Annotated in this window: 49 protein-coding genes and 6 pseudogenes (1 of these 55 only partly in view); 22 read left to right on the top strand and 33 right to left on the bottom strand. The window is 64.3% G+C overall.

The features are described from left to right. Positions 1–853: the 3' portion of an AMP-binding protein gene (locus ACW4E8_RS00275; protein WP_456802684.1), read on the top strand. Its footprint begins 710 nt before the window's first position; the window shows 853 of its 1,563 coding nt (coding positions 711–1,563); the start codon falls outside the window, past its left edge; the stop codon is at positions 851–853. Positions 854–909: 56 nt separating this feature from the next. Then, positions 910–1,185, top strand: coding sequence for a porin (locus ACW4E8_RS00270; protein ID WP_456802683.1), 276 nt, complete (start codon positions 910–912; stop codon positions 1,183–1,185). A gap of 101 nt (positions 1,186–1,286) precedes the next feature. On the opposite strand, the gene ACW4E8_RS00265 is transcribed toward ACW4E8_RS00270, so the two are convergent. Both ACW4E8_RS00265 and ACW4E8_RS00260 read right to left on the bottom strand, forming a co-directional pair. Continuing rightward, the gene (locus ACW4E8_RS00265) at positions 1,287–3,275 is read right to left on the bottom strand and encodes a thioredoxin domain-containing protein (RefSeq protein WP_456802682.1); all 1,989 of its coding nucleotides are present in this window, start codon (positions 3,273–3,275) and stop codon (positions 1,287–1,289) included. A gap of 224 nt (positions 3,276–3,499) precedes the next feature. Continuing rightward, the gene (locus ACW4E8_RS00260) at positions 3,500–4,267 is read right to left on the bottom strand and encodes a ParA family protein (protein WP_456803015.1); all 768 of its coding nucleotides are present in this window, start codon (positions 4,265–4,267) and stop codon (positions 3,500–3,502) included. A gap of 237 nt (positions 4,268–4,504) precedes the next feature. On the opposite strand from ACW4E8_RS00260, the gene ACW4E8_RS00255 reads away from it, so the two are divergent. The 3 genes and pseudogenes from ACW4E8_RS00255 to ACW4E8_RS00245 form a co-directional block, all read left to right on the top strand. Further along, a complete protein-coding gene (locus ACW4E8_RS00255; RefSeq protein WP_456802681.1) occupies positions 4,505–5,446 on the top strand; it encodes a pseudouridine-5'-phosphate glycosidase in 942 nt (313 codons plus the stop codon). 160 nt (positions 5,447–5,606) lie between these two features. After that, positions 5,607–5,945 carry a penicillin-binding protein gene (locus ACW4E8_RS00250; protein WP_456803014.1) on the top strand — a complete coding sequence of 113 codons (339 nt, stop codon included), beginning with the start codon at positions 5,607–5,609 and terminating at the stop codon, positions 5,943–5,945. Positions 5,946–5,983: 38 nt separating this feature from the next. Then, positions 5,984–6,140: pseudogene (locus ACW4E8_RS00245) on the top strand (IS6 family transposase); the annotation flags it as partial. A gap of 70 nt (positions 6,141–6,210) precedes the next feature. Here ACW4E8_RS00245 and ACW4E8_RS00240 read toward each other — a convergent pair. Further along, positions 6,211–7,119, bottom strand: coding sequence for a LysR family transcriptional regulator (locus ACW4E8_RS00240; RefSeq protein ID WP_456802680.1), 909 nt, complete (start codon positions 7,117–7,119; stop codon positions 6,211–6,213). Positions 7,120–7,271: 152 nt separating this feature from the next. On the opposite strand from ACW4E8_RS00240, the gene ACW4E8_RS00235 reads away from it, so the two are divergent. Further along, positions 7,272–7,649: a cupin domain-containing protein gene (locus ACW4E8_RS00235; RefSeq protein ID WP_456802679.1), complete on the top strand. Its 378-nt coding sequence runs from the start codon at positions 7,272–7,274 to the stop codon at positions 7,647–7,649. Between the two features lie 36 nt (positions 7,650–7,685). After that, positions 7,686–7,847 (top strand): annotated as a pseudogene (locus ACW4E8_RS00230) (penicillin-binding transpeptidase domain-containing protein); the annotation flags it as partial. A 136-nt stretch (positions 7,848–7,983) separates the two neighbouring features. On the opposite strand, the gene ACW4E8_RS00225 reads toward ACW4E8_RS00230, so the two are convergent. The 3 genes from ACW4E8_RS00225 to ACW4E8_RS00215 form a co-directional block, all read right to left on the bottom strand. Beyond that, a complete protein-coding gene (locus ACW4E8_RS00225) occupies positions 7,984–8,463 on the bottom strand; it encodes a hypothetical protein (RefSeq protein WP_456802678.1) in 480 nt (159 codons plus the stop codon). A 278-nt stretch (positions 8,464–8,741) separates the two neighbouring features. After that, positions 8,742–8,945: a cold-shock protein gene (locus tag ACW4E8_RS00220; RefSeq protein ID WP_013953610.1), complete on the bottom strand. Its 204-nt coding sequence runs from the start codon at positions 8,943–8,945 to the stop codon at positions 8,742–8,744. 249 nt (positions 8,946–9,194) lie between these two features. After that, a complete protein-coding gene (locus ACW4E8_RS00215; protein WP_316156699.1) occupies positions 9,195–9,569 on the bottom strand; it encodes a PHA-granule associated protein 4 in 375 nt (124 codons plus the stop codon). Positions 9,570–10,534: 965 nt separating this feature from the next. On the opposite strand from ACW4E8_RS00215, the gene ACW4E8_RS00210 reads away from it, so the two are divergent. Beyond that, positions 10,535–11,104 (top strand): phasin family protein, encoded by a 570-nt coding sequence (locus ACW4E8_RS00210; protein ID WP_456802677.1) that lies wholly within the window; start codon positions 10,535–10,537, stop codon positions 11,102–11,104. 75 nt (positions 11,105–11,179) lie between these two features. Here ACW4E8_RS00210 and ACW4E8_RS00205 read toward each other — a convergent pair whose 3' ends face one another. Continuing rightward, positions 11,180–11,488, bottom strand: a complete 309-nt coding sequence (locus ACW4E8_RS00205) for an EthD family reductase (RefSeq protein ID WP_456802676.1) — start codon at positions 11,486–11,488, stop codon at positions 11,180–11,182. A gap of 144 nt (positions 11,489–11,632) precedes the next feature. Between ACW4E8_RS00205 and ACW4E8_RS00200 the strand changes: the two genes are divergently transcribed. From ACW4E8_RS00200 to ACW4E8_RS00190, 3 genes are all read left to right on the top strand, one after another. Further along, entirely contained in the window at positions 11,633–11,836 is a 204-nt protein-coding gene (locus tag ACW4E8_RS00200) for a hypothetical protein (protein WP_078196455.1), read from the top strand. 647 nt (positions 11,837–12,483) lie between these two features. Beyond that, complete coding sequence (locus ACW4E8_RS00195) at positions 12,484–12,945, top strand: hypothetical protein (protein ID WP_456802675.1); 462 nt, start codon at positions 12,484–12,486, stop codon at positions 12,943–12,945. Positions 12,946–13,327: 382 nt separating this feature from the next. Next, positions 13,328–13,645 carry a hypothetical protein gene (locus ACW4E8_RS00190; protein ID WP_456802674.1) on the top strand — a complete coding sequence of 106 codons (318 nt, stop codon included), beginning with the start codon at positions 13,328–13,330 and terminating at the stop codon, positions 13,643–13,645. Positions 13,646–13,736: 91 nt separating this feature from the next. On the opposite strand, the gene ACW4E8_RS00185 is transcribed toward ACW4E8_RS00190, so the two are convergent. From ACW4E8_RS00185 to ACW4E8_RS00150, 8 genes are all read right to left on the bottom strand, one after another. Then, positions 13,737–14,327, bottom strand: coding sequence for a helix-turn-helix domain-containing protein (locus tag ACW4E8_RS00185; protein WP_456802673.1), 591 nt, complete (start codon positions 14,325–14,327; stop codon positions 13,737–13,739). Positions 14,328–14,384: 57 nt separating this feature from the next. Beyond that, positions 14,385–15,701 carry a M20 family metallo-hydrolase gene (locus tag ACW4E8_RS00180; protein ID WP_456802672.1) on the bottom strand — a complete coding sequence of 439 codons (1,317 nt, stop codon included), beginning with the start codon at positions 15,699–15,701 and terminating at the stop codon, positions 14,385–14,387. A 15-nt stretch (positions 15,702–15,716) separates the two neighbouring features. Further along, the gene (locus ACW4E8_RS00175) at positions 15,717–17,021 is read right to left on the bottom strand and encodes an amidase (protein WP_456802671.1); all 1,305 of its coding nucleotides are present in this window, start codon (positions 17,019–17,021) and stop codon (positions 15,717–15,719) included. Between the two features lie 15 nt (positions 17,022–17,036). Next, positions 17,037–17,750: an ABC transporter ATP-binding protein gene (locus ACW4E8_RS00170; RefSeq protein WP_456802670.1), complete on the bottom strand. Its 714-nt coding sequence runs from the start codon at positions 17,748–17,750 to the stop codon at positions 17,037–17,039. Further along, positions 17,747–18,529, bottom strand: a complete 783-nt coding sequence (locus tag ACW4E8_RS00165) for an ABC transporter ATP-binding protein (protein WP_456802669.1) — start codon at positions 18,527–18,529, stop codon at positions 17,747–17,749. Before ACW4E8_RS00165 ends, ACW4E8_RS00170 begins: the two co-directional genes overlap by 4 nt. Beyond that, the gene (locus ACW4E8_RS00160) at positions 18,526–19,737 is read right to left on the bottom strand and encodes a branched-chain amino acid ABC transporter permease (RefSeq protein ID WP_456802668.1); all 1,212 of its coding nucleotides are present in this window, start codon (positions 19,735–19,737) and stop codon (positions 18,526–18,528) included. The genes ACW4E8_RS00165 and ACW4E8_RS00160 overlap by 4 nt, the downstream gene beginning before the upstream one ends. Beyond that, a complete protein-coding gene (locus tag ACW4E8_RS00155) occupies positions 19,724–20,653 on the bottom strand; it encodes a branched-chain amino acid ABC transporter permease (protein ID WP_456802667.1) in 930 nt (309 codons plus the stop codon). Before ACW4E8_RS00155 ends, ACW4E8_RS00160 begins: the two co-directional genes overlap by 14 nt. Positions 20,654–20,734: 81 nt before the next feature. Beyond that, positions 20,735–21,910, bottom strand: a complete 1,176-nt coding sequence (locus ACW4E8_RS00150; protein ID WP_456802666.1) for a branched-chain amino acid ABC transporter substrate-binding protein — start codon at positions 21,908–21,910, stop codon at positions 20,735–20,737. A 640-nt stretch (positions 21,911–22,550) separates the two neighbouring features. Between ACW4E8_RS00150 and ACW4E8_RS00145 the strand changes: the two genes are divergently transcribed. Genes ACW4E8_RS00145 through ACW4E8_RS00135 form a run of 3 tightly spaced genes read left to right on the top strand, consistent with a single transcriptional unit; the run spans position 22,551 to position 25,219 of the window. Then, positions 22,551–23,204 (top strand): ArsR/SmtB family transcription factor, encoded by a 654-nt coding sequence (locus ACW4E8_RS00145; protein ID WP_456802665.1) that lies wholly within the window; start codon positions 22,551–22,553, stop codon positions 23,202–23,204. A gap of 20 nt (positions 23,205–23,224) precedes the next feature. Then, the gene (locus ACW4E8_RS00140) at positions 23,225–23,962 is read left to right on the top strand and encodes an MBL fold metallo-hydrolase (RefSeq protein ID WP_456802664.1); all 738 of its coding nucleotides are present in this window, start codon (positions 23,225–23,227) and stop codon (positions 23,960–23,962) included. A 3-nt stretch (positions 23,963–23,965) separates the two neighbouring features. Further along, positions 23,966–25,219 carry an MFS transporter gene (locus tag ACW4E8_RS00135; protein WP_456802663.1) on the top strand — a complete coding sequence of 418 codons (1,254 nt, stop codon included), beginning with the start codon at positions 23,966–23,968 and terminating at the stop codon, positions 25,217–25,219. Between the two features lie 305 nt (positions 25,220–25,524). Here the strand turns inward: ACW4E8_RS00135 and ACW4E8_RS00130 are convergent. Continuing rightward, positions 25,525–26,491, bottom strand: a pseudogene (locus tag ACW4E8_RS00130) (Bug family tripartite tricarboxylate transporter substrate binding protein). Positions 26,492–26,674: 183 nt separating this feature from the next. Between ACW4E8_RS00130 and ACW4E8_RS00125 the strand changes: the two are divergent. Then, a complete protein-coding gene (locus ACW4E8_RS00125; RefSeq protein WP_456802662.1) occupies positions 26,675–26,938 on the top strand; it encodes an alpha/beta fold hydrolase in 264 nt (87 codons plus the stop codon). 9 nt (positions 26,939–26,947) lie between these two features. After that, complete coding sequence (locus ACW4E8_RS00120; RefSeq protein WP_456802661.1) at positions 26,948–27,250, top strand: DUF1330 domain-containing protein; 303 nt, start codon at positions 26,948–26,950, stop codon at positions 27,248–27,250. Positions 27,251–27,382: 132 nt separating this feature from the next. On the opposite strand, the gene ACW4E8_RS00115 is transcribed toward ACW4E8_RS00120, so the two are convergent. Continuing rightward, positions 27,383–27,781: a polyhydroxyalkanoate granule-associated phasin gene (locus tag ACW4E8_RS00115; RefSeq protein ID WP_456802660.1), complete on the bottom strand. Its 399-nt coding sequence runs from the start codon at positions 27,779–27,781 to the stop codon at positions 27,383–27,385. Positions 27,782–28,244: 463 nt separating this feature from the next. Further along, positions 28,245–29,180: a LysR family transcriptional regulator gene (locus tag ACW4E8_RS00110; RefSeq protein ID WP_456802659.1), complete on the bottom strand. Its 936-nt coding sequence runs from the start codon at positions 29,178–29,180 to the stop codon at positions 28,245–28,247. A gap of 119 nt (positions 29,181–29,299) precedes the next feature. Here ACW4E8_RS00110 and ACW4E8_RS00105 point away from each other — a divergent pair, with 119 nt between their 5' ends. Beyond that, the gene (locus ACW4E8_RS00105; RefSeq protein ID WP_456802658.1) at positions 29,300–32,878 is read left to right on the top strand and encodes an indolepyruvate ferredoxin oxidoreductase family protein; all 3,579 of its coding nucleotides are present in this window, start codon (positions 29,300–29,302) and stop codon (positions 32,876–32,878) included. 162 nt (positions 32,879–33,040) lie between these two features. On the opposite strand, the gene ACW4E8_RS00100 is transcribed toward ACW4E8_RS00105, so the two are convergent. Next, positions 33,041–33,664 (bottom strand): FMN-binding negative transcriptional regulator, encoded by a 624-nt coding sequence (locus ACW4E8_RS00100; protein WP_456802657.1) that lies wholly within the window; start codon positions 33,662–33,664, stop codon positions 33,041–33,043. Between the two features lie 83 nt (positions 33,665–33,747). Between ACW4E8_RS00100 and pdxR the strand changes: the two genes are divergently transcribed. Continuing rightward, entirely contained in the window at positions 33,748–35,241 is a 1,494-nt protein-coding gene (gene pdxR / locus ACW4E8_RS00095) for a MocR-like pyridoxine biosynthesis transcription factor PdxR (protein ID WP_456802656.1), read from the top strand. Positions 35,242–35,423: 182 nt separating this feature from the next. Here the strand turns inward: pdxR and ACW4E8_RS00090 are convergent. Together ACW4E8_RS00090 and ACW4E8_RS00085 are read right to left on the bottom strand one after the other, a co-directional pair. Next, positions 35,424–35,600: pseudogene (locus tag ACW4E8_RS00090) on the bottom strand (thioredoxin reductase); the annotation flags it as partial. A 64-nt stretch (positions 35,601–35,664) separates the two neighbouring features. Continuing rightward, positions 35,665–36,045: an OsmC family protein gene (locus ACW4E8_RS00085; protein WP_456802655.1), complete on the bottom strand. Its 381-nt coding sequence runs from the start codon at positions 36,043–36,045 to the stop codon at positions 35,665–35,667. 432 nt (positions 36,046–36,477) lie between these two features. Between ACW4E8_RS00085 and ACW4E8_RS00080 the strand changes: the two genes are divergently transcribed. Together ACW4E8_RS00080 and ACW4E8_RS00075 are read left to right on the top strand one after the other, a co-directional pair. Further along, the gene (locus tag ACW4E8_RS00080) at positions 36,478–37,176 is read left to right on the top strand and encodes a hydrolase (protein ID WP_456802654.1); all 699 of its coding nucleotides are present in this window, start codon (positions 36,478–36,480) and stop codon (positions 37,174–37,176) included. A gap of 273 nt (positions 37,177–37,449) precedes the next feature. Beyond that, positions 37,450–38,076, top strand: a complete 627-nt coding sequence (locus tag ACW4E8_RS00075; protein ID WP_456802653.1) for a hydrolase — start codon at positions 37,450–37,452, stop codon at positions 38,074–38,076. 566 nt (positions 38,077–38,642) lie between these two features. Here ACW4E8_RS00075 and ACW4E8_RS00070 read toward each other — a convergent pair. The 6 genes and pseudogenes from ACW4E8_RS00070 to ACW4E8_RS00045 all read right to left on the bottom strand — a co-directional run. Beyond that, positions 38,643–38,843: pseudogene (locus ACW4E8_RS00070) on the bottom strand (hydrolase); the annotation flags it as partial. A gap of 94 nt (positions 38,844–38,937) precedes the next feature. Beyond that, a complete protein-coding gene (locus tag ACW4E8_RS00065) occupies positions 38,938–39,612 on the bottom strand; it encodes a TetR/AcrR family transcriptional regulator (protein WP_456802652.1) in 675 nt (224 codons plus the stop codon). 127 nt (positions 39,613–39,739) lie between these two features. Next, the gene (locus tag ACW4E8_RS00060; protein ID WP_456802651.1) at positions 39,740–41,377 is read right to left on the bottom strand and encodes a cation acetate symporter; all 1,638 of its coding nucleotides are present in this window, start codon (positions 41,375–41,377) and stop codon (positions 39,740–39,742) included. Then, complete coding sequence (locus ACW4E8_RS00055; RefSeq protein WP_456802650.1) at positions 41,374–41,733, bottom strand: DUF485 domain-containing protein; 360 nt, start codon at positions 41,731–41,733, stop codon at positions 41,374–41,376. The genes ACW4E8_RS00060 and ACW4E8_RS00055 overlap by 4 nt, the downstream gene beginning before the upstream one ends. A 36-nt stretch (positions 41,734–41,769) precedes the next feature. After that, positions 41,770–42,993: an FAD binding domain-containing protein gene (locus ACW4E8_RS00050; protein WP_456802649.1), complete on the bottom strand. Its 1,224-nt coding sequence runs from the start codon at positions 42,991–42,993 to the stop codon at positions 41,770–41,772. After that, positions 42,990–43,469 (bottom strand): VOC family protein, encoded by a 480-nt coding sequence (locus tag ACW4E8_RS00045; protein WP_456802648.1) that lies wholly within the window; start codon positions 43,467–43,469, stop codon positions 42,990–42,992. The genes ACW4E8_RS00050 and ACW4E8_RS00045 overlap by 4 nt, the downstream gene beginning before the upstream one ends. 237 nt (positions 43,470–43,706) lie before the next feature. Between ACW4E8_RS00045 and ACW4E8_RS00040 the strand changes: the two genes are divergently transcribed. Together ACW4E8_RS00040 and ACW4E8_RS00035 are read left to right on the top strand one after the other, a co-directional pair. Then, positions 43,707–44,678: a TIGR03571 family LLM class oxidoreductase gene (locus tag ACW4E8_RS00040; RefSeq protein WP_456802647.1), complete on the top strand. Its 972-nt coding sequence runs from the start codon at positions 43,707–43,709 to the stop codon at positions 44,676–44,678. Positions 44,679–44,849: 171 nt separating this feature from the next. Then, a complete protein-coding gene (locus ACW4E8_RS00035) occupies positions 44,850–45,764 on the top strand; it encodes a LysR family transcriptional regulator (RefSeq protein WP_456802646.1) in 915 nt (304 codons plus the stop codon). A 63-nt stretch (positions 45,765–45,827) separates the two neighbouring features. Here the strand turns inward: ACW4E8_RS00035 and ACW4E8_RS00030 are convergent, their stop codons facing one another. From ACW4E8_RS00030 to ACW4E8_RS00005, 6 genes and pseudogenes are all read right to left on the bottom strand, one after another. Next, positions 45,828–46,058: a hypothetical protein gene (locus ACW4E8_RS00030; protein WP_456802645.1), complete on the bottom strand. Its 231-nt coding sequence runs from the start codon at positions 46,056–46,058 to the stop codon at positions 45,828–45,830. A 72-nt stretch (positions 46,059–46,130) separates the two neighbouring features. Continuing rightward, on the bottom strand, positions 46,131–47,243 hold the full coding sequence (locus ACW4E8_RS00025) for an alkene reductase (protein WP_456802644.1): 1,113 nt from the start codon (positions 47,241–47,243) through the stop codon (positions 46,131–46,133). A gap of 42 nt (positions 47,244–47,285) precedes the next feature. Next, positions 47,286–48,488 (bottom strand): MFS transporter, encoded by a 1,203-nt coding sequence (locus ACW4E8_RS00020; RefSeq protein WP_202281585.1) that lies wholly within the window; start codon positions 48,486–48,488, stop codon positions 47,286–47,288. Between the two features lie 58 nt (positions 48,489–48,546). Then, on the bottom strand, positions 48,547–49,014 hold the full coding sequence (locus ACW4E8_RS00015) for an FAD-dependent monooxygenase (protein WP_456802643.1): 468 nt from the start codon (positions 49,012–49,014) through the stop codon (positions 48,547–48,549). Positions 49,015–49,114: 100 nt separating this feature from the next. After that, positions 49,115–49,303: pseudogene (locus ACW4E8_RS00010) on the bottom strand (hypothetical protein); the annotation flags it as partial. Positions 49,304–49,711: 408 nt separating this feature from the next. After that, positions 49,712–55,270: a trifunctional serine/threonine-protein kinase/ATP-binding protein/sensor histidine kinase gene (locus ACW4E8_RS00005; RefSeq protein WP_456802642.1), complete on the bottom strand. Its 5,559-nt coding sequence runs from the start codon at positions 55,268–55,270 to the stop codon at positions 49,712–49,714. Positions 55,271–55,605: the final 335 nt, after the last annotated feature.

Raw genomic sequence — 55,605 nt, 5'->3', positions numbered from 1 at the left:
CGGCTTCGCGCCAGATCGCGTGCTGGATGTCATCCGTCGTGAGCGCATCAACATGGCGCTGATGGTTCCTACCATGATCTACAGCCTGTTGGACAATCCCTCGCTCGACAAGGCGGATCTGTCATCGCTGGAACTGCTGCTCTATGGCGCGTCACCCATGTCTGCGGCTCGCCTGCATGAAGGTCTGGAGCGCATTGGCCCGGTCTTCGCCCAGCTGTATGGCCAGACAGAGGCTTACCCCCTGGCCTATCTTGGCCGGGCTGACCATGATCCCGCCAGCCCGGAGCGCTTTGCGTCCTGCGGCCGTCCGACGCTTGGCACCCTTCTGAAGGTGCTGGACGACCAGGATCAGGAAGTCCCCATGGGTGAAGCCGGGGAGATCTGCGTGCGAGGCATACACGTCATGCGCGAGTATCTCAACTTGCCCGAGTTGTCCGACAGTGCACTGAAGAATGGCTGGTTGCACACCGGCGACATCGGGCGATTCGATGATCGCGGCTATCTCTACATCGTTGACCGGAAGAAGGACATGGTCATATCAGGTGGATTCAATGTCTACCCGCGAGATGTCGAGGACATTATCAGCACTCACCCGGCGGTATCGATGGTGGCTGTCATTGGGGTTCCCGATCCGAAGTGGGGTGAGGCAGTTGCGGCCCTGGTGGTGCGCCGCCCTGGCGAGCAGGTCCAGGCGGAGGAGCTGGTGCAACTGGTGAAGTCGCGCAAGGGGGCCATCTATGCACCGAAGCAAATCGAATTTGTCGAGAAGCTCCCGCTTACCAGTGTCGGAAAGATAGATAAGAAAGCACTTCGAACGCGCTTCTGGGAAGGGCAAGGTCGCCAGGTATCGTGAGTCGCATCTTGGCCGCGCATGACTGGGATTGAAAGAAAACTATAGGGAGGAGACCTATGAAGGCAGCACCTGGAATGAGGCAGTACTGTTGTGCCGTTCTCGCAAGTGCGGCGGCGATTGCTGGCAGCCCTGCGAGGGCGCAGTCCACTGTTACCCTCTATGGCGTCGTGGATGCCAACATCGAGTATGTGAACCATTTCTCCAGTATCAGGCCATCTGCGGCCAACGGCTTTGCAACAGGGCCGAGCCAGAATCTGGTCCGCATGAATTCCGGCGGGCTTTCTGGTCCACGCTGGTCGGAGCGAAACCGTCTGCAAAGGCCGATGATGTGACTTGCATCGCTGGCTTGGCGCTGCGTAAGGGGGACGGGCTTCGATGTCCGCCCCATGGGCGGCGCGCTGCGGGCGACAAAGGTCGAGCAGCAACGCGACAGTTACGCCACGCAGCGCTCAAGGAGCGCCTGGCCGCTGGTTACCGGTGCAGCACAGGTGCGATGCCGGCACACGTAGGCCGCCGGCCGGCCGTTGACCGGGTGCCGCCCCTGGCCGACTGGAACGTCTTCGGCAAATGCGAGGACGCGTGCCGGGAGGTACGTGCGGTGAACGCTCTCGACAAGCGCGGCGGCAGCCGCCTTATCGCCGGCAAGAATGATCCCGAACGGTCCGCGCTGTGCGAAATCCCTGGCGGCCAGGAGGTGCACGAAGCCGGCCGGGGCCGCGGTGGCGGCAGCCCGGTATTGCTGGAATTCGTGCTCGGCAAGGTCGTGGTAGCGATCCTGGCCGGTGAGTTCATGCAAGCGCAAGAAGGCGAACACGCTGGCTGACATGCCGGACGGCCAGGCGCTGTCGTACGGCGCCCGGGGCCTGTGCACCAATGGCTCGCCATCGTGGGGCGTGAAATACAGCCCGTCTTCCCAGAACTTGTCGAGGATAAGCGCCGCGAGTTCGACTGCGCGATCGAGGTATCGCTTGTCGAAGCAGGATTCGTAGAGGTCAATCAGAGCGTTGGCCAGGAAGGCATAGTCTTCAAGGAACCCCGGCACCTTGGCTGTGCCGTCCTTCCAGGACCGGTACAAGCCGCCGTCCGGCATGGTGAGTCTGTCCTGGATAAAGTTGGCGGCACGCCTTGCGGCGGCGAGGTGTGCTCCGTTGCCTGTCGCCTGGTAAGCCGCGCAGAGTCCCTGGATCATGAGACCGTTCCAGCCGGTGAGGATGTTGTCGTCGCGGCTGGGGCGCACGCGTTGGGCACGTGCTGCAAATAGCCGCTCGCGCCAGCCTTCTAGCCGTGCCTCCTCCAGAGGAGTCAGCGTGACGGCCCGGTGGAGCACCGATCTGCCGGGTTCAAAGTTCCCGCCTTCGGTCACGCCATAGGCGCGACACGCCAGGGCGCCCTCGGATTCGCCCAGCACCGCCTTCACCTCGGCCGGTGTCCAGACATAAAAACGGCCTTCCTCGCCTTCGCTGTCGGCATCTTCGCCGGCATAGAAGCTGCCATCGGGGTGCGTCATGTCGCGCAGGATGTACGCGATGGTTCCTTCGAATACACGGCACCAGGCTTGCTTGCCGCTCAGCCGGTAGGCGTTGGCGTACAGCGCGACGAGCTGGCCGTTGTCGTAAAGCATCTTTTCGAAGTGGGGCACGGCCCAACGTTCGTCGACGCTGTAGCGGGAGAACCCACCGCCGAGCTGGTCATGGATGCCGCCGGCCGCCATGCCGTCGAGCGTGCGCTCCAGCGCTTCAAGCAAGGCGGGTTCACCGGTACGTTGATAGATGCGCAGCACGAGGTCGTAGGCGCTTGCGTTGGGAAACTTGGGCGCTCCGCCCAACCCGCCATGGGTCGGGTCCGTATTCCGTGCGAGGGCGCGGGCTGCCTGCGCGGGCAGGTCCTCGACCTCGGCGGCTGCACGGCCCAGGTCCGCTTCGTCCAGCTGCCGGAACCCCTGCTGAAACTGCTCGACGGTTTTGCTCAGCTCCTGGCGGCGATGCCTCCAGGCTTCGCTCAGGCTCAGCAGCACACGCTCGAACCCAGGGCGGCCGTAGCGATCATCCGGCGGAAAGTAGGTGCCACCGAAGAATGGTTCTCCTTGCGGCGTCAGGAACACCGTGAGCGGCCAGCCGCCGCCCTGTCCCATCATCTGGGGGACCTTCTGGTAAATGTCGTCGAGGTCGGGACGCTCCTGCCGATCGACCTTGATGCTGATGAAGCGCTCATTCATCAGGCCGGCGATCCGGGGATTCTCGAACGATTCGTGCGCCATGACATGGCACCAATGGCATGTGGCGTAGCCGACGGAAAGCAGAACCGGTTTGTCGTCGTCGCGCGCGCGGAGAAAGGCCTCTTCGCACCAGGGATACCAGTCGACTGGATTCTCTGCGTGTTGTCGGAGGTAAGGTGACGATTCTGAGGCGAGCCGGTTTCCCATCACAGTCTCCAGCCTGGTCCGGTAGGACAACTGTGCAACTGTGGCGCAGAACAAGGCCCCCTGCAAGCGAGTGATCAGCGTGGGCCCGCCACGTCGGCGCTCGGGGGTGCCGGATCAGGCATTCCGTCGTTCAATGTCCGCATAGCCTGGGCGAGCGTGTCGCTGGCTCACGCTGGCAGTGTCATTGCGTGGGGAAATCGATCTCAGCGCGCCTTGGCGATTCTTCAGCCAGCCAGCTCGCGGTGCAACGCCACGTATTCCTGCGCAAGCTTGTGGCGCGGATCCAGATGGATCATGGGAGTGGCATGCTGATGCGATTCGCGGATCTTCACCGATGCAGATAGCCGCGATTCAAGGACTGGCAGGCCCTCGCTTACCAGTTCTTCGACCAGTTTCTGCGGCAAGCTGGCTCGCGGCTGGAACTGGTTGATCACGATCCCCTCGACCTGCAGCCCGTCGTTGTGGTCCTGTTGGATTTCCTTCACGTTATCGAGCAGCGTGTAGAGGGCACGGCGCGAGAAGTCATCGCAATCGAACGGGATCAGGCAGCGCTCCACGGCGATCAGTGCGGAGCGGGTATAGAAATTCAGGGCCGGTGGCGTGTCGATGTAAATGGCGTCGTAGACTGCCTCCAGCTCGAGCAAGGCGTCGCGTAGCTTGTAGATTTTGTAGCGGGATTCGAGCTTGCCGTGGAGGGAATCCAGGTCAGGATGCGCCGGCATCACATCGAGGTTCTCGAACGGCGTCGGGTGGACAAAGGACGTAAATTCCACCGGCCTGAAGTTGTAGGTCAGGGACGTCTCGAAAAAGTTCGCCGCGGTCGGACTTGCCTCCGCGGCCTGCGCGCCAAGCAGGTACTGGGTGGAGTTACCTTGTGCATCCAGGTCAATGACCAGGGTGCGCAAGCCCTCGCTGGCGCTGATCGCCGCGAGATTGCATACAATGGTCGATTTTCCGACCCCACCCTTCTGATTGAACACGACGCGCCGCATATGCCCCTCTGGAGAGAATCGATCCGAAAGCGGCAGCATACCTTAGCGTGAGGTTCCCGGCAGCACCCCGCCCGGCTATGACAACGATATTCCAGGCCGCGATTCACCGGGTGCCAGAGTCAGCCGTCCGATTCCTGCTCGCTGTACCATTGGCGCCTTGAGGTGGTCCCGCGCTTGCACCTCATGGACCAGCCTTGTGCTGCACACTATGCGGCTCACGCCACCGAAAGCATCGACATGGTTGCCGACCTTGCCCGCTCCTGGTTGACCTTCAGCGCGCCTGTGGCCGCTGCACAGGCTGCCGGCCGCCCGCTCGTGGCGCTGGAATCGACCATCATCGCCCACGGCATGCCCTACCCGGAGAACGTTCGCACGGCGCGTGAAGTGGAGGCCTTGATCCGCGACCTGGGAGCCGAGCCTGCGACGATCGCGCTGATCGGTGGGCGAATCCGCATCGGGCTTTCGAACGACGAGCTGGAACTGCTTGGGCGCTCGGACCGGGTACACAAGGTGAGCCGCCGCGACCTGCCAGCCGTGCTGGCCGGCGGCGGGCTCGGCGCCACGACAGTGGCTGGCACGATGATATGTGCCGCGCTGGCGGGCATTGAGGTCTTCGTCACCGGCGGGATTGGCGGCGTGCACCGCGGTGCGCAGGAGACCTTTGACATCTCGGCCGACCTGCAGGAACTGGCCAAGACCTCGGTGGTGGTGGTCTGTGCCGGGGCGAAGTCCATCCTGGACATCGGACTCACGCTGGAATACCTGGAAACACATGGCGTGCCGGTGCTCAGTTGTGAGCAAGACAATGTTGCTGCGTTCTACACGCGCGACAGCGGCTTTCGTGCTGACTTCAGGCTGGACGACGCGGCGGAGCAGGCACGCTTCATCCGCACCAAGTGGGACTTGGGCCTGGCGGGCGGCGTGGTGTTGAGCACACCGGTGCCGCAAGCGGCAGCGATGACGTCCGGGGAGATCGACGCGCTGACTCAGCAGGCGCTCGCCGAGGCCAGGGCGCAGGGAATCACCGGCAAGGCCGTGACGCCTTTCCTGCTGGCTCGCATCAAGGCGCTGACGAGCGGACGCAGCCTGGCGACAAACATCGCGCTCGTTAAACACAACGCCGAGGTGGGGGCAAGGCTGGCGCTGGCATTGGCGGCCATCGGGCAGCCGATCAGGTGAGTAGGTCGGTATCCGCAGGGTGCGGGCGCGCACCTGGCAAGCTGTGTCTATTCGCCGACGTCGCCTAATCTTGTAATTTAGCGATCAGGGAGTGGAAAACCCGCCTAAAGTCGCAACGCGTACATTTTTCGATCCGGGGCTGGCGGAAGGAGTCATCATCATGCGACTCTCACTAATAGTCAGCGGCGCCATGCTGGCGCTTTCGGCATGTACATTGGAACCGGCCGGAACAGGCGCCTTTACCGTCATGGGGCCGGCCAGCTTCGATCGCACCTTCACCGCAGCAGCCGGGGCAATGCGCGACCAGGGCCTGGCGATCAGCGTCGAGGACCCGGTCAATGGCGTGGTCGTCGGCAGTCTGGATACCAGGACGGTGATGGCCGGTGTCCACCAGCAGGCAGACGGCTACGTGCGGGTGGAATTCGACGGCATGGCTGCACACGATCCAGCGTTGATGGCGCGCATTTCGCGCAGCTACAACCGCCGCATGGGCCGCTGAATCGCGTCAGAGGTCAAGCGATTGCTTCACTACCTCAGTTCCAGGCTTTTCTCTTGAGCTTCGGCCCGATCCGGCAGCACTTCGCATTGAAGCAGCATCTGCTACGTGCATCGCTCGATCGGAAACACCTCGCTGAGATACACTGCCTGGCGCGACTTCGCCGAAGTCACCCAAAATCCGTCAACTGCTTTCTGAGCAGTGGTCCGGCTGGCCACTACTCCGTCTCGCTCTCAGCAAGTTGACAGCGCCGTCGGAAGCCCTATGTTCATCGCGGATTCGCCTTCCCATGTCCGCGCCGTTCAGCGAGCGCGTCGGCGAGTGCTCTCACCCGCAACGGTATGTGGCGATGGCTGGGGTATACCAACGACACAGGCAGCGGTGCCGAGCGGTACTGCTGCAGGATCTCCACCAGCCTGCCACGCTTCACTTCGTGCTCGGCCATGTAACTGGGCACTTGAATGACGCCTAGTCCTGCAACTGCCGCCTGCACGAGGGCTTCGCCGTCGCCAAGCCTCACATCGCTATCGGGCATCAGCGAGACGTCCCGCTTGCCGACCCGAAATCGCCAGGGCCGGTCGCGGCCGCTCGACGGCAGACGGAACAACAGGCAGGTGTGCGCCAAGACTTCATTGGGGGACTGGGGTTCGCCGCAGCGCTCGAGGTAGGCTGGGCTCGCGCAACTCCACACAACTTGTTGATCGAACTTGCGACCGACGAGACGTGAGTCGGCCAGCGGCCCGATGCGCACCGCGGCATCGAGGCCTTCCTTGACGATGTCGACCACCTCATCGGAAAAGCGCGCATCGATTTTCAGCTCCGGATAGCGCGTCCTGAGTTCTGCCAGTACAGGCAGGACGGCCAGGCGGCCATAGGCCACAGGCATGTCAATGCGCAGCGTGCCGCGCGGCGCGGTGCGCGCGCCCGCTGCGGCTGCATCGAGCGATTCCAGCTCCTCCAGGATGCGCTGGCATCGTGCATAGAGGCTTTCGCCGTCCGGCGACAAGGTTACCTGCCGCGTGGTGCGTTGGAACAGCCGTACCCCCAGCTGAGACTCAAGGCGCGCAACATTCTTGGCGACGGCCGAAGGCGTCAGCCCGAGTTCGCGCGCCGCGCTTGCAAAGCTTGCATGGCGCGCAGCCGCCGAGAACGACACGATAAGCTCAAGACTGGCCATGGCACCCACCGATTGCCGACTTTATGTCGTGAATATTATGAGTATTAATGCCGTTCACACCTCAGTTGGCGCAACCATACTACATCCGAGGGGCACCGGCCACGCCGCTGACAACCCCTGAACATGTCAATGGACTACTGAAGGAGACTGCCATGAGTGTGATCCGGAACTCGGAGCTTCCCCGCAATGCGTTGCCCGGTATCGAACATATGACCCTTGCGGGCTCGGCGGATGGCCTGAGCAACCTCTCCGTCTGGCAGCAGAGCATCGCGCCTGGCGGCGCAACGCCGCCGCATCGGCACGACTGCGAGGAGGTCGTGCTGATCCGGGCGGGCTGCGGCGAGCTGCATCTCGAAGGGCAGGTACATGGCTTCGGACCAGACACTACCCTGATCGTGCCACGCAATGCGCCGCATCAGATCATCAACGTTGGAGACACGCCGCTTGAATTGATCGGCATCCTCTCAGTCTCGCCGGTGGCAGTATTTTTCCCGGATGGCCAGCCGATCGAGCTACCGTGGAGATCTTGAGGGGCTGGCCGGAGCGGGTTTGTTCGCCGCCTCTAGCTGCAGCAGGCCCGGCGTCAGCCGGGTTCGACCTTCAAGCCGTTCGTCTACGGGGCGGCGTTCGCGGACGGCGCGCGGCCGAGCGATACGATCGTAGACCGGAACGTCGCCATTCCACTGGCCGGCCAGGCGATCTGGCGGCCTACCGACGCGGCACCCCCACCGACCGACCGATGACGCTCCAATGGCGATCGCCGCTCGACAGCAGCGGCGGCCATCCAGAATCCGCCGCGCGATGCGGTTAAGAGCGCGATGTAATGGATGCCCATATGACGGGCGCCATCGCGCGTCGCCTCACTCAGTCGTCGTGACGATGCTTCTTTTGGCCCTTGTGCTTGCCGCGATTGCCGTTCTTGTCATTGGCATAGCTGTTGCGCGACACACTGCCGTTCTTGTGGTCATCGGCATAGTTGTTGCGCGACACATTGCCACCCAGCGCCGAACCCGCTGCACCACCGGCCGCGGCACCGACGATGCCGCCGGTTCGGCCGCCCACGGCATTGCCTGCCGCCGCGCCGGCGCCACCGCCCAGCGCGCCACCCACGACGGCGCCGGTTCGTTCCTTCTTGTTGGCAGTCACCGCGCCGCCCGCACCGCCGCCCACCGCGCCGCCGATCACGGCACCCGTGCTGCCGCCCAGTGCGCCACCGACGGCCGCGCCCGCAGCACCGCCCAGGCCGCCTCCCACGGCGTTCTTCAGGTCATCGGCCAACGCCGGTGTGGTGGCAGCGGCTAGCAACAGGGTCAGGCACAGCGTGCGAAGTGATTGTCGAGTCATGTTCTTCCTCAATAGGGGGGTGGTTGGCGATCCGCCGATGCAGGAGTTTACACGGGGCGGCAAGCGGCTCCGTTTGGAACTCGCAACGGTGGTCGACTACCTCCGTCGCCATGAGCCCGAGGTCTGTCGCGCTGAGCCCGGAATGCTGTTGTCAGTCGATATTGGCGCAGGAAATAGCAACCCCCAGCGATGGAGCCGCCACGAGCCGGAAAACAGAAAAGCCCTTCGCAATTCGTGGAGGGCTTTGTCAATTCAGGCCGTCAGGCGGCGCAGGGCGACTATAGCGGGCGAATCTGTGACGCTTGTGGGCCTTTCTGACCTTGCGTGACTTCAAATTCCACTCTCGCGCCTTCCTCCAGCGATTTGAACCCGGTGCCTTGGATTTCGCTGTGGTGGGCAAACAAGTCCTTGCCGCCATCATCCGGCGTGATGAACCCATAGCCCTTTTCACTGTTAAACCACTTCACGATGCCAGTCGCCATTTCGTCCTCGACATTTGGTGCACACAGGTCGCGTGCTGAGAAGCCCCGCCCCGGAATTGCCGCGTCGCCAGAATATGGTTGAACGCGGTACGGCGCGCCGAACCGCTAGCATACCGAAGAGGAGGGCGGGCAGCATCTGCGGGTTAACCTCTGGGTCAGAGCGCTGATGATGAGGCGGGCGAGTCGCGATACGGGCTGCGTGCGCAAATTTCCGACCGCCGAATCCGAGGAAGTCCCCTCGATCCAGGCTTACTCAGTCCAGACGGCATCGACATCCCGCAGCAGGTGCCCGGCCAGGATGTAGTCGCCAGCCTTCATGGCCTTTGTCTCCAAGGCAACCAACTCGTCGGCTGCCAGTTGGTCCAGTGCAAACTGGCAGTAAAGGTTCCGTTGCCGGAAGGACACCTTCGGCCGGCTGAGGCCAGCAATGAGCGCCGCGAGGGACTTCACGGCAATGCTTTCGTGTCCGCGATACTCCACTCGTATCCCTACCTTATTACCAAGGCGCCCGAGCTCAATAGCATCTTGCCAACCTGACTCATAGTCGAGCTCGACCAGCGCGACCCCCTCTGCCTCCAGGAGCCTGATAGCTTCCCCTTTGGTTCCAGCCCGAGCCGTTGTCATTTTCTGCCTCCACTCACACCTTCCCGCGCGCGGGACTCTTGGCTTCAGATTTGGAGTCAAGATCCTGCTTAATTCTGACGTAAGAAAAATCTAAGTCAATATAGAATCGCCCTGTAGTCCTGCTACCACCACCCGCGCAACCGCTCCGGCGACGCGGGTTTTTTTTGACACAGAGCGGTCCTCATTCGGCCTGAAGCTCAATGCCTTTCCCCAGCAGCGACACATCGGTAGTGGAGCTCGGCGAGTGGTGCTAATGCAAGCCGTCCGGCCGGTCGGCGAATGGATGCTCCCGAACCTGGATGCATATCATGTTGCGATATTCGTTGAGCTGCCCCTGCGCACGTTTTGGCAAAGGAGAAAATACCGGGGATTACGGCAGACATGCTTCGAATCACATTGAACACAAGGTGGCGAGCAACTAAGATGAACGTTCCGGGTGCGAGAACAAGCACCCGCCAGCCAGAACCTCGCGTCCGAGACGAAACAAGCGGCCTGTGCAAACCAGGCCGGCTGTCACGGACGGTAGTGAAGTCCCGTAGCAAAAGTAGACCTACAGCTTGGGAGACGACTGTGCTGAGTCATCATGAATTCGCCACGCTTGTGCTGGTAAGCGGCAGCTCCGACCCAACGGAGCTGGACCGCGCGGATATGGACACGCTGCTCGCGTATCAACTGGTTACGCTTGAGCGCCTTGGGCCAAACCACAGCCGCCCTCAGGTGACAATCCAGGGCTACGCTTTCCTGAAAGCCCTCGGCCGAGTTCGCGCAAGGGAAGGTCAGGCTCGCCAGGCCTCCTTATGAGCGTATTGCTTTAGCTGGAAGCGACTGCCGGCGTTGGCGCGCTTTCGTCTGATCGGCGTGGCCTGCCAGGGTCACAATGCAGCAATCGTTATCCACTCGATTTCCGTCCCGTCGGAGCTCTCATCGGATGGCTCAGGTGGCGGGTCGCACTTAGGAGATGCAAGATGACTCAGTGGTCCCCCGAGCAATTCATGAAGGTCCAGATGGCAGGCATTGAAGCCTTGACCGGGCTGACCGGCAAGGCCTTTGAGGGCTTCGAAAAACTGCTGGAGTTGAATCTGCAAACGATGAAGACGGCGCTGGCTGATTCACGAGAAGGCGCAAAGAAAGCGCTCTCAGTCAAGGACCCGCAAGAATTGGTCGAATTGCAAATCGAGTTGTTTCAACCCGCAGCCGCCAATGTACTGGCGTATCGCCGTCAACTGTACGACATCCTCGCCGCCACCCGGGCGGAGTTCGAGAACGTCGCCGAGGTCCAATACACGGCAGGCAAGCAGGGCCTGCAAGACTTCCTTGGAAGCGTGGTGAACCAAACGCCAGCCGGCACGGCGGCGGCGCCATTGGCTGCCTGGCAGGAGGCCGTCAGCGCCACCACTGCGCTCTATGAGTCGATGCAAACGACGGCAAAACAGGCCGTGCAAGTGGCCGAGAGCAGCTTCAATACTGCTGCGGAGGTGGCCTCGAAAGGCACGCAACGTCGTGCAGCACAGGCCTCAAAGGCAGCTGCAAATTAAGTCGGCTTTGGCTCTTGGGAAGCCAGAAGACGTGGAGCGCTGGGGGCGGCCGTGTGCTTTGCACGGGCCGCCGGCCTAAACTTCCTTCGTGTCGAATATGAGCATGTCAACGCCCGCCTGGGCAAAATTGGCCAGGTCAGCTGCTGCTGCGGCGCCCTCAGGCGAAGCCATCGCCTGCCGGAGCGCCGGCAGCGAATCGAAGCTCAGCACCGCAACCAGGTGAAACGGCGAATCACCGGCCGGGCTTGCAACCGGGCCGCTGCTGACCTCGTAGCGCCGCAGGCCGGCGATCTTCTTGGCGATCGGAACATGGGTCGAGAAGTAATATGAATCAAACGCCGCCGTGTCCGCAGGCTTCTTGTATAGCACCACTAGCTTTGCCATCGTGGTTCCTCCCAAACGTGAGTTTGATATAGCCCGAGCTTGCAAGTGTATCGTCCCTATAGCGGGTGAACCCCATTTCTGTCAGAGGGTCGGGTTGACCAGTTTCTTCATGCTACGATTTTCCTATCTAAGTCGGAGGTCGTCATGACAATCGAAAGCTACCAGGGCTACACCGTCCGCGGCTTTGCAAAGCAGCTTGGCGACGGATCCTTCGAGGCATCCGGTGCAGTTGAGAAGGACGGCCGCATCGAGGAAGGATCGGATCCCTTGGGGTACTACCCCTCGTTTGAGCGTGCTGCGGCAGCCGGCATTGCGTGGGCGAAAGCGTGGGTAGATGATCACGGCTGAACCCCTCTGAAATCGACCACCCAGACCCACGGATTGGCAGCCTATGCGCCGCCGCAGTTGATGCCGGATGGGGCGTTCTTTCGTCATGCTAGGATTCCTCGAAACGATGGGAGGTCGCCATGTCGAGCCATGTCTGGGTCGAAGAAGGGGAGTACTACTGCCACTGCACGGTCTGGAAGTCTAAATCCGGGACCTGGGAGGCATCGGTATTGTTCGAGCGAAGAATCGATCACGCAAACGAGTTTGTCCCAGGCTTGCGACACAAGATCAAAGCCTCGTTCAATAGCGAGGACGAGGCAATGGCCGAAGCAATCGCTTACGCAAAGGCTTGCGTCGAGAACACTAAGACCGGCTTGTAGCCTCATGCGGCTACCCCAAATCGTTTCGATCCCTTCACCGACTAGCTCGCGATCTCAGGCACGTTGACGACCGGTGCTGCCGTCATCGGCGCGGGTTGACGGCTCCAGCTAGCTCCGCCCCCGCCGGCGAAGTTGTCGACGATGATCTCTGGGACGATGTCAAGCAGGAACTGGTCGGGTCGCGGATCATGCTGCGACCTCGCGCAGTGGGACACGATTTCTTACAACCGGGGGAGGTGCCCGTCGGTATCCTTGCGGCAAATTAGCCAACTGCAAGCGCAGGTCACCATGAAACCCCTATTTGTGCTCACCGTGGCCACGGCAGCACTTCTCTCCGGCTGCGCCGTCGCTCCCTATGATGACGGCTACTACCACGGCGGTTACTCGCGTCCCATTTACGGCGGCGGTTACTCCGATTGGGACGGCGGAAGGTACTACGGCGGCAACCGAAAGTGGGGCGGTGACTGGGATCGAGGCTGGGACCGGGACGAGAAGCGAAACAGGGGCCGTGATTGGAGCGACCGTGATAACCGCGGCTGGAACCGTGGTGGAGATCAAGGCGAAAACCGCGGCGAGAAGCGTGGATGGAATCGCGGCGATGAGCGAGCGGAGAATCGCGGCCGGGACCGGCGAGGCGAGCGTGGCGAGGACCGGGGCAATGACCGTGGCGGTAACCGCGGTGATGACCGTGGGCGGAATCGTGATGCCGACGGTGGCAACGGCCGCGGCAGAGACCGTAACAAGGATTGATGCGACAGCCCCTGACTTCGCAGCGTTACGAGGATGACTTGGTCCGATGCCAGTCAGACCTTCAGCGGAGTTTGTCGTCACTGAGTGATTCCCCTGCTTGCCGCTTCTTCCAGCTGATGCTGCCCGCATCGCAGGGCAGGCCTGCGAGCGCAGCTGCGACGCCCTGACCGATAGCACTACCCGTTGACGGAAGGATCTCTATCGCTTGACTGAAGCGTCAGCCTACGAAGCAGTGGATACAAAGCCTTACAAGACTCTCAAGCGCCGTGGTCAACTGTCACAACCTGCCGCCGTTACATGAGGTAACCAGCTTTAGGTTCTGCTCATACCAAACAGGGCGAGAACGCCCTAAGGTATTGGCAACATTCGACGGAACAGCATCATGCAGAAGATCTTGGCAGTTTGTGCAATCGCAGCCGCATCCATGCTTGCGTCAGGCGCCGCCCAGGCAAGGGTAGACGTCGGAATTGGCATCGGTATTCCAGGTGTCGTAGTTGCAGCGCCTCCACCCCCGGTGTACTACGAGCCGGCCCCTGTCTACGTTGCTCCGCGCCCGGTGGTAGTGGCGCCAGGTTACTACGACGATTGGCAAGCACGCGCATGGCGTGAACAACAGTGGCGTGAGCAGCGGTGGAGGGAACGCGAGTGGAGAGAGCGCCATCGCAGGTGGCACCGTTGGCACGATGACGACGAAGACTGAAGCCGTCGGGCTCTACGCCAAGTCTGCCTTCGTGCGGGCCTGACCCGAGGTGCGGGCTTCCCTGCGGAAGCCCGCTTTTCGTCCACCCGTCTCAGAAGGTGGCCGGCGAATTCACCCACAGCACCTTGGCCACGACGTCGCCCACATTGCGGTAGCCATGCGGCACCTGGCTGGCGAACGTGAAGGCATCGCCCGGGCCAATCAGGTAGACGTCGTCGCCGAGCATCAGTTCGAGCTGTCCTTCGAGCACGTAGCCCACTTCCTCGCCCTGGTGCTCGATCTGCCCGTCGCTGGCCTCGCCGGGCCAGACGATGTGGATGTTGGCCTGCAGCAGGCCGCCACGCTTGGGCAGCACCACGCGTTCGAGCGCTACGCCGCCGGCCCGGATGACCGGGCGTTCACCATGCCGCAGGATCGGCGACTGGTTTGGCTCCTCATCGCTGGTCAGCGCGCCGATATTGGTGTCCAGCGCTACGGCCAGCCGGTGCAGCGTGGTAAACGACGGGGTGGCCAGCCCGCGCTCAATCTTTGAAATCAGGCTTTCCGAGCAGCCCGCCTTCCCGGCGAGCTGCAGCAGCGTGTAGCCGGCCACCAGCCGGGCGTGGCGCAGCTTGACGCCAAGCGTCAGGGTGGCTGACTTGCTGTCGGCCGCTTCAGGTGTGGGGTGCTCGGTCTTTGCCATGCAGGCTCGGAATGGGTTGGACTTGGATCGGCCGCCAGGCGCCGTACGTCAATGTGTTCAGCGGCTGGCCAGTTCGGCGACAGTGTAAGCCAGTGCCTGGGCCCCAAGGAACAGATCGGCGCCTTCCGTATCTTCGGCGGCATTGTGGCTGATGCCGCCTTTGCTTGGCACGAAGATCATCGCCGTGGGGCAATGGTCGGCCAGGTACATGGCGTCGTGAAACGCGCCGGAGGTCAGCCGCATCGGCAGCGCGCGGCCGGCGTTGCCGCTGGCACTCGAGCAGGCGCGTTCGATGGTGCCCAGCATGGCCTCGGGGAAATGCGTCGGCTCGCGATGGAAGAAGCGCGTGACCGTAACCGCTTCGGGCGCATGCGCGTGCCTGACGCAGGCCGCGCGCAGTGCCGCTTCGGCGCGGTCCAGCGCGGCGTCGTCCAGGCAGCGCATATCGACCGTGAACGTGACGTGGCCGGGAATCGTGTTGACCGAATTCGGCGCCACGCTCCAGCGGCCCAGCGTCAGGCGCAGTTCGGGGGTGCCGGGGGCGGCCGCATGGCGCGGCGCCAGCGCGTACAGGTCTTGCGCAATGGCCACGGCCGCGGCCATCGCATCGCACCGTACCGCCATTGGCGTGGTGCCGGCATGGGCCATCGTACCCGTGCATTCCACTCGGAACCAGCGCACCGCCTGGATGCCGGTGACCACGCCCAATGGCACATCTGCGCCTTCCAGCACCGGCCCCTGTTCGATATGCAGTTCAACGCATGCCGCCATGGGCCGCGCCATCGGCACCCTGGTCACGTCGTGGCTTTCAGCCAGCGCGGCATCGAGCGCCTCGCCGAAGCGAATGCCGGCCGCGTCAGCCACGTCGCGATAGCTTGCCAGCCGGGCGGGTTCGACGAAGGCGCTCGACCCCATCGCGCCGGGACCGAAGCGGCTGCCTTCCTCGTTGGTCCAGGACACGACCTCGATGGGGCGCAATGTCTCAATGCCGGCCGCATTGAGCGCGGCAATCACTTCCAGGCCGGCCAGCACGCCGTACGCGCCGTCGTACTTGCCGCCCACCGGCTGCGTATCGGCGTGGCTGCCGGTCAGCACCGGCGGCAGGTCTTCGCGGCCGGGGCGGCGGAAGAACAGGTTGCCGCAATCGTCGATGCCGACTGTGCAGCCCAGCGCGCGTGCCTGCTCGATCAGATGGCGCCGGGCGGCCAGGTCGATCGCGGTCAGCGTTTCGCGGGAAACGCCGCCGTCGTGGCGCAGGCCAAAGCGGGCCAGGGCTGCCAGCGATGCGGCCAGGCGCTCGGCGTCCACATGATCCTGTGCGCGTTCGGCAATGGCTGGTGCGTTGGCGAGGGTGGGCTGGTTCGATACGGTCAATTTGGTCTCCAGATATCAGGCAAGGCTGGCGCCAAGCGCCTGCTCAAGGCGATGAGCCATGCCGAGCACGCGGGCATCGGCATGGCGAGGCCCCGTCACGGTCACGCCAACCGGCATGCCGGTGGCGCCGGTGCCCGTCGGCACATGGACGCATGGGGTGCCCAGCAGCGACCACATGCGGCAGAAAATCGGATCGCCGGTGGCGCCAAGGCCAACAGGCGCTTCGCCTTCGGCGCTCGGGGCCAGTACGACGTCGAATTCGGCCATCGCCATGTTGAAGGCCGTGCGGGCCGCTTCCGCGTGGGCCAGCGCGACATGGAAGCGCTGGCCGGTGACGGCGCGGCCCGCTTCGAGCTGGCGCGCGAAAGCCGCGCTAAAGCCTTCGGCACGCTCGCGCGCTTCCGGCGCGAAAGCGGCGAGCGCCTCGAAGGCCATGATGTCCAGTTGGGCTTCAGTCAGCCCGTGGCACGCCTGCGGCAGGTCGAAGTCGCGCACCGTGCCACCGATGCGTTCGAGCGCACGGATCGCGGTGTCCAGCGCGGCTTGTGTATCGGCACCGGCGCGTTCCCAATGCGGCGTGCGGCAAATGCCGATGCGCAGCGGCGCGTGGCGTACCGTCGACGCGTCCGCTACCGCGGCATCGCGCGCCAGGGTGCCGATGAAGAAAGCCGCGTCGTCCACGCGGCGGGCCAGCACGCCCACCGTATCCAGGCTCGGTGCCAGCGGCTTGATACCGGCCAGCGGCAGCGTGCCATGCGTGGGCTTGTAGCCCACCACGCCGCAATAGGCGGCCGGCCGGACAATCGATCCCGCGGTCTGTGTGCCGAAGGCCAGCGGCACCATGCCTGCGGCGACGGCGGCGGCCGATCCGCTCGACGAACCGCCGGGGGTGCGGGGCCTGTCCGCCGGCGCGCGCGGGTTGCGGGTCGGCCCCGGCTGAAACGTGGCGAATTCGGTGGTGACGGTCTTGCCGACCACGACCGCGCCCGCCGACCGGGCCAGTGCCACCGCCGCCGCATCCACGCCCGGCCGATGTCCGGCGTATATCGGCGAACCATAAGTGGTCGGCATGTCGGCCGTATCCATCAGGTCCTTGACGCCAAGCGGGACGCCCGGCAACGCGCCTGATGCGCCGCCGGCATCCAACCGCCGCGCCTGCGCCACGGCGGTGTCGCCACCCACGTGCTGCCAGGCCAGAATGCCTGCGTCTTGCGCCGCGATGCGGGCCAGCGCCGCACGGACCACCGCTTCGGCGCTCAGTTCGCGCCGGGACACCATCTTCACCAGGGTGCGGACCGGAAGATCGAGGAAGTCGTCCATCGCATGTTCTCCGGATCAGCCGAAATAGGCTGCGCGAACCTCATCGTTCTCGCGCAGCGCCTGCGCGGTGCCCTGGGCCACGACACGGCCCTGGGTCAGCACATAGCCCTGGTGTGAGATGGCCAGCGTCTGGCGCGCGTTCTGTTCCACCAGCAGCACAGTCATGCCCAGTTCGTTGATCTGCTGGATGACCTTGAAGTTTTCCTTCACGTAGAGCGGCGACAGTCCCAGCGACGGCTCGTCGATGACCAGCAGCCGCGGCTGCGCCATCAGTCCGCGCCCGATCGACACCATCGCCTGTTCGCCGCCGGACATCGTGCCGGCGAGCTGGCCCGCGCGCTCGCGCAGCCGGGGGAAGATCGTGTACACGCGCTCGATGCGCTCGCGCACCTTGGCCGGGTCCGCCACAAGGAAGGCGCCCAGTGCAAGGTTTTCAGCAACCGTCATGCGCGGGAACACCTTGCGGCCTTCGGGAATGCAGGAGATGCCGCGTGCAATGATGTTGTGGGTCTTCTCGCCCGCGATGTCCGTACCGTCCCACAGGATGCGTCCCTGGCGCGGCGGTGTCAGGCCCAGAATCGAGCGGATCAGCGTGCTCTTGCCGGCGCCGTTGGCGCCAAGGATGCATGTGATCTTGTCCGGCGGCACCTCGATCGAGACATCGTGCAGGACGTTGACCTTGTCATAGCCCGTGGTCAGCCCTTCCACGCGCAGTGTGTTGTCGCTCATGCGGCTTCCTCCCCCAGATAGGCGGTCTGCACGTCGGGATCGGCGGTAATCTCGGCGTAGGTTCCCTCGGCGATCTTCTTGCCGTAGTTCAGCACGATGCAGCGGTCGGTGATCCGCTCGATCACGTTCATCTCGTGCTCGATCAGCACCACCGACAGGTCCTGCAGCTTGCCGCGCACCTGCAGGATGTCGTCCATCAACTCGTGGGTCTCGTCATGCGTCATGCCAGCCGAAGGCTCGTCGAGCAGCAGCAGGCGAGGGCGGCTCATCAGGGCCCGGCAGACCTCGATGCGGCGGCGGTCGATCATCGTGAACGTTTCCACCGGCTCGAACAGCCGCGCCACCAACGGCGGGCTGAAGATGCCCAGCAGTTCGCGCACCGACTCCACGTAGCGCTCGTACTCGGCGCGGAACGCCTTGCGCCGGAACAGGTTGAAGACCAGCCCGTGCTGCATGTTCTGGTAATCGCCGATCACGATGTTGTCGAACACCGTCAGCGGCAGCGACAAGCGCGAACGCTGGAACGTCCGCGCCACGCCGCTGCGATAGATTTGCTGTGGCGTCTTGCCGATGACGTTTTCGTTGTCATAGGTGATTGTGCCGGCACTTGCCTTGTAGAGCCCCGTCAGCACGTTGAAGAACGTGGTCTTGCCGGAGCCGTTTGGGCCCAGCAGGCCCAGGATCTCGCCACGGCGGATATCGAGCTGGAGGTTGTCCAGCGCGGTCAGGCCGCCAAAGCGCATGGTCAGGTCGCGCACCTGGATCATCGCGTCGCTCATTGCGCATCCTCCCGGGGAAAGAACAGGCGGGTTTTGCGCGGCATCAGGCCGTCCGGGCGGAACAGCAGGATGGCGATCACCAGCGCCGCGTAGAACAGGAAGCGGTATTCCTGGATGAACTGCAGCTTTTCGGGCAGCACCAGCACGATGACGGCCGCTGGCACCAGGCCCACCACGTTGCCAAGGCCGCCCAGGATCACGATCGACAGCATCAGCAGCGAGTCGGCGAAGGTGAAGTTGTTGGGCGCCACAAACGCAGTGACCATGCCGTAGACACTGCCCGCGATGCCGGCAAAGAAGTTGCCGAGCATGAACGCAATCACCTTCCACCGGGCGATGTGCAGGCCGAACGCGGCGGCGGCGGTCTCGTCGGTGCGCACCACGTCCATCGCCAGGCCTACCCACGAGCGCTCCAGCGCCTTGACCACGGCAAACGTGCCTGCGCAGATCAGCAGGCTCAGCAGCGCATAGCTGGCGTAGAACGACACGTCCACGCCGAACAGTGTCACGCCCTCATTGAACTCGAAGCCGAACAACGTCATCCCGGGCACCTGCAGGCCCTGCGGCCCGCCGAGCACGTCGTTGACCTCAAGGAAGGTCTTGAACAGGATGCCGAACGCGATGGTCACCAGCGCCGCATAGTGGCCGCGCGTGCGCAGCACGGGCGCAACCAGCACCGAGCCGATCACGGCCGCTGCCACGCCAGACAGCACGATCACCAGCACGTGAGGAATGCCCGTGTGCGCGGACAGCACGGCCGTGGTGTAGGCGCCGATGCCAAAGAACGCCGCGCCCGCGAAGTTAGACACGCCGGAAAACCCGAACTGGACTGTCAGCCCCAGGCAGGCGGTGGTGTAAAGCAGCACGGCACACAGCATCAACAGGACGAAATGGCTCTCGTGGAACAGCGCGATCAGCGCCAGCGTGCCGGCCAGCGCCCATAGCCTGGATTGGCCCGGTCGCCGCACTGCCGCCTGCTCCACGGCCTGCGTCAGGCCCAGCCGGCCCGCCGCAAACACCGCGGCCCCGGCCAGCGCCAGCAGCACGGCCACCGCCAGTTGCGATTCCGCATGCAGGAAGAAGTAGAGATAAGCCACCATGGCGATGGCCGCGATGGCCAGCACCATGGCCGGGCGGCGCTGCGGGCCGTCGGCCGTGGCGCCGGGGGCCGCCGGCAGCGGCTTCGAGACGTTGTCAGACACGTTCACTGGCTTTCTCCGCGATGAGTCCGGTCGGCTTCCAGGCCATCAGCACGATGACCACGGCAAAGGCGAATACGTCCTTGTAGGCGCTCGGGATGTCGGGCACCAGGGCCGGCAGCATCGCACTGCCCAGCACCTGCAGCGCCGCAAACAGGAAGCCGCCGAGGATGGCGCCGTAGATATTGCCGAGCCCGCCCAGGATGGCAGCGGCAAAGCCGATCACCCCCAGCAGCAGCCCGACGTTGAAGTTGATCTCGTTGTAGTAGAGGCCGTTCATCACGCCCGCCAGTGCCGCCATGGCGGACCCCAGCGCAAACGTGACCAGTACCACTACCTCGAAGTTGATGCCCATCAGCCGGGCCGTTTCGCCATCCTGGGCCACGGCACGAATGGCCATGCCAAAGCGCGTGCGGGTGATCAGCAGATGCACGCCGAGGATGATGGCTACGCCGGCGGCCAGCAGGATCAGGTTGTCCGCGCGGATGGACAGCGCGCCGATGGTGAACTCGCCAGCGGGCAGCAGCGCGGGAAACGGCTTCGGGTTCGAGCCGTCCGGGTAGAACAGCCGAACCGCCTCACGCAGCACCGTGCCCAGCATCAGCGTGGCCAGCAGCGTGTTCAGCGGCGGCGCACGGCGCAGCGGCAGGATCAGGACGCGGGCGATGCCGGCGCCCAGCAGGCCGGTCACCGTCACCGCGCACACCACGATGGCCAGCAACTGCAGCCACGGGGAATCCACGTGCATCGCCACCACGCCGGCCGATGCCGCCAGCCCGGCAAATGCGCCCACCATCAGCACATCGCCATGAGAAAACTTGATCACGTCGAGCACGCCGAAGAACAGCGTGAACCCTACCGCCACCATTGCGTAGATCATCCCGAGCATCAGCCCGTTAATGACGTACTGCCCTAATACACTCATCGGTATCCCCCGAATTCCGGATGCCCAGGCGGGCGCAGGGCCGGGCACGGGGCAGGAGCGCCCCGAACCCGGCTGCCATGCTTACAGGCCGGTCAGCTTCTTCTTGCCCTTGCCGTAGGTGCTGTCTTCCCAGATCACCCACTTGCCGTCTTCCACCACATACTTGGTGATCAGCGGCACCACGTTCTGGCCGTGGTCGTCGAAGGTGACCTTGCCGATGATGGTGTTCACGTCCTTGGTGCCGTTCAGCACATCACGCACCTTCTTGCGGTCCGGACCCACCTTTTCCACGGCGTCCATGATCAGGTTGGCCGCGGCAAACGCAAACGGGCCGTACGCTTCGGGCGGTTCACCGTATTTCTGCTGCGTGTAGCGTTCCATGTAGAACTGGCCGCCCGGCAGCTTCTCTACCGGCGCGCCTTCGATGAACGCCAGCGAACCTTCAGACAGCGGTTTGCCCACGCCTTCGATGTAGGCATCGGACTTGATGCCCGACGTGCCTTCGAACTGGGCCTTGATGCCGAGCTTGTCCATCTGCGTGCGGATGCGTACGCCCAGCGGCGTGAGGCCGCCGAAATACACCACGTCGGGCTTCAGTTCGCGGATCTTGGTCAGCTCCGTGGTGAAGTCCTGCTGATCGGCTGTCACGCCGAACGTGCCGACGATGGTGCCGCCATCCTTCTTCAGGAACTCGCTGAAATACTTGTTGTGGCCCTTGCCGTAGTCGGTGGTGTCATGGATGATCGCCCACTTCTTGTAGCCCAGCCCGGTCATGAATTTGGCCGCCACTTCGCTCTGGTTGATCATCGTGCCGTTGACGCGATGGATCTCCTTGAACTTGTTGCCGTAGGTTACCTCGGGCAGCACGGCGCCCCACACCACGGCGGGCATGCCGAAGCGGCTGTAGACGCCCACGGTGCCCATGGCCACGGCAGAGCAGAAGTGCGTCACGCCGGCAACAATGGACTTGTCCGCCGCGATCTTGGTCGCCACCTGCACGCCGACGTTCGGCCGGCATTCGTCGTCCTGCACCACCAGTTCATAGGTGTACTTGGCCTTCGGGTCCGCATTGCGCAAGCGCACGGCCAGGTCCGCGGAATTGCGTCCGCCCAGCCCGATCGACGACACGCCACCGGTCAGCGGACCGATAAAGGCAATCTTGACGACATCCTTGGCCTGCGCCGGTGCTGCCGTCAGGACCATTCCGGTCGCTGCGGCTGCCATGGCGGCGGCTACTGCAGTGTGTTTCTTGCGCACTCTCTTTCCCCCTGGGTTGCATGGACAATTTGGACGGACCACTGGCGCGTCACGGACCCGAACCGATGCAGGGCGCCTGCGGACGCCCGGGAAAGCTCTTCGAAAGCTACCTGCACCATATTCAAGTTACTTGAATACTATGCAACAGGCATGCCACCCTTCAACGAGCGAAAACCCGTAGCTTGAATGGGGGGTGTGGGGAAAATGAGGGGCGGACCCGTGGGTCCATGCTCAATCTGGGCGCATGGGCGCACGATTGCGGTGCGCCGCAGAGCAAAACAAGGGAAGAAACATATGGTGGGAGGTGCTGTTTGGGGCACTTCTATTGCATCTCGTAGGCACCCACAGATGCAGGTAGCGCGGCACGCCCGTTCAAATGGAGCCAGCTTTACCCGCCAAACATTACGCTGCCGCATTGCAGCGGCAACTGCGTAGCCTGCTCGGCCACGAGCATCGTAGCGCAAGCCTATGGGCGTTACCTGCTTATCAAACGTCTGGACGACGGGGAGCCGACCGTGGTGGCTCGGCTGACCGAGCTCGGCCGCGATCGCTACTGCGCGGGCGATTGCGCTTGCCACGGCCCACCGGGCCCTCCGCTGCAAAATCTTGCCATCATTCTAATATTCACTAGAATGATGGCATGAGAGAGTTGAAGAATCACCTTTACGAGCAGGTCGCCCGGATCGGGAAAGCTGTAGCCAGCCCGAAGCGGCTGGAGCTCATCGAGCTCCTGTGCCAGGGCGAGAAGACGGTCGAGGTACTGGCTGACCAAGCGGCAATCAGCGTGAAGCTGGCTAGCGCCCATCTCAAGGAACTCCGCGAGGCCCGCCTCGTCGAGACCCGCAAGGATGGAAAGTATGTCGTGTACCGGCTGGCCAGCACCGGTGTGGCCGACCTCTGGGTGACCTTGCGTTCCGCAGCCGAAGAGCGGCTGGTCGAATTGCAGGTGGCACTGGCGACCATCGTCGAGCATGGCGATGACCTCAAAGGATTTGACCGGGGCGCCATCCTGAGGAAGGCCAGGGCAGGGGAGGTGCTGGTGCTCGATGTACGCCCTGCCGATGAGTTCACCGCGGCCCACCTACCGCATGCTCGCTCCTTACCGCTGGGCGAGCTTAAGAAGCGGCTTGCCGAGATCCCCAAGGACATGCCTGTGGTTGCCTACTGCCGGGGACCCTTCTGCCTGATGGCCAAAGACGCCGTCGAGCTCCTGCGCAGCAAGGGCTACCACGCCTTCCATCTGACCGATGGCGTGGCCGAGTGGCGGGCCCAAGGGTTGCCCATCGAGGTTTAGGGCAACCATAGGAGACAGTTATGTTCTTCCGGCAACGCCCCGCAGAAAACGCCACGCTTTCCTACTTCTTCGGATGCGCCGGTGTCGGCAAGGCAGTTGCCGTCGACGTCGTCGCCGGTGACGAAGCCTGGTTCATTGCCGAGGCCAAGAAGGGGGGCGTGGTGATTGCGCATGTGATCGACACCCATGTACACGCCGATCACTACTCCGGGGGGCCCGCACTGGCGCGTCAGGTCGATGCGCCCTACTACCTGCACGAAAGCAACAAGGGACGGGTCGCATTCGACTTCGCCTCGCTGGTCGATGGCCAGCGACTGGAGGCCGGCAATGTGCTGGTCGACGTCCTGCACACTCCCGGGCATACACCCGACAGCGTCTGTCTGCTGGTGCGCGACCTGCGCCGAGGCGACGAGCCATGGTTTGTGATGACTGGAGACACGCTGTTTGTGGGGGCCGTCGGACGCCCTGACCTCGCTGGCATGGAACGCGAGATGGCCGCCCAGCTTTATGACAGCCTGCATCAGAAATTGCTGACGCTGCCCGCAGATATCGAGATCTACCCAGGGCACCAGGCTGGCAGCGCGTGCGGCGTCGGCTTGTCTGGCAAGCCTGCGTCGACCATTGGTTTCGAGAAGCGCTGGAACGCAGCGCTCACCTTGGAGAAATCCGCTTTCGTCGAATACCTGACCAAGGAGATCCCCCCTCAACCCGCCAACATGGAAGCGATGGTGCGGGCAAATCTGGGTTGGGGGCGCTAAGGCATGAACACGGCGCAGATCCGCCTCGGGCTGCGTGAGAACCTCGGCCAGTTTTCGCTGCTGGTCCTCGTCAATGCATTTGTTGGTGCCATGGTGGGCCTGGAGCGCAGTATCCTGCCGGCCATTGCCGAGCAGGAATTCCACATCGCGGCGCGCACGTCGATTCTTTCCTTCATCGTTGTGTTTGGCATCACCAAGGCACTGACAAACTACTTTGCCGGGCGTTTTTCCGACCGCTTCGGCCGAAAGCGAGTCTTGGTGGCCGGATGGCTGGTCGCCATACCGGTCCCATTCATTCTGATGTGGGCACCCAACTGGAATTGGGTGGTCGGAGCCAATGTCCTGTTGGGCGTGAGCCAGGGGCTGACGTGGTCCACCACAGTCATCATGAAGATCGACCTGGTCGGCCCGAAGCAGCGCGGCCTGGCCATGGGTCTCAACGAATTTGCCGGATACTTCGCGGTGGCGGCCAGCGCACTGGCCACTGGTTGGACCGCCGCCCACTTCGGTCTCAGGCCCGAACCCTTCTACCTGGGCGTCGTCTACGTTGCTGCCGGGCTGCTGCTTTCCGCGCTTGCGGTTCGCGAAACCCGGGATCACGTCGTGCACGAGTTGCGTGAGCACCATCCTCAAGCAGTTGCGGACAAGCTCAGCCAAGCCGAGATTTTCCGCCGCACATCGCTGACCGATCGCAATCTCTCCAGCGTCAGCCAGGCCGGGCTAGTCAACAACCTGAACGACGGCATGGCCTGGGGCCTGTTCCCGCTGGTCTTTGCCGCAGCAGGGATGACACTGGCGCAAATCGGCGTGCTAGCTGCGATCTATCCAGGAATCTGGGGCGCTTCGCAGATTCTCACCGGCGCTCTATCGGACAAGATTGGCCGCAAGTGGCTGATCGTGTGGGGGATGTGGTTGCAGGCAGGGGGAATTGCCGTCACCGCAGTAGCAGCAGATTTCCGCCTGTTTGGTCTGGGTGCCGCCTTGCTTGGAATCGGCACGGCGATGGTCTATCCAACCTTGCTCGCCACGATCGGCGACGTGGCCCACCCCTCCTGGCGCGCTTCCGCAGTGGGCGTCTACCGGCTCTGGCGTGACCTTGGCTACGCGGTGGGAGCCCTCTTGGCCGGTATCACTGCGGATATGTTCGGCGTGCCGACGGCGATCTGGCTGGTCGCGGCGCTGACCTTGCTGTCGGGTGTGGTCGCAGCGGTGCGGATGAGCGAAACCCATGCAACAGGTAAAGCACGAGCGCAATGAGCGGCCCCATAGCCGCAGTCTTGCCCATTGCCGTCCTATTGCCCTGGGGGGCGCGATTGCAGGCGCTCGTGCTTGATGTGCGGTCGGACAGGCCCGCCTGGACTCTACAGTATTGAAGCGGAGTCTATGGGCATCTAACAATGCCTTTCCCGATTCCTGAATCCTGCTGATTGTCAGCCTGCCCCGGTGAGCCTGGTAGCCGCGGATGCCAGGCCATGCTAAGGCAACCTGCCTGCGGCAACGGCCAATGAAAGCTAGGCCGCCCCAGCGTCTTGACCGATGGGGCGGCATGGCGGGCGCAGCGATTACGTCTCCTGCATCTTGGCGGCCCTGACGATCTCGCCCAGCCGCTTGCGCTCCGCATCGACAAACTTCACGAAGTCCGCACGCGTGCCGCCGACCGGCTCGATGCCCACGGCCTTCAGCTTGGCGGCGGCGGCCGGGTCCTTCATGGCCTTGTCCACCGCGGCGGCCACCTTGTCCAGGATGGCGTCGGGCGTCCCCTTGGGTGCATGAACGCCGGCCCAATGCGCGATCTGCAGGTCCGGGAAACCTTGCTCCACGGCGGTGGAAAGCTGCGGGTAGGCCGAGATGCGTTGCGTCCAGGTGGTGGCGAGCGCCTTGAACTTGCCATCGTGCAGGATATGCGGAAGGGCGATGATGCTGGCCTCGGAGGTTCCCTCCACCTGGCCGCCCAGCACTGCCGTAGTGCTTTCCGACCCGCTCTTATAGGGCACCGGCTGCAGCTTCGCGCCGTACTTCACATTCAGGATCTCCGCCACGAAGTGGGGGGCTGCCGGTTCCCGCGGTAGCGAAGTTGAAACCGTTCCCCTTCTTTGAAGCCTCGACGAAGTCGCGCAGATCCTTGTGGGGCGCGTTCTTCGGCACCACGATGACCGAGGGCGCAAGGCCGATCATGGCGACGGGGACCAGCGCGTCGTCCTTGAACGGCATGGACTTCTTGATCATGCTGTTCGAGATGACGCCGGCTGCGCTGATCAGGAAGGTGTAGCCATCCGGCGCGCTCTTGGCCACGATGTCGGCGCCCACGGTGCCGCCCGCGCCGGGCCGGTTCTCGATCAGCACGGTCTGGCCCAGCGCCTTGGTTGCGCCCTCGGCCGCGGCGCGTGCCATCAGGTCATTGGCGCCGCCGGCGGCAAAGGGCACGACGAAGCGGATCGTCTTGCTCGGCCATTGCTCTTGTGCGCAAGCTGGTGTAGCCGTGATAACGCTTACCGTCGCCAACAGGCCCAGGGTGAATCGGTTCTTCATGTTCAAGGCATGTCTCCGTCCGTGGACGTTGATATGGGCTGGTGAGTGCTACGAGAACCAGTCCATGCCGTGCTCGCGAATGAATGCTGTGGCGACCTGCATTTTACCGGCGCGGCGCCGAGCAGGCTTGACCGCTTACGGAGGCCATGATCCCCGGACTTGCGCCAGCACCGGGCGATGCCGATGCTGGCCATCGGCGCCGAGCATGCGACCAACGACGCACCGCTGGTGAGCAACAACTCCACCGACCTGCGGGGCGTGGTGGTGCCGGACTGCCGGCACTTCATCATGGCAGATGCGCCGGAGGCCTTCATGGCGGAGTTGCTGCCGTTCCTGGAGGCGGGCGGGCAGGGCAGGCGCGTGGTGGTTGATGGGGATCTCGCTCGCGCCCCGGCCTGCACTGGCGATTGTGGCAACTACAATCAAGCGGGGAACTACCGCAGATAGGAGCGTGCCATGGCTGCATACCTGATTGCCGATGTTGACGTCACGGACCCCGCCGTTTTTGAAGAGTACAAACTAGACGTACCTGCTACCGAGGTGCGCTATGGTGGGAAATATCTGGGCCGTGGCGGTCCAACCAAAGTTCTCGAAGGAGACTGGCAGCCGCATCGTCTCGTCATCGTCGAGTTCCCGGACATGGATGCCTTGATGGCCTGGTATGACTCGCCAGAGTACGCCCGCCTCAAGGCGATTCGGGAAAGGTGTGCGACGACAAGGATTATCGCGCTGGAAGGGGTCGCGGCCGTCACCGTCTAGGAAATCGGCGCAAGCGTTGCCGGCGTCTGGCTCCGACCGGGTCGGCCTGGTCAGCGGTTTCCTGTTCGCGCGCCCGCGTGCGGGTGCTGTCTGATTCGGTCCGTGGCGATGCAACCGCGGGCCTGGCGCCCTTCACGCTGCGCCCAGGCGCTTCGCATTTGCCATCGCACGGCCGTGGATCGGCGCGAGGATCTCCTGCATCAGGTTTGTCGCCAGGTCTGCCAGCTTCAGCGGGTTGCCGGGGAACCCGGCGGCCAATTGCAGAAGGTCGGCCTGGCGTTCGAACCATTGCGCGGCGGAACGACTGGATGCCAGCATCGCCGCGGCCGCAGATGTCGCCCAGAGATGATCGCTGGTGTCCTTTGCGAGGCTCATGGTCAGGTTGATCCATCCCGAACCCATCGCAAGCAACGATTCCGATGCGGCCTCTCCCTTCTCAAGGCTCATCAGGCTGAATTCGCGCTGGTCCTGCTCGTCAGGCGCCGGACCGGCGATCGCCATGCGTGTGGTGCGAATACTGACGACATGCATTGTCGCCTGGAGCAGTTCGCACATTTCACTAAGGAGGCGGGAGGAGTTTGCGGAAGTGTCGAGGACAGGCTGCGGAAGAACGGAGGAGGGCACGCGGGTTTTCCTTCGGCATCCGATGAAAACGGACACCTGGCAAATTCTTGGGAGGCGAGCGGCGTCTGGATCGCTTTTCGAAGGCGTGTCCGGCCGGCATTCCTCCAAGCATAGGCGCATATATGTTGCATTGCACCATTTCTTTTGATTTTCTGCGCTGGGTTGGGCACGACACGACAGGACCCGGCTTCCCCCGAGTTGTGTCACGCCAAAGCGCTGATTGGTGTCGAAGCCTCAACAGTGTGGGTACCTTGGCGGCGCCTACGGCCGTGCGCCGCCACTGCCGGGCAGACCTTCCACGAAGGCCCTGACGATATTCATACTGTCGGGTAGCGTTGTTGCAAGGGCGCCGGCAATCGAAGGTCCCGCCTCAGCTCCCGCAAGCGTGAATCAGGAATTCCCTCAGCGCATCCGCCGGCTTGCCCAGCTTGCGCCCGGGCTGCCACAGCATGCCGACCTCCATGTCCGGCACCGCATTGGCAATCGGCCGGGCCTCGATCTGCTTTCCCTCCAGCGACCAGGGGCGATACACCATGTCGGACAGCACGGTGACGCCGAAGCCATGCGCCACCAGGCCGCGCAGGGCCTCCATCGACCCCGTCCGGAATACGACATTGGGTGCGAGCCGGTGGCTGCGCCAGTAGCGCAGGGTGGATTCCTCGGCCTCGTCCACGGTGATGAGGAGATACGGATAGGCCGCAATATCGCGCAGCGAAGGCCGCTCCACGGCCAGCAGCGGATGGCTGGCCGAGGTCCACAGCTGGCGCCGGGAACGCATCAGCGTATGGCGCAGGAAGCGCTGGGGCCGTTCCAGGTTCGATATCAGCGCGATGCCCAGCTCAATCTCCCCCGCCAGCACGGCCCGCTCGATATCCGGCCGGTCCATGTCGAGCAGATCCAGTTCGATGTCCGGATAGTTGGTGCGAAAGCGCGCCAGCAGCCCCGGCAGGAAGTAGCCCAGCACCGTGTAGGAGGCGGCCAAGCGCACGCTGCCCTGCAATCCGTGCACCTGGAAGCGCGGCTCGCGCAGCGCATCCTCGACCGAATCCAGGATCTGGCGAGCGTGCTGGAAGAAGAGGTGGCCTTCTGCCGTCAGCGTCACACCATGGGGCCGGCGATCGAACAGGCGTACGGCCAGGCGCTGCTCAAGCGCCAGCACAGCATTGGTGATGGCCGACTGCGAGACATGCTCGGCGGTCGCGGCCATCGAGAACTGCCCCGTCTCCGCGGCCGCGACGAAATAGCGGAACTGCCTCAGCGTGACTTCCTTGGCCAGTCTTTCCGAGCCTTCGCGCGCCTTGAGCATGGTGGTCTCCGAGGTATCCGTTCTGCAGATATCAGGTGTTGGAATTCATGATTTTACGATGACGGCACGGATTTCTAAACTGCTCCGAATACAAGAGAACAAGCACGGAGACTGACATCGTGAATGCCCCGCTGAACCCCGCCTTGCTCGAAGCCCTGGCCAGCGCCAGCCTGGACGACAAGTACACCCTGGAGCAGGGCCGCGTCTACCTGAGCGGCGTGCAGGCCCTGGTCCGCCTGCCAATGCTGCAGAAGGCGCGCGACCGCGCCGCCGGCCTCAACACCGCCGGGTTTATCTCGGGCTATCGCGGCTCGCCGCTGGGCGGCGTGGACCAGGCGCTGTGGAAGGCCAAGCAGCACCTGGCGGCCAGCGACGTGGTGTTCCAGCCCGGCGTCAACGAAGACCTTGCCGCGACCGCGGTCTGGGGCAGCCAGCAGGTCAACCTGTTCCCCGGCGCCACGCGCGACGGCGTGTTCTCGATGTGGTATGGCAAGGGGCCGGGCGTGGACCGGTCCATCGACGTGCTGAAGCACGCCAATTCGGCCGGCTCGTCACGCCATGGCGGCGTGCTGCTGCTGGCCGGCGACGACCATGCCGCCAAGTCCTCCACCGTGGCGCACCAGTCGGAGCACGTGCTGCAGGCCGCCGGCATCCCGGTGTTGTACCCCGCCAATGTGCAGGAGTACCTCGACTACGGCCTGCATGGCTGGGCCATGAGCCGGTATTCCGGCCTGTGGGTGGCGATGAAGTGCGTCACCGACGTGGTGGAGTCGACCGCCTCGGTCGAGATCGATCCCGACCGCGTGCAGATCGCGCTGCCGGAGGATTTTGTCGTGCCGCAGGGCGGCCTCAATATCCGCTGGCCCGATTCCCCGCTGGAGCAGGAAGCGCGGCTGCTTGACCACAAGTGGTATGCGGCGCTGGCCTATGTGCGGGCCAACCGGCTCAATCGCGTCGTGCTCGATTCGCCGAACGCGCGCTTCGGCATCATGACCGCCGGCAAGGCGTATCTGGACGTGCGCCAGGCGCTCGCAGACCTCGGCCTGGACGATGACACCTGCGCCCGCATCGGCATCCGCGTCTACAAGGTGGGTTGCGTGTGGCCGCTGGAGGCGCACGGCGCCCGTGAGTTCGCCACCGGCCTGGAAGAGATCCTGGTGGTGGAAGAGAAGCGGCAGATCCTCGAATACGCGCTCAAGGAAGAGCTGTACAACTGGCGCGAGGATGTGCGGCCCAAGGTCTTCGGCAAGTTCGACCAGCGTGGCAACGATGGCGGCGAGTGGTCGGTGCCGCGTGGCAACTGGCTGCTGCCGGCGCACTATGAATTGTCGCCGGCGCTGATCGCCAAGGCCATCGCCCGCCGGCTGGAACGCTTCGACCTGCCGGAAGAGGTGCGCGCACGCATTGCCGCGCGCGTGGCGCTGATCGAGGCCAAGGAGCGCGAGGCCGCGCAGCCGCGCATCGCGGTGGAGCGCAAGCCCTGGTTCTGCTCAGGGTGCCCGCACAATACGTCCACGCGCGTGCCGGAAGGCTCGCGTGCGCTGGCCGGCATCGGGTGCCACTACATGACCCTGTGGATGGACCGCAATACCGACACCTTCAGCCAGATGGGCGGCGAGGGCGTGGCCTGGACCGGCCAGATGCATTTCACCGGGGACAAGCACGTGTTTGCCAATCTGGGCGACGGCACGTATTTCCACTCGGGGCTGCTGGCCATCCGCGCATCGATCGCGGCCAAGGCCAATATCACCTACAAGATCCTGTTCAATGACGCCGTGGCAATGACCGGCGGGCAGCCCATCGACGGCGTGCTGACGGTGCCGCAGATTGCGCACCAGGTGCTGGCCGAGGGCGCGAAGAAGCTGGTTGTCGTCACCGACGAGCCGCAGAAGTACGGCGACGGTACCATGCTGCCGTCCGGCGTGACCGTGTTCCACCGCGACCAGCTCGACGCCGTCCAGGTTGAGCTGCGCGATACCGCGGGCGTCACCATCCTGATCTACGATCAGACCTGCGCGACCGAGAAGCGCCGCCGCCGCAAGCGCGGCACCTATCCTGACCCGGCCAAGCGCGCCTTTATCAACGACGCGGTCTGCGAGGGCTGCGGCGATTGCTCGGCCAAGTCCAACTGCCTGTCGGTGGAGCCGCTGGAGACCGAACTCGGGACCAAGCGCAAGATCAACCAGTCGTCGTGCAACAAGGATTTCTCCTGCGTCAACGGCTTCTGCCCGAGCTTTGTCACCGCCGAGGGAGCGCAGGTGCGCAAGCCCGCGGCAGCGGGTGGCAAAGGCACCGGCGCCGACTTCGAGGCGCTGCCGCTGCCGCGGCTGCCGGCCCTGGAGCGGCCGTACGGCGTGCTGGTCACCGGCGTGGGCGGCACTGGCGTGGTCACCATCGGCGGGCTGCTGGGCATGGCATCGCACCTTGAACGCAAGGGCGTGACCGTGCTCGACATGGCTGGCCTGGCACAGAAGGGCGGGGCGGTGATCAGCCACGTGCAGATCGCACCGGGACCGGACGACCTGCATGCGACGCGTATCGCGACGGGTGAGGCGCGCCTGGTGATCGGGGGCGATGCCATTGTCTCGGCCTCGGCCGAAGTGCTGTCGAAGATCCGGCACGGACTGACCGCCGCCGTGGTCAACAGCGCCAACACGCCCACCGCGGAATTCATCAAGAATCCGAAGTGGAAGTTCCCCGGTGCCGGCGCCGAGCAGGACCTGCGCGCCAGCGTGGGCGATGCCTGCGCGTTCTTCGACGCCAGCGCATGGGCGGTGACCCTGCTGGCCGACGCCATCTACTCCAACCCGCTGTTGCTCGGCTTTGCCTGGCAGAAGGGCTGGATCCCGCTGCAGCGTGAAAGCCTGCTGCGCGCGATCGAACTCAATGGAGTGTCGATCGACAAGAACCGGCTGGCATTCGAATGGGGACGGTATCTCGCGCACCATGGCGAGGCGGCGGTCAAGGCGCTCTTACCGGGTGCTCCGGCGGCCCCGACCGCACAGGTCATGCCAATCCCGCAGACGCTCGACACCCTGATCCGCAAGCGCGAGACGATGTTGGCCGATTACCAGAACACCGCATACGCCGCCCGCTACCGCGAGGCTGTCGAGCGCATCCGCGCCGCGGAGCAGCAACTGGGCATCGACCGCAAGCTGCCGCTGACCGAGGCCGTGGCCCGCAATTTGGCCAAGCTGATGGCCTACAAGGACGAGTACGAGGTGGCGCGCCTCTACGCCGATCCCGCCTTCCTGGACAAGCTGCGCGCCCAGTTCGAAGGGGAGCCCGGCCGCGACTACCAGCTCAACTTCTGGCTGGCGCCGCCGCTGCTGGCCAAGACCGACAAGGGTGACGACAAGGGCCGCCTGGTCAAGCGCCGCTTCGGTCCGCGCACGATGACGGCATTCCGCTTGCTGGCGCGTCTGAAGGGTTTGCGTGGCACGGCGTTCGATGTGTTTGGCAAGACTGCCGAGCGGCGCGCCGAGCGGGCGCTGGTCAACGACTATCTGGCCATGGTCGACGAGTTCGCAGCGTCCCTGAGCGCGGACAACGTTGACGCCGCGCTGGCGCTTGCCGCGTTGCCAGAGGATATCCGGGGCTACGGCCACGTGAAGGAGGCCAGCATGGATGCGGCGGCAGTACGGCGGGTGGCGTTGCTGGCGCAGTATCGTGGCGCGGCCCGGCGGGCTGCGGCTTGAGGGGCGGCGTTCAACTTCCGCTAATCGTGTTGCTGAAGAGCCGTCACAGAAGCCCAGGCCGTACAACGGGGGATGAATGACATGGCGGGGTGTTCGTCAATGGTTAAGCAAAGCTGAGCGCGGGCCGGGGCCAGTCATGCACGGGTTGCAAGGGGGGGCAGTTCAACCAGCCTTGCGCATGGACTGCGCAAGTTCGCCATACCCCCGCGCCTCCAGGGTGTCGGCGGCACTGAGGCGATCCCGCAACTCCTTGTTCTGACTGAGCTTGACCTTGCCCACCAGCGAAGTGACGGCGATCTCGATGCCCACGATGTTGCGCAGCATGCTGTCGATGTACTCCGGCGCGGAGTCCCCCATCTTCCAGGGCTTGGATTCGGCCGCCTCGTGCCGCCGGGTCAGACGCGCAACCAGGCGGCGAACGAAGCGCTCGTCGTCATGCAGGGTGATGGTGCCGTGTGCGTGTACCACCTCGTAGTTCCAGGTCGGCACCTGGCGGTGCGCCTCATGCTTGCTCGGGTACCAGTTGGGCGAGATATAGGCCTCGGCGCCGCGGAAGACGACCATGACCGGCGAGCCCGTGGGGCAACGCTGCCAGAGTGGGTTCGCGCGGGCCACGTGGGCTGTGAGCACGCCGTGGGTTCCCTCGCCGGGGTCGAACTCGAACGGGATGTGGTCGGCATCCAGTCCGGCGCTGCCTTGCGTAACCAGCATCCCCAGCGGGTGCTCGCGGATGATGCGGCCCAGTTCCTCTGGCCGGCTTTCAGCAAAGTGAGCAGGAATGTACATGGTGGGGAATCGGAAGCAATGGAATGCTCGATACTCTCGCCGACAACTGGCACAATCGGAAGGTCCAGTTTTCATGATTATTTATGGACCAGTCACGCCAGCCAGCCGGTAACCATCCCGGAGCCACGGGCGCGGGACGCCGCATCTACGATCTTCTGCGCTCCCAGATCGCGGACGGCACACTGCCGCCGGGCGCCCGCGCGCCTTCCACACGAGCGCTGGCGTCCGAGTTGGGGGTATCGCGTACCACCGTCACCGCCGCCTACGAACAACTTGCGGCCGAGGGCTTCCTCGTCACGGCGGTGGGGCGGGTGGCCCGAATCGCCAGCCCGTTGGCGGCACCGGCACCAGCCGGGATGAGCGCAGGCCGGCGCGCCAGGTCCGCCCCAACCCTGTCCGAATTCGGGCGTCGCGTGGCGGGACTCGGCATGCCGGCACCGCTGCAAGCTGAGCCGGTTCGCTTCGACTTCCTGTATGGGGCGGTGGCATCCCGGGACTTTCCGACCCTGGCCTGGCGGCGTGCCTACCAGGCCGAACTGCTGCGTCAGCAAAACAGCCTGTCGTACGCCCAGCCCGAAGGTGAAGCTTCGCTGCGACGCGCCCTCCAGGGTTATTTGCGACGTGCCCGGGGACTGGCCTGCGAGGCCGAGCAGGTTCTGGTTGTACATGGCTCGCAGCAGGCCATCGACCTGTGCGCACGGCTGCTGCTGGATGCCGGCGATGCCTTTGCCTTCGAAGACCCTGGCTACCTGATGGCAAGGCGCTGCTTCGAAGCCACCGGCGCCAGGTGCCAGGCCACGCCAGTGGACGGGCATGGCCTGGATACCGCCAGCCTTCCCCGGGACGACCGTGTCCGCCTGGTGTACGTGACACCGTCGCACCAGTTCCCACTAGGGGGCGTGCTGCCGATCGGCCGGCGCCTGGACCTGCTGCAATGGGCGCAGCGCCACGACGCCTGGATCATCGAGGACGACTACGACGGGGAGTTCCGCTACGGCCAGCGCCCGATCGACACGCTGCGCTCGATCGACACCGACGGCCGCGTGATCTACGTCGGCACTTTCTCCAAGGCGCTGTCGCCGCAACTGCGGCTCGGCTACCTGGTGCTGCCGCCTGAGCTGGTGCCGGTGTTCCGGCAGACCAAGCGGCTGGCCGACCGCCATGCGCCCGTGCTGGAGCAGCGCGTGCTGGCAGCGCTGATCGAAAGCGGTGCCTACGAACGCCATGTGCGGCGCATGCGCCGGGAAAACGAGCGCCGGCGAGCGGCCTTGCTGGATGGCGTCGCACGTCACCTGCCAGGGGACGCCGAAGTCTGCGGTACCGCGGCGGGGCTGCATGTGGTGCTGTGGTTGCCGTCGCTGCGGCCCCGGGACGAGACAGCGCTGGTAGCCGCTGCGCGCAGCAAGGATGTGGGGGTCTACCCGGTATCACCGTTGTTTGCAGGGGCCCGGTCGCATGGACAGCGTCGAGCGGCTGGGTTGGTGCTGGGTTATGCGAGTTTGACGGTGGAGCAGATTCAGCGGGGGATGCAGATTTTAGGGGCGGTGGTTGCGGTGTTCGCTAACACCATCGGATGATGTTGGGCATCTGGGAATCAGTCTAGGTTCTCCGCAGGATGCCTGGTGGAATCGTCCGCTCGCCGACATGCGGGAGGCTTGCCGCCTCAGCTTCCACAACCAACCGCTAACCATCTACCTCGGGCCAGAGACATGAGCTACATGAATACGAAGGACGGCACGCGCATTTTCTACAGCCGATCCTCGTTGCGATCGAGGCGCCCCACGCTCACAGGGATGGCCACCTCAGCCCCGAATTTGAGGGCCTGGTTGAATGCACGGCCAGCGAGCGCCTGTCCTGAGATGCCTGTAGGAAAACCAAGATAATTCTCGATTCGCGCCGACGCGCCGGCTTGGCCGCCCATGGCGCGCTCGTCCAGATTCATCGCCAAGAGCCGGCGGCTTCGGGCAGTTCGGAGGTGGTCTGCGTGAACCAGAGCAGCGTCACGCGAGGCGAGTTTCGATCGGCAACCCGGATTTCAAGGTCCTGGTAACGGGCGTGCGCTCGGCAATTTCCGCCAGACGCGTTTTCTGGCTGTCCTCCAGGCCCTTGAATACAAGCGTCCGCACGATTCGCCGCTCGTCCGTCCCGACAAGCCGCAGGGAAACATCGAGCGACTCAAGGGCCCAGCCTTTGCGTTCGGCATACATTTTGAGCGTGATGGCGGTGCACGCTCCAAGGCTTGCAAGCAATAGATCGTAGGGGGCCGGTCCAGCCCCTTGCCCGCCGAGAGCGGGGGGTTCATCGGCCGTGATGGTATGGCCGCTTACGACGATGTCCGTGCGATAGGGCGTCGATCCAATCCGTGCGGTACCGTGTGTCATGGTTTCTGTCTCTTCTGCGCGACGATGTGAAATGCGGGATGAGCTGGTTTTCCTTGAGTATCTTCACAAGGCGTCTGATATACCAATCAACCTTTCGTATGGTCGGCCGCTCGATGCCCCCCCGGATCTGGGCACCCAGATCCCGCTCAATTTCCTCGCGACTCCAATCCCCTAAGACTGCGCTCATGATTCCGGGCCGTGGCCGTTCCTTTCATTTACGAATGACTGGTTCGCGCGTAGATCCCGGTAGTCTCGTTCGATCCCAAGAAATATCAAATTTTTTGAATGATATTTACAATTCAGGCCGGCTGTTTCCGCACTTTCCCTCGCTATAGTTCGTCACATGGACGGCACGACAACGCAACAGAGCGAACAAAGCGCCGCCATGCAAGAACTCAAAATAATTGAATAAATTTCATCGGAGAGAGCCCCATGTCGAACGCCAAGCTGGAAGTCCTGACCCCACGCAACAGCCAACTGATCATCATCGACCACCAGCCCCAGATGGCTTTTGGTGTGCAGTCGATGGACCGCCAGACCATGAAGAACAACGTCGTGGGCCTGGCCAAGGCAGCGAAGATCTTCGATGTGCCGACCACCATCACCACGGTCGAAAGCGATTCATTCTCCGGCTATACCTACCCCGAACTGCTCGACGTCTTCCCCGGCAAGCAAACGCTCGAACGCACCTCGATGAACTCCTGGGACGACCAGAAGGTGCGCGACGCGCTGGCCGCCAATGGCCGCAAGAAGATCGTCGTGGCCGGCCTGTGGACCGAGGTCTGCAACACTACCTTCGCGTTGTGCGCAATGCTTGAGGGCGACTACGAGATCTATATGGTGGCCGACGCATCGGGCGGCACGACCAAGGAAGCCCATGACTACGCCATGCAGCGCATGGTCCAGGCAGGCGTGGTGCCCGTGACCTGGCAACAGGTCATGCTGGAATGGCAACGCGACTGGAAGAACCGCGAGACGTACGACGATGTGATGGCCGTGGCCAAGGAGCACTCGGGCGCCTATGGCATGGGCGTCGACTACGCCTATACGATGGTCCACAAGGCCGCGCAACGCACCGCCACGAAGCACGAGTCGCTGGCGCCGGTCCATGCGCAGGTGATCGAGCGCTGATTCTGCATTCGCGGACTGGACGATCCACAGGACGTCCAGTCATTTCAGAGATCGGGCCAGCTGCCCACTTCAATCCTGGCTGACGATGAAGAGCATAATGAAAATTGCTGACAAGTGGGAGCTCACTGCATTTGCGTTTGCGAGCGGATTCTTGAGGCATGCCCATACGTCATCTTCTCTCGGCGTCCTCGCTGGGACACTAGCGGCAGTCGGATTGGTCGCAGAGAGCGGCTTGAAGCAAGATCGCGATCTCAAATGAACAGGAGAACTCCCATGTCCAAACTACCATTGCTCGAACCCGCCGATTGTGCATTGATCCTCGTTGATGAACAGGCAGGCCTTGCCTTCGCTGCGGGTTCTCAAGACCCCCAGATTCTGCGCAGTAATGGCCTTGCGGTCGCGAAGACGGCGGTCGCCTTTGACTTGCCGGTTGTGGTCTCCACTTCGGCCTCGAAGGTGTACAGCGGCCCATTGATGCCGGCTTTTCGGGAGGTGCTGCCGAACGTCACGCCGATTGAACGCCGCAACATGAATCTTTGGGAAGACGATGTGGTGCGCGACGCGATTACGGCTACCGGAAAGCGTACGCTGATCATCGCGGGCATGCTGACGGAGGCCTGCGTGAGCTTCCCGGTGCTTTCAGCGCTGTCCGAGGGATATCAAGTCTGCGTCGTTGCCGATGCTTGCGGTGGACTGACACCAGCAAGCCATGACCTTGCGTTGCGACGGATGGCTTCCGCTGGCGCGGTCATGACCTCCTGGCTCCAGCTCCTTCTCGAGTTCCAGAGGGACTGGACTCGTCATGACACATATGAGAAGGCTCGCTCGATCGTGGTTGAGCATGGTGGCGGCTATGGCACGGGCCTTGCATATGCGCGTGACATGATTAAACCGGCATGAAGAGGCCATTCGGCGTATGACGGCGTGATTCTCGTCGCCTGCCGGTTCAGTAAGGCCGCAGGCGGCTTCCAGGAAGGCTGTCCGTGAAATGTGCCTGCAAGCGGAACCCGCAGTGCAGCGCCACGTCGCCTTCAGTACGCAAACTGCAGGAACGCTACCGCGATCAGGACCAGGTTTATGGCGGCCAGCGCGAGCCAGCCGCACATCAGCCGCAGGCTTTCGTTCTCATCCATCACGTCCTCCGTAAGGTTCCGGGCCGCGCTGCGGCGATCCCATCGAGATCGGAGGTGCATGTCGGAGCCTCCCCAGGTTCGCACTGCCATTGTTGGGAATCGTAGGAGGCAGGGTGGGGTGGCAACAATCGTTCCGTGGTCGGAGCCCCGTCAGACCATGGTATGAGTGCGGCAGCCCGCGGCTGGCCGGCCGGGTACCTCGCGCGGGTGTGACGCTGTGTTGCCCATCATTCCATTTGGCAGACGCCGATCTGCTGCGCCATCAGCACGAGGTCGGCAAATGTGCCGTCCGCAGTGGCCGCATGCGCTATTTCACCAATCGGGACGCGCCGCTCAACGTCGATCACATGATGGCTTCGGCGGCGTTTCCGCCGGGGTTCCCCTCCGTGCAAATCGAGGGCGAGTCATATTGGGGTCGACGCCCGTGCCGTAGGCGCCGGAATGCTCCCTGACAACCTGCATGACGGCTTCATAGGTGTCGCGATGCGCCCAGTCGCGCTGCCATTCGAGCAGCACCTGCTGCCAGATCACGGGGTACCACGCCGGCCTGGACATGGGTTCATTGCATGAGCCGTAGATGCGATGGCGAATCGCGCGTGCCAGGCCAAGCGGATTGAGCGGCCGGTGCTTACCGGGCGCCTGCGCGCAATGCGCGTATCGCCGCCGGTGCGCCATGCAGGAACATGTCCACTTTCTGGCGGATAGCGGCTTCCATGTCGGTCGGCACCTTGAGTCCGTAGACCCATTTACGCATGCCAATATAGAAAATGGCCGCGTGCAGGCTCCAGATCATCTCGATCTCGGCCTCGGTCTCCGCGGCATTGCGCGGTGCTTCAATGCCGAATGCGTCCCGGACCTCGGCCATCACCGGCAGGAAGACCTTGCTGCGCAGCTTGCTGAGGTACTTGTTGTTGATGCCTTCATGGGTCAGGCCGGCAAAGATGAACAGCCGGATCCATTCTTCGCGGAGGATGACCGATGAGTAGTCGAGGTAAAAGGCATAGAGCCGCTCCGTCAGAGGCATCGAGCGGTCGGTGATCTGCCGGTCCCAGTCAGGGCGCCATTGGAAGACCTCGTTGTACACGCGCTCGATGAGTGCTTCCTTGCTCTCAAAATAGCGATAGAGCAGGGGTTGCGTGACACCGATCTGCCGGGCCAGCTCCCGGGTACTGCCACCAAAGCCATTCCGGGTGAAATGTTCGATCGCCTTGTCGACGATCTGCTGCTCGCGTTCTTCGGGCAGCAGCCGTCTGGTGCCTTTGACGGCGGCGTCCTCTTTGGCCGGTGCGGTGCCTGACTCCATGACGTTCTCTCTCGCGGTTGCGATGCGGATAATGTCCGGATTCTACCAATCGCCCGATAAATGAGAAGACGGGCGCCCGCAGAGCGTCTGCGTCGCCCGTTCCCGAAGGTGGATGCAAGCCAGGTGTCTAGCTGGCGGTCTTGCTGCCGATTCCCAGCTCACAAGCCACGCGCTGGTTCTGATACGCCGCGCGCTCCCACGCACCCCGCGCCGAACGGTCCGTCACCGAGAACACATAGATCCCGGCAAACGCTACCAGCATCGAAAACAGGGCCGGATACTCGTACGGATAGATCGCCGAGGCATGCCCCAGCACCTGCACCCAGACCGTCGGGCTCAGGATCGTGAGCACGACGGCAGTGATCAGCCCCATCATCCCGCCGAGCACCGCGCCGCGCGTGGTCAGCCCGCGCCAGTAGATCGACAGCAGCAGCACGGGGAAGTTGGAGCTGGCCGCGATCGAGAAGGTCAGGCTGACGATGAAGGCGATGGTCTGCTTCTCGAACAGGATGCCGAGCAGGATAGACAGCACGCCCAGCACCAGCGTGGTGATGCGCGAGACCCGCATCTCGTCCTTGTCGGAAGCCTTGCCCTGGCGAATCACCGTCGCGTACAGGTCGTGCGAGATGGCGGAAGAGCCCGCCAGGGTCAGCCCGGCGACGACGGCGAGGATGGTCGAGAAAGCCACGGCGCAGATAAAGCCGAGGAACACGTTGCCGCCAATCGCATGCGCAAGGTGCACGGCCACCATGTTGACTCCGCCGATCACGGCGCCGGTGCCGTTGTGGTAAAGCGGATCCTGCGCCACCAGCGCGATCGTGCCGAAGCCAATCACGATGATCATGGCGTAGCCTGCGCCGACGATGCCGGTGGCATAGAGCACGCTCTTGCGTGCGGCCTTGACATTGCTGACGGTAAAGAAGCGCATCAGGATGTGCGGCAGGCCAGCGGTGCCGAAGATCAGCGCCAGGCCCAGCGACACGGCCGAAACCGGATCGGAAACCAGGCCGCCGGGGCGCATGATCGCGTCGTGCTTGCCGTGCGCGGCGATGGCGTGCTCGAACAGGCTGTTCAGGCTGAAGCCGAAGTGGCTCATGACCATGAAGGCCATGAAGGCACAACCGGCCAGCAGCATGACCGCCTTGATGATCTGGATCCACGTGGTGGCCAGCATGCCGCCAAAGAACACGTACACGACCATCAGCACGCCGACCAGGACCACGGCCGATGTGTAGTTGAAGCCGAACAGGAGCTCCACCAGCTTGCCGGCACCGACCATCTGCGAGACCAGATACAGCAGCACGATCACGATCGAGCTCGATGCCGAGAAGCCCCGGATGGGACGTTGCCTGAGCCGGTATGACAGCACGTCTGCCAGCGTATAGCGCCCCAGGTTGCGCAGCGGCTCGGCGATCAGGAACAGGATGATCGGCCAGCTGGCCAGAAAGCCGATCGAGTAGATCAGGCCGTCGTAGCCGCTGGTGAAGACCAGTGCCGAAATGCCGAGCAGCGACGCTGCGGACATGTAGTCGCCGGCAATCGCCCAGCCATTCTGCATGGCCGTGATCTTGCCGCCGGCAGCGTAGTGGTCGGCCACACTGTGGTTGCGCTTGGCGGCCCAGCGTGTCACGCCGAGCGTGGCGGCGACGAACACCACGAACATGGCAATGGCGATCAGGTTCAGGCCCTGGCCGACCGGCGGCGTGGCGGCCAGGGCAGGGGTGGCCGCCACAAGGGAGGCGACCCCGGTCAGTACGCGCTTCATGGCTGTTCTCCCTTGCGGATCTCCGCAATCATCTTGTCATAGACGGTGTTGCTGCGATGCACATAGATGGCCACCAGTGCGAAGGTAAAGGCGAACATGCCGAACCCGATGGGTATGCCGATGCTCATTGGCTGGCCCGGCGTCAGGGGCAGGGCCAGCAGATCGGGGCGAAAGGCCAGGGTGAGGATGAAGCCGAAGTAGACCACCAGCATGGCGGCGGTGAGCGACCACGAGAAGCGACGGCGCATGCGTTGCAGGCGCTCGAAGCTTGGCTGGCTCAGCATCGGGTGTGGGACCACTGGCGGGTCGATCCCGGCAAGGCCGAGGTCTACTGGGCAGGGGGCGGCTTGGGGCATGATGTTGTCTCCGAATGGTTGTTTTCCGTGGGCCGGTCAGAACCGGCGAGACACCGCGGTCTCGCGCATGACCGCCTCGGGGGTGCGGTAGCGTTCGGCCATCTCGCGATCCTGTTCGCTTCTCAGCTGCGCCTGCATATAGGCGCCAAGATGGCGTGCGTGCTCGACAATTGCCTGGCCTACCTGGACGCGTTCGGTGCTGTACGCTTCAAGCGCCGCTTCGACGGACTGATGTCCGGCAAGCGCCCGGGCGATCGCCATGGCATCCCCCGCAGCCTTCGTGACGCCCATGCCGCAATGCGGGCGTGCGACAAAGGCGGCGTCGCCGAGCAGCGCGATCCGGCCGAAGGCCATGCGCGGAACGGTCAGATCGAAAATCGGCTGAAACAGCGGTTGGGCGGTTTTTGCGACGATTTCGGCGAACTGCGGTGCAAGCAGTTCCGTTGCGGCGGCTTCCATGTTGGCGAGCACGTCGAGACGGATCAGGCCGGGCGGGATGCCGTTGGCCCAATACTTGCCGGTGGCGTCAGTCAGCAGGTCGGGGAGTTCGTCGTCTTCGCGCGTGGCGCGATACCAGACGAAGTTGTAGCGCCGGTGGCCAGGCTCGGTGCGATTGCCATCCCCCGCCACCGGATAGCCGAGGATCTGCTCGCGAGGCGGCAGGCAGAAGGCGAACTTGTCGAAGATCGCCGCGTGCGTGGCGGATGAAACCTGCGCTTCATCGACCAGGCCGCGCCAGGCGATATATCCGGCGTACTCCAGGCCGACCGAAGGCAGCAACCGTTCGCGCACGCCCGACCGGAAGCCATCGGCGGCGATGACCAGATCGGCGCGGTGCGTCGAGCCGTCCTGGAGCGTGACGACCGCATGGTCGGCGTGCGAATCGACTGCGGTCACTGTGGCGCCGGTGCGGTAGGTACCGGTAAACGCCTTGCTTAGCACGTCATACATCTTTCCCCAGGCCGTCAGTGTCTGCGGCATCTCGCGATCGGATACTGTCGAGCCGTCGCGCGAGAGCGTCATCCGGGTGCTGACGTGCACGCCAATGCTGTCATCGACCACTACGCCTGCGGCGGCCAGCGCGTCGAACAGTTCCGGATGCGTGACGATGCCGGCACCGCGCCCGGTCAATGCTTCGGGCGTGCGCTCGAAGATCTCGACGTCCCAGCCATTGCGCCTGAGCAGGTTGGCGGCAAATAGCCCGCCGAGCGAGCCGCCCACGACGATCGCCTTTGATTGCTGATGCAGTATGGTTTTCATGCCATCACTCCGGTGCTTGCTTGCGCCCCGTTCGGCAGGTCCAGGCCTGCGACTTCGGTGGCGGGGTAATTGAGTTCGATCGTGACGCCCGAGGGGTCCTCGATGAATACCTGGTGGAGGCCCAGGCTCGGGACGGTGCGGTCGCGCCAGAGGATTCCCTCGGCACGCAGGGTTTCCCACATCTGCCGGACGCCGGTGGCCAAAAATGCGATGTGGTCGAGCGTCCCGGTGCCGGACGCGGGCAGGGACTTGTCGCCCAGGTAGGCAGACAGCCCCTCAGGGTTGTCGGGATCGACGCCGATGATGTGCACCGTTCCGTAGTCACGCTCGTCGTCGCCCATATAGAGCCAGGCGCCGGGAAAGTCGAATGGTGGCCGGTAACCACGCCGGAATCCCAGGATGCGTTCGTAGAACGCGCAGGACCGCTCCAGGTCGTTGGTGCGGATGGAAAAATGTGCAAGCTTGGTCAGTGCCATCGCTGCCTCCTTAAATTATCGATCGATCAGTGATCGGTTGATAAATAATAGGGCGGAAGCTTCGGCAGGCCAAGGGTGGCGAGGGGTGGTATTTACCCTGATTCAGGTTCTGGCGCCGCGGCCTTGGAAAGTGATGCAGCAGAAACAAGGGCGGCGTTGCGACGCTCCTGGCTGCACAGAGCAGCACGGCACGAGCAATGGCATCATCTGCCGGAACGCAATCGTGTCGAATGGACCATGTCGAACTTCAGCACTCCACAGCCACAGGCCAGCGCGGCCCCCGGGTTCTTTCGCGAGCATGAACTGTCCATCGGTCTGGTATTGCCGCTGCTCGGTGCCGGCCAGACGGTGGTGGACTATGCCGCGCAACTCGACCTGGCCCAGTGCGCGGACGCGGCCGGATTCCGTGCCCTGTGGGTACGTGACGTCCCGCTCAACAGTGCCGGCTATCCCGACCCTGTCGGCCATCTCGACCCGTGGGTGTTGCTGGGCGGACTCGCCGTGCGCACGCGGCGCGCCGCGCTGGTGAGCGGGGCTGTGGTCCTCACCCTGCGCCATCCGTTGCATATCGCCAAGGCGGCCATATCCGCGCATGAGCTTTCCGGCGGACGCTTCGTGCTTGGCATGGGCTCGGGCGACAGGCCACCGGAGTACGCCGCGTTCGGGCAGGACGGCAACGCGCGCCGAGACCTGTTCCGCGACCACTGGGAAGTCGTGAGCGCGGCGGTAGGCGTTCCGTCGCGTGTCATCGCCGATCGCGAGCCCGACGACGGGACCGAGTTCTACATGCTGCCGCGCCAGCGGACCGCGGTGCCGTTGCTAGCCGTTGGTTCTGCCGGGCAGAGCGTTGACTGGATTGCGCGACATGCCATCGGATGGATGACTTATCACCGGGATCCGGCAACCCAGCACGACCGCCACAGCATGTGGCGCGCAGCTTGCGATCGTGCGGCGCCGGGCAGCTTTCGTGCGTTTGGGGTGGCTGTGCGCCTGGAGTTGAGTGAGCGCGCATCGGAGCCGCCCACGGCGCTGAACCTTGGCTACAGGACGGGCGCGCAGCCTCTGGTGGCGATCCTCGAAGAGATGCGCGCCGCGGGAGTCCATCACGTGGCCTTCAACATCACGGACTCGCGGCGGCCAGTGCCGGAAGTGCTCGACGAACTCGCCGCGACGGTCCTGCCCGCCTTTCATGCGAATGACCCCGGGTGATTGTGCCCGGGCATTGACCGGATGACGCCCTTATCAGGGCGCCGCAAGCCGGTTTGCGGGCATAATGTGCCGTCCGACACAGACCACCAGCCGGAAGCAGGGACACGCTCCTGAGCGCCGCATCCGCGTGGTCATGGGCACGATCCGGGGGAACCAAGGGTTACGGCAAAGATGGACAAGCTGCTTGCATTGAAGATGTTCGTGGAAACCGTGGATGCGAAGGGATTCTCTGCCGCGGCGCGACGCCTGGATCTGGCCACTTCGTCGGTCACCCGCGCGCTCGACGGCCTCGAGACTTCGCTTGGGGCGGTCCTGCTGAATCGCTCGACACGGCTCATCACCGTCACGGAAGCCGGGGCAACCTACTATCAGCAGGCCCGCAAGATCCTGGATGCAGTGGAAGAAGCCGACGCGTTGATCGCGGATCGGGGGGAGGTGCCGGTCGGGCAACTGCGGGTGTCATTGCCGGTGGCTTTCGGGCGCCGCTGCATCGCCCCCTATCTCGGCAACTGGCTCGCGAAGTATCCCCAACTAGAGGTCGAAGTCACGCTGACCGACGACATCGTCGACCTGATCGGCGAGCGCATCGACCTTTCCGTGCGGCTGGGCAGCCCTGCGTCCTATGACAACGTCGTAGCGCGGGAGATCGGCCGCTTCTGCCGTCGCGTGGTTGCCAGCCCGGCTTATCTGGACAGCCAGGGCATCCCTGCCGATCCGGTTGAGCTGGTCAATCATCAATGCCTGCGATTCCGCTACGGCGCGCGGGACCAGATATGGACCTTTCGCCAGGCCGAGAACGAGACAACGGTTCCGGTCAGCGGTCGTTTCCGCAGCAACAACGCCGAGGTATTGCGTGATATCGCGCTGGCGGGCGGAGGCATAGGCCTGTTGCCCGACTGGCTTGTCGACGACGATATCGACAGTGGCCGGTTGACGGCGTTGTTTGACACATGGTCAGTCAATCCTGATCAGGCAAGCTCCGCTATCTCAGCGCTGTACCTGCCGAACCAGCGCGGCTCGCGGCGGATCGCGGCGTTCCTGGACTTCCTGGCCACGCTGCCGGGGCCAACACGGCGCCAGGACTGACCCTCTGGCGGCGGATACGGGCGATGAACCACCCGCACCGCCGCCATGCCGACGTCTGCCAGTTCACTGCGCTGCCTGCGCCAGCAGGTCTGCGAGCGCCTTGCGGAAGAGCTCGATCGCATCATGGGCATCCGGCAGTCCTGATTCGCGCGAGCGTGATCGCGATCCGCTCAAGGTTTCTCGCGACAGACTGCAGGCATCGATCGTCGAAGAACTCGCCAACCGCTTCCAGCCCGGTGTCCAGCGAAAGCGTCCAGGCGCAAGGGGCAAGGGCGCACCATTGCCGGGCGTCATGACTCATGATGCCCGGCGCGGTGCGCCCCAGGGAACAATGCCACGGCGGTCCGGGCAATCCAACCTCCGCACTCAGGCGAGCGCAGGATAGTCCGTGTAGCCCATTGCCGTGCCGCCGAAGAACGTGGCCGGATCCGGCGTATTGAGCGCAGCCGAGGTCTTGAGGCGGTGCGGCAGATCGGGATTGGCGATGAACGGCCGTCCGAACGCGATCATGTCGGCGCGCCCGTCCGCAATCGCCTTCTCCGCGGACGCGCCATCGTAGCCGCCCGCCAGCATCAGCACGCCGCGGTACTCGGCGCGCATTGTGTGGATCATGCGGTCCCAGCGCGGGTCGGCCACTTCGTCCTTGACCGTGCCGACCATCGCCGGCTCCACCAGGTGCAGATAGGCCAGCGGCCAGGCATCGAGGCTGCGTGCGATGTGGCCGAAGGTGGCTTCGGGCGTGGCATCGCCCATCCCCATGAAGCGGCCCATCGGCGTGAGCCGTACGCCCACGCGTCCTGCGCCGATCTCCGCCGTCACGGCATCCACCACTTCCAGCAGCAAGCGCGCGCGGTTCTCGATACTGCCGCCGTAGGTGTCGGCGCGGTGGTTGCTTTCGGAGTTGATGAACTGGTCCAGCAGGTAGCCATTGCCCGCATGGATCTCCACGCCGTCCATGCCCGCTTCCATGGCATTGCGCGCCGCCTGGCGGTAGTCGTGCACGATCTCTGCGATGCCCTCGGCAGTCAGTGCCTGCGGCGTTGGGATCTCGCTCCACACGCCGTTGCCTTCGGCGTCGGCGATAAAGGTCTTGCCGGGCACGGGCAGCGCGCTGGGCGCTACCGGCAGCGCGCCGCCGGGCTGGAATGACGGGTGCGATACACGGCCTACATGCCACAGTTGCAGGAAGATCCGGCCGCCTTCGGCATGCACGGCGTCGGCCACGGCACGCCAGCCTTCGATCTGCTCGGCGGTGTGGATGCCGGGTGTCCAGGCGTAGCCCTGGCCCTGCTGGGAGATCTGAGTGGCCTCGGTGATGATCAGTGCCGCCGACGCACGCTGCCGGTAGTACTCCACGTTCATGGCGCTGGGCACGTTGCCTGGCTGGGCCGCGCGCGAACGCGTCAGCGGCGCCATGGCGACCCGATGGTTCAGATGCAAGGGCCCGATCGTGATGGGCGTAAATAGCTTGGATGTCATGATAAAAACTCCTGTTGACGGATATGGATGGGGAGCGCGGGTTCAGCGTCGCGAAGCGAGTACCAAAGCCACCAGCGAGACCAGGGCAAGACCGCTGCCGACAGCGACGATGCCGGACCAGCCGACGTGCGTGTAGAGCGCGCTGGCCAGTGCGGATCCCACCGCGCCGCCGGCAAAGATTGCGGTCATGTACAGCGCGTTCAGGCGTGCGCGGCTGGCGGCATCCAGTGCATAGATCGCGCGCTGGCCCAGCACCATGTTCATTTGCACGGCAAAGTCGAGCACGATGCCGGTCAGTGCGAGCAGATACAGGCCGAACGAACCGCCGACCAGCCCGGGGGTAAAGCTGAGCGCCGCCGCGATCATCGCAACATATGAGGCAATGCGCGTGCGGCCTGCGTCTGCCAGGCGGCCGGCGATCGGCGCAGCCACCGCGCCCAGTGCGCCGACCAGGGCAAAGATGCCGATCTGCGATTGCGACAGGCCATAGTGGCCGGCCAGTTCCAGCGGTGCGGCAGTCCAGAACAGGCTGAACGCGGCAAACAGCAGCGCCTGGTACAGCGAGCGCTGGCGCAGCACCGGGTAGCGCGTGAACAGATGCCACAGCGAGGTCAGCAGGCTGCCATAGGTGGCGCGATGCTCCGGCACGCGGCGGGGCAGCGTGGTGGCAATGATCGCCACCGTGGCCAGCGTCATCGCGGCGGCGATGTAGAACACTGCGCGCCAGCCGAAGTACTGCGCCAGCATGCTCGACAGCGGCCGCGACAGCAGGATGCCCGAGAGCAGGCCGCCCATGATCGTGCCGACGGTACGGCCACGCAGCGCTTCGGGCGCCAGGTGCGCCGCCAGCGGAATCAGGATCTGCACGCTGACCGAGCTCAGGCCCAGCAGCAGCGAGACCAGCAGGAACAGGCCGGGCTGCGACGAGACGGCGGCGCCCACGAGGCTGATCGCGGCGGCCGCGCCGCTGATCATCAGCAGGCGCCGGTTCTCGTGCAGGTCGGCCAGCGGCACCAGGAAGAACAGGCCGACGGCATAGCCGATCTGGGTCAGCGACACGATCACGCTGGCGCTTTGGGCGGACAGGCCCACGGCCGGCGCGATCAGCTCGATGATCGGCTGGGCGTAGTAGAGGTTGGCGACCAGTACGCCGGCGCACAGGGAGAACAGTGCGACCAGCGCGGCGGACATTGGCGCGGCTGCATGGCCGGTGCTGCTGGCGGTGGGAGAGAGGGTGGTTTTCATGGCTGCGGGTGTCGGGTTGGAATGGTCAAAGCTTAGGTGCGGGAAAGCGCAATTTGAATCACAACGGCAAGCAAGTCAGCGTTGCGTGGCGCGCAACGTGCCGCCATGCGGGGAGTGCTGCGGAGTGCGGCAGTCTCCACGACGGGGGCTGATTTCCGGCAGGGGCCACGTCCATGATCCGGCGGCCTAGCGCGATGCCCCAGCGCACCAGGCGCCGGTCCGCCGGCAGTTGATCGCGTTCCCAGTGCAGCAGTGCGGCGTCGATATCGGTGGGGTGGCTCTGCAGCGCGCGCGCCAGCGTCAGTGCATTGGCGGCAGCCTTACCGGCGCCCGCGCCGGTGTGCGGTCGCGCCACGAAGGCCGCATCGCCCAGTAACAGCACGCGGCCGAATACCATCTGCGGCGCTTCGTAGTCGTGAATCAACTGAAGGAACGGGTTGGGTGTCGCGGTGACCAGGCCAGCCAGCGCCGGCGCCAGCGCATTGAGCGCGGCAACCTTCAGCGCGCGGATCTCGATGTCCTGCATCGCGCCTGGCGGCAGTGAGTGGAGTGAACAGCGTACGTTCGGGCAGCACATCGCGCCACGCGGCATAGCCGGCATAGGCGGGCACCTCGCCGGGGAGCAACTGGGCGCGCACGGCCGAGACCGGACCGTCGGCGCCGATCAGCAGGTCGCCTTGCTCGGTGCGGCCGGAAGCAAAGTGTGCAGTGACACGGTTGCCGTCCTGCTCGAATCCGGCAAACGTCTCGCCCGCATGAAGCATCAGGACGTCGATGTGGCGCCGCATGCGCTGGTACAGACCGTTCCACGCCATCTGCGTCTGTGGCATATACACGCGTCGGAACGTGCCATCGCTGTCGATGAAGATGCGGTCGCGCGACGGCACGCCAAAATCGTCGCCATGCGGCACGCCGGCAAAGTCCAGTGCTTCGAGCACGCCGGGCTGCAGCACCAGCCCGCCGCCACGGCTGTCCAGTTCCTGGGGCGAGCGTTCGAAGAGCTTCATGGTACGGGCCTCCCGTGAATTCGCGCTCTTGCTGATGAAAAGCGTAGGAGGCTCGGCGGTGTGCCGACAATTGGCGGGTGGTGGGTGCCCCGTCAGACCTTGGTATGAGTGGGATGCGCGAGGCGGCACTCGTGTCCGCCAGGGGGCACACCGTGCATCCCGGGAACGGCGACACGCCGCGGAGATCCTGCCCCTGGCCCTGCAGGGCCAGACGCCCTAGACCCCGCCGTGGATCGGTATGGTGAACGCGAACATGCTGCCGCACGGAACCAGCGGTACGGCACGCAGTTGCCCTTTGTGGCCTTCAATGATCGACCGGCAGATCGACAGCCCCATGCCCATGCCGTTGGCCTTGGTCGTGTAGAACGGCTGGAAGACCTGTTCAAGCAGGTTTCCGCCAATTCCCACGCCGGTGTCGGCCACGCTTAGCTCCAGCGCGGTGCCATCGACGATGCGCGTGGCGATATGCATCACGCGCGGGCGGTCGTTCCCCTCGCTCATCGCCTCCATGGCATTCACCACAAGGTTCAGGATCACCTGCTGGAGCTGGATACAGTCGCCGAACACCGTGGGCTGTTCGGCATGCAGCGCCAGCTCGATCGTAATGTGGCGGCGTTCGATCTCGCTGCGCGAAATGACCAGGATATGCCGCACCGCCTCGTGGAGATCCACCGGCGCCAGCACGGGCGCGGCATTGCGCGTCAGCGACTGCAGGCCGCGGATCATGTCGCCGGCACGCTGGCCTTCGCTGGCAATGGCCTCCAGGCTTTCGCGGGCGTTGGCAAGATCCGGGTTGGGGCGGGTCAGCCAGCGCAGGCCGGCGCCGGCGTTCGAGACGATCGACATCAGCGGCTGGTTGATCTCGTGCGCGATCGATGCGGTAAGCTGTCCGACCGTGTTGGTACGCGCCACGCGCGCCAGGTCGGCCTGTGCGCTGCGCACTGCGTCCTCCGCCTGCCGGCGCGTAGTGATATCGGTGACTGTCCCGACATACTCGAGCGTGCCGTCTTCCGCGGGCAAGGGCTCGCCCACGACTGCCAGATGGCGTATGGAGCCGTCGGTGCGGACGATCCGATGCTCGACGCGGATCGGCAGCCACTGTTCGACATGGGTTTCCACCACCTTGCGTATCGCAGCCCTGTCTTCGGGATGCATGCGCGCGACGAAGTCCTCGAACGCGATCTCGCACTGCGCAGGGTCGAGTTCAAAGATGCGCCGTAGCTCTTCCGAGCAATAGAAACGATCCTGGCGCAAGTCCCAGCGCCAGCTTCCGGTGTGGCTCACGCGCTCGCCCATGACCAGCATGGCCTCGCTGGTGCGCAGTTCACGCTCCACATTTTTCCGCCGTTCGTTCTCGGCAAGCAGGTCGTCATAGAGACGCGCAGTGTGCAGCGAAATCGCGGCTTGTGCGGCGATCAGTTCCAGCAGGTGCGCCTGATCCAGCGTAAAGGCGTCGCGGACCAGGCGGTTTTCCAGGTAGAGCGCGCCGATCACTTCGTGATGGCGCAGCATCGGAATGCAGATGGCCGAGCATTCGGGGTGTGCCAGAAGGTAGGGATCCATGGCGGACGGGCTGGCGGACCGGGCCGCCCCCACCATGGCCACCTGGCCCGAGCGGACGGCGGTGTGGAACATCGACAGCGGCAGCGCGTCCGCCGCCACCCTGTCCTGCACCAGATGCACGCGTATGCCCTCCGCCGAGGTGTCGGCGCGCGCCTCCACCAGTGGCCCTTCGGGCTGGATGCGTATCAGCAACCCACGCTGGGCGGTCGCATATTCCAGCGCAATCGTCATCAGCTTGTCGATCAGGCGCTCCAGCCGGATTTCTTCGGTCAACGCCCGCGATGCCTTGATCACGCTTTCCGCGTCCACCGACTGCTGGCCGTCGCCCAGGTACCAGGCGCGCGGCGGCGCCGCGTCGACAAGATCGGGATGCTGCGCCTCCATCTGCGCGACCTTGCCCGTGGCGCCCCAGCGCAGGTAGTGATCGCGGGCGGCACGGCGATGTGCCCTTGCCGCCGACGCCAGTCCCAGTGTGGTGCAGTGCCTTGCGGCCCGTTCGTGCGCCATCGCGGCGATCTGCACGAATCCTTGTGTGGTCGCTTGCGCGATCGCCGCTTCGTAGCGCGCCATCGCGCCCAGTGCGTCGCCTTCCAGCCTGGCCAGCTCCGCCTCCACCAGCAGCGCCTTGTCGGTGAACATCGCCGGATTGGCATCGGCGAAGGCGCGGATCTGGCGTGCATCGGCACGCAGCGTCTGCCATGCCGCCGGGTCCGGTGAGCCGGGCAGGGAGGCGATGGTCAGCGCGCGGTACAGGTGAAAGTCGAGCTGATGGATGTGGCCCGGTGCGGACCATGCAAAGCGGGCTGCCTGGTCCAGGCACCGTGCTGCCAACTCAGGCTGATCCGCGAGAAACAGGATCGTGGCGCGATAGAGCCAGTGCCAGAACTCGAACGTCGAAAGGCGTTCGCCGGCAGAACCGTGCGCGGCATCGAAATCGAGCGCAAGGGCGTCCCCGAATGGAAATCCGGTGGTGCGCAAGCCATCGACATAGCGCAGCTGCAGCAGCAGGATCAGCTCGACGTCATGAAAGCTGGCACGGCGTACCACTTCCAGTCCGCGCCCGATCTCGGCGCGGATTTCGTCCAGCCGGTCCCCGCGAACCATCATGGTGGCCACGATATGGCAGCACTCGTAGCATGCGGTGGTCAGGTCGCCGTGGGCCATGCCCGCGGCAAGGCCCGCGCGGGCGCACTCGATCGAGTACGACAGCGGCTGCGTCCATACGCTGAGCTGATCCAGCGGCAGAAGCGTGCGGGCTTCATAGGCGGCGTAGCCGTGGTGCGTCACCAGTCGACGGGCCATCTCCCCGTAGCGGAAGCCGTCGGCATAGGCGCCGTAGCGGTGGCAGACCATGACGCCCAGCCAGGCCAGTGACGCGGTGGAGGGGGCCGCCATGCCGTGGGCGAGCGTGAGCCGAAGCATCTCGCAATGCCCCAGGAACGCAAGGTTCTCGTCCGTGAAGCTGGCGGGTACGAGCAGCGCCGACAGCAGACTCATCGCGGCCTCGGTCTCCGCATCGCGAACCTCGGCCAGCGCGATCAACTCGGGCAGCTTGTCGGGAGCCAGTAGCGGCCGGATCGTGTCGTACAACGCATCGCATGCCGCTGCGCCTGGGTGCGGGCTCAGCTCGATGCCGATCGGACGCAGGCTGGCGATTGCGGTCTCCACGGCGAGCGTGTTCTCCGAGCGGCGTGTATGCATCTCGATCTTGAGCCGGTAGACGCCGGCTTGCTGCAGCAGGCCCGCCGGCTGGCGGATCAGTTCGGTGGCCAGCGTCAGCGCATCATCCAGCCGTCCGAGCTGGAACCAGCAGGTCGCCTGTTGCTCCAGCAAGGCAAAGTGCAGTGGCTGACTTGCATCCGAATGTGTGGTGGCCTTGCGCACGAAGGCCATGCCGCTTTCCACATAGCCCAGTGCCGCACCATAGGCCGCCGCGCGCCGGGCGCGCATTGCGGCGGTGTGGAACAGCCAGGCCACGTCGAGCGCTTCCTCCGGCGTCGTGACCAGCGCTTCGGCCTGCGCCAGCAGGCCGCTGGCACGGAACAGTACGTCGTCGCGCACCTCGTCGCTGACATCGTCGCGCACGCGGGCAGCCAGCAGCCGGCCGGCGCGCAGGCAGATGTCGGCTTGGTCGCCGGCAGCCAGTCCGGCGTGCGCGGCTTCCTGGACGCGGTCGTGCACAAAGGCATAGGCGCCGTCTTGCGCCAGCGATACCACGCCGGCCGCCCGGGCCGGTGACAGCCGGGCGTGCAGCGCACGCTCGCTGATGCCGAAGGTCCCGCATAGCAGCGACATTTCGGCGCGGCGGCCCAGGCATGCCATGCCGCCCAGCAGACGGCGGGTTGGCCCGGGCAGGCGGCGCAGGCGCTGCAGCACCAGCGCCGCCACATTGTCCGTATGGGCATGCTGCGCGACGCGCGCCAGATCGTACTGCCAGCCATCGGCATCGGACGAATAGACGAGCAGCCGGTCATCGACCAGCGTCGTCAGGAACTGGATCACGAAGAAAGGGTTGCCGAGGGTCTTGTCATGCACAAGACGGGCCAGGGGCAGCAGGGCCCGCGCCGGCATACGCAACGTCTCCGCCAGCAGGTTGGCCACGGTTGCCTCGGAAAATCCATGCAGCACCACGTCGTGCACCGGCACGCTTTGCCGCAGGCATTTCAGCGCATCGGCCCCCGGGGTTCGTGTGCTGCAAACCAGCAGCAGCGGCGGCGGCGGGGCAGGGTGGCGCACCAGCCGCGCGAGCAGTTGCCAGGACGGTGCGTCGAGCCACTGGCAATCGTCGATCAGCAGCACGAACGGGATATCTGACTGCGAGAATGCGCTCACCAGCTGGCGCATCGCGATATCGACATGGACATCGGCGTCGGCGTCTTCCGAAGCGGAGAGGGGCGGGAAATCGTCAACCAGGAGCCGCAGCGCCGGTGCGATGCTGCACGCCAGCTCACCGTAGGCGCCCAGGGCCTGCATCAGGCGCACTTGCCAGGCGCGTACGTCTTCCTCGGGCAGGCCAAGGATCTGGTGGACCAGCCCCTGGAATGCCTCGGCGATCGGCGCGTATGGCACATCCTGGCGAAACTGGTCGGCCTTGCCCATGGCACACCATACCCGCTGTGGCCGGAGGGACTTGACGAACGCCTGCATCAGCGCGGATTTGCCGATTCCTGACGGGCCTGTCAGCGCCACGGCCGTAGAGGATTTGCCGGTGATCACGCGGCTAAACGCCGCGGATAGCTGGTGCAACGCGGCATCCCGCGCAAACAGGCCTTCGGGAAGGTCGAGGCCAGCAGGCTGATCACGCTCGCCGGGCTCGAAAGGGGCGATGTCGCCGGTCTCCCGCCACGCTGCCATGCAGCGCCTGAGGTCGCACTCCAGCCCGGCGGCCGACTGGTAGCGGCGGCTCGGGTTCTTGTCGAGCAGCTTGAGAATGATTCGGGAGAGGGGTTCCGGAATCTCTGGCACGATCTTGTGGAGCGGCACTGGCGCACTGGCCACATGGCTGTGGATCCATTCAGCCAGGTCACCCGGGTTCCTGGCCGCGAGCGGCAACTGCCCGCTCAGCAACTGATAGAGGACCACGCCAAGCGAGTACAGATCGCTGCGGGCATCGATGGCATGGCGGGTGCGGCCGGTATGCTCGGGTGACATGTAGGCCGGGGCTTCGCCACCCATCATCATCGCCGCGGGCCGCTCACGGCTTGCGTCGTTGTGGCCATTCGCGCCGGACTGGCGCACGGCAAAGCCGAAATCGCCGATGCGGCAGTGTCCCGCCGCATCGACGAACAGGCTGAATGGGGTCACCGCGCGGTGGACCAGACCGCTCTCGTGCGTGGATTTCAGCGCGGCGGTGGCGCCGAGCGCGATTTCCAGTACGCGTTCCACCGGTTGGCGCGCTGGCAGCAGTGTGGCCAATGGGTCGCCGCAACGATCGTCATAAAGCGAGGCCACGCCGCCGCGATAGTGGCTGATGCCGCGCGGAACCAGCGCCCAGTCATCGCGCAGCAGCGCACGCAATGCGTATTCGTTCCGGACGCGGTGCGCAGCATCGGCTTCCACCTGGCTTGATGCCGCATGTGCTATCAGCACAGTCGCGCCAGTGGCTGCATGAATGCCGCGCGAGAATGCGACGATGCCATCCTGATGGATCGTTTCGAAGTGATAGTCGGATAACGCTATGGCGTCTGGCTGGCCGATATTGTCGGTCATCATGGTGCGGCGCTGAGGCCAATCGGGCAGGTAGCGCTCAAGGGCGCGAAATCGTCCACTGCCCGCCTGGACAGCATAGGCCCGTCGGAGTTGGCTTCATATGATACTGCGGTATTGCCGTCGCCAGCCGCCACCTGATATTCCCGGTCGCGCGCATTGGAGCACAGCTCTCGCAGGCTTGCCACCCATACCATCGTATTAGGGCCTGAACAGGCCCTAAGAACCCGTTTCATAATGAAAAAGGGGACGCGTTCAAGCCAGGCGCGGCGCAGGCTAGGCGCGGGCCGCCGGCCTTGGTGATTCCAAGGTCAAGGCCCGTAACAACGCATGCGCCGCGC

This window comes from Cupriavidus sp. CP313 (assembly GCF_054072015.1).
The sequence above is the reverse complement of the archived record's forward strand: the minus strand, read 5'-3'. Positions and strand labels throughout refer to the sequence as shown.

What these genes read in the sequence shown, in the direction of transcription:
- ACW4E8_RS00270 (WP_456802683.1), top strand. Translation starts at nt 910, where the DNA reads ATGAAGGCAGCACCTGGAATGAGGCAGTACTGTTGTGCCGTTCTCGCA.
- ACW4E8_RS00265 (WP_456802682.1), bottom strand. Translation starts at nt 3,275, where the DNA reads ATGGGAAACCGGCTCGCCTCAGAATCGTCACCTTACCTCCGACAACAC.
- ACW4E8_RS00260 (WP_456803015.1), bottom strand. Translation starts at nt 4,267, where the DNA reads ATGCGGCGCGTCGTGTTCAATCAGAAGGGTGGGGTCGGAAAATCGACC.
- ACW4E8_RS00255 (WP_456802681.1), top strand. Translation starts at nt 4,505, where the DNA reads ATGGTTGCCGACCTTGCCCGCTCCTGGTTGACCTTCAGCGCGCCTGTG.
- ACW4E8_RS00250 (WP_456803014.1), top strand. Translation starts at nt 5,607, where the DNA reads ATGCGACTCTCACTAATAGTCAGCGGCGCCATGCTGGCGCTTTCGGCA.
- ACW4E8_RS00240 (WP_456802680.1), bottom strand. Translation starts at nt 7,119, where the DNA reads ATGGCCAGTCTTGAGCTTATCGTGTCGTTCTCGGCGGCTGCGCGCCAT.
- ACW4E8_RS00235 (WP_456802679.1), top strand. Translation starts at nt 7,272, where the DNA reads ATGAGTGTGATCCGGAACTCGGAGCTTCCCCGCAATGCGTTGCCCGGT.
- ACW4E8_RS00225 (WP_456802678.1), bottom strand. Translation starts at nt 8,463, where the DNA reads ATGACTCGACAATCACTTCGCACGCTGTGCCTGACCCTGTTGCTAGCC.
- ACW4E8_RS00220 (WP_013953610.1), bottom strand. Translation starts at nt 8,945, where the DNA reads ATGGCGACTGGCATCGTGAAGTGGTTTAACAGTGAAAAGGGCTATGGG.
- ACW4E8_RS00215 (WP_316156699.1), bottom strand. Translation starts at nt 9,569, where the DNA reads ATGACAACGGCTCGGGCTGGAACCAAAGGGGAAGCTATCAGGCTCCTG.
- ACW4E8_RS00210 (WP_456802677.1), top strand. Translation starts at nt 10,535, where the DNA reads ATGACTCAGTGGTCCCCCGAGCAATTCATGAAGGTCCAGATGGCAGGC.
- ACW4E8_RS00205 (WP_456802676.1), bottom strand. Translation starts at nt 11,488, where the DNA reads ATGGCAAAGCTAGTGGTGCTATACAAGAAGCCTGCGGACACGGCGGCG.
- ACW4E8_RS00200 (WP_078196455.1), top strand. Translation starts at nt 11,633, where the DNA reads ATGACAATCGAAAGCTACCAGGGCTACACCGTCCGCGGCTTTGCAAAG.
- ACW4E8_RS00195 (WP_456802675.1), top strand. Translation starts at nt 12,484, where the DNA reads ATGAAACCCCTATTTGTGCTCACCGTGGCCACGGCAGCACTTCTCTCC.
- ACW4E8_RS00190 (WP_456802674.1), top strand. Translation starts at nt 13,328, where the DNA reads ATGCAGAAGATCTTGGCAGTTTGTGCAATCGCAGCCGCATCCATGCTT.
- ACW4E8_RS00185 (WP_456802673.1), bottom strand. Translation starts at nt 14,327, where the DNA reads ATGGCAAAGACCGAGCACCCCACACCTGAAGCGGCCGACAGCAAGTCA.
- ACW4E8_RS00175 (WP_456802671.1), bottom strand. Translation starts at nt 17,021, where the DNA reads ATGGACGACTTCCTCGATCTTCCGGTCCGCACCCTGGTGAAGATGGTG.
- ACW4E8_RS00170 (WP_456802670.1), bottom strand. Translation starts at nt 17,750, where the DNA reads ATGAGCGACAACACACTGCGCGTGGAAGGGCTGACCACGGGCTATGAC.
- ACW4E8_RS00165 (WP_456802669.1), bottom strand. Translation starts at nt 18,529, where the DNA reads ATGAGCGACGCGATGATCCAGGTGCGCGACCTGACCATGCGCTTTGGC.
- ACW4E8_RS00155 (WP_456802667.1), bottom strand. Translation starts at nt 20,653, where the DNA reads ATGAGTGTATTAGGGCAGTACGTCATTAACGGGCTGATGCTCGGGATG.
- ACW4E8_RS00145 (WP_456802665.1), top strand. Translation starts at nt 22,551, where the DNA reads ATGAGAGAGTTGAAGAATCACCTTTACGAGCAGGTCGCCCGGATCGGG.
- ACW4E8_RS00140 (WP_456802664.1), top strand. Translation starts at nt 23,225, where the DNA reads ATGTTCTTCCGGCAACGCCCCGCAGAAAACGCCACGCTTTCCTACTTC.
- ACW4E8_RS00135 (WP_456802663.1), top strand. Translation starts at nt 23,966, where the DNA reads ATGAACACGGCGCAGATCCGCCTCGGGCTGCGTGAGAACCTCGGCCAG.
- ACW4E8_RS00125 (WP_456802662.1), top strand. Translation starts at nt 26,675, where the DNA reads ATGCTGGCCATCGGCGCCGAGCATGCGACCAACGACGCACCGCTGGTG.
- ACW4E8_RS00120 (WP_456802661.1), top strand. Translation starts at nt 26,948, where the DNA reads ATGGCTGCATACCTGATTGCCGATGTTGACGTCACGGACCCCGCCGTT.
- ACW4E8_RS00115 (WP_456802660.1), bottom strand. Translation starts at nt 27,781, where the DNA reads ATGCATGTCGTCAGTATTCGCACCACACGCATGGCGATCGCCGGTCCG.
- ACW4E8_RS00110 (WP_456802659.1), bottom strand. Translation starts at nt 29,180, where the DNA reads ATGCTCAAGGCGCGCGAAGGCTCGGAAAGACTGGCCAAGGAAGTCACG.
- ACW4E8_RS00100 (WP_456802657.1), bottom strand. Translation starts at nt 33,664, where the DNA reads ATGTACATTCCTGCTCACTTTGCTGAAAGCCGGCCAGAGGAACTGGGC.
- pdxR (WP_456802656.1), top strand. Translation starts at nt 33,748, where the DNA reads ATGGACCAGTCACGCCAGCCAGCCGGTAACCATCCCGGAGCCACGGGC.
- ACW4E8_RS00085 (WP_456802655.1), bottom strand. Translation starts at nt 36,045, where the DNA reads ATGACACACGGTACCGCACGGATTGGATCGACGCCCTATCGCACGGAC.
- ACW4E8_RS00080 (WP_456802654.1), top strand. Translation starts at nt 36,478, where the DNA reads ATGTCGAACGCCAAGCTGGAAGTCCTGACCCCACGCAACAGCCAACTG.
- ACW4E8_RS00075 (WP_456802653.1), top strand. Translation starts at nt 37,450, where the DNA reads ATGTCCAAACTACCATTGCTCGAACCCGCCGATTGTGCATTGATCCTC.
- ACW4E8_RS00065 (WP_456802652.1), bottom strand. Translation starts at nt 39,612, where the DNA reads ATGGAGTCAGGCACCGCACCGGCCAAAGAGGACGCCGCCGTCAAAGGC.
- ACW4E8_RS00060 (WP_456802651.1), bottom strand. Translation starts at nt 41,377, where the DNA reads ATGAAGCGCGTACTGACCGGGGTCGCCTCCCTTGTGGCGGCCACCCCT.
- ACW4E8_RS00055 (WP_456802650.1), bottom strand. Translation starts at nt 41,733, where the DNA reads ATGCCCCAAGCCGCCCCCTGCCCAGTAGACCTCGGCCTTGCCGGGATC.
- ACW4E8_RS00050 (WP_456802649.1), bottom strand. Translation starts at nt 42,993, where the DNA reads ATGAAAACCATACTGCATCAGCAATCAAAGGCGATCGTCGTGGGCGGC.
- ACW4E8_RS00045 (WP_456802648.1), bottom strand. Translation starts at nt 43,469, where the DNA reads ATGGCACTGACCAAGCTTGCACATTTTTCCATCCGCACCAACGACCTG.
- ACW4E8_RS00040 (WP_456802647.1), top strand. Translation starts at nt 43,707, where the DNA reads ATGTCGAACTTCAGCACTCCACAGCCACAGGCCAGCGCGGCCCCCGGG.
- ACW4E8_RS00035 (WP_456802646.1), top strand. Translation starts at nt 44,850, where the DNA reads ATGGACAAGCTGCTTGCATTGAAGATGTTCGTGGAAACCGTGGATGCG.
- ACW4E8_RS00030 (WP_456802645.1), bottom strand. Translation starts at nt 46,058, where the DNA reads ATGACGCCCGGCAATGGTGCGCCCTTGCCCCTTGCGCCTGGACGCTTT.
- ACW4E8_RS00025 (WP_456802644.1), bottom strand. Translation starts at nt 47,243, where the DNA reads ATGACATCCAAGCTATTTACGCCCATCACGATCGGGCCCTTGCATCTG.
- ACW4E8_RS00020 (WP_202281585.1), bottom strand. Translation starts at nt 48,488, where the DNA reads ATGAAAACCACCCTCTCTCCCACCGCCAGCAGCACCGGCCATGCAGCC.
- ACW4E8_RS00015 (WP_456802643.1), bottom strand. Translation starts at nt 49,014, where the DNA reads ATGCAGGACATCGAGATCCGCGCGCTGAAGGTTGCCGCGCTCAATGCG.
- ACW4E8_RS00005 (WP_456802642.1), bottom strand. Translation starts at nt 55,270, where the DNA reads ATGATGACCGACAATATCGGCCAGCCAGACGCCATAGCGTTATCCGAC.